Here is a 52918-nt window from a genome sequence, read left to right as displayed (position 1 = left end):
CGGGCAATGCGCTCGTTGTCCCACCTGAAGCCGGCCAGCTTTGCATACCCAAAAGCCGTTTCCAGTGGCAGGAGGTGACGGCCCTTGGCGCTGCTGATGACGCGGGCGGTACGGTCGGCGTCGTTGCCGACGAATGCCATCACGTCTATCCAGACGACCCCATCGTCATCCTGAAGCGGCGCGCCTGCGGCAATCGCTCTACCAATCTGTATGTGACGGCGGTGCCCTTCAACGATCCAGACGCCGCCTTCGTTGCGCGGGCGGACTTCCAGCGGCGGAAGCGGACCGCCGGCCATGATGTGCTGAAACAGGCTTTCGTCGTCGGCCTCGGCCTTTTCACGCTCTTCGCCTTCCAGCAGTGCAATAGGGGTCCGCAGGTTAAAGCCAGGTTCGACATACAGGTCTTCGTAGCGGACTTGCATTGCGTGGGCGCGCTTGATTTCTTTGTTGAGAATCTTTTGCCTAAAAGAGACAGGCGCGGTGGATTGATCGGACATGGAAAATCCTCAATGGGATACGATTTACAAACGGACTACCAAAGGGGCGGGGTGATGGATAAGGAATTCGATTACCAGGGGCACCGCGTTTACGTGCGCGTCCGCGAGGTGTCGGGCGAGATGCCTGGATTCACCACCGGCCTGTGGCGGGCAAACGTGACCGTGCAGCCACAGGACGCCGACTACGAGCAGGTTGTGTCCGGGATAGCTTTTCCTGACCCCAACTCAGCCACTGCGGACGGAGAGGCGAGGGGAAGGGCCTTTGTTGATGCTCTGACTGCAAACAAAGCCGACAAGCGGTGATCAAACTCGCTTTTCACCACCCAGCGCGTTGACCAGTTCGGCCATCATCTTGGCCAGTTCACCCGTCATCAACATCATGTCGGAAGCGAACTTCTCGTCGTCGTTTGGGGCGAGGCCTTCGTTGCCTTCCTTGATCACGTCCAATGGTGATACGCGCTTGATATCGAGGCCTTCGGTCAGGACAAACGAAATCCGGTCGGCCCAAGTCAAGGCGAGGCGGGTGCATTGTTTGCCAGACTGGATGTGCCGGCGCGCGTCTTCTGCGTCGATGGAGTGCTTCACGTAGCGGACTGCTGCGCCGCTTTCGCCCGATGACCGGAGTTCGGTATCCTGGTCGATGCTGAAGTTGTTGGGCGCTTCATCTTCGGCTAGCCAGCCGGTCATGGCCGCCGCCGGGGACTGTGCGACGTACAGGTTTTCCAGCGGGAACGGATCGATGCATTTAGCGAGGATTCCGATTACCTCGTCGGCCCTGGCGGAGGCGGCTGCGTCAATTACAAGCCAATGATTCAGCGGGTCGATCCACACGCGGGTATCGCGATAGATGCTGAACGCGCGGGGCAGAAGCTCGTCGGTGACACGCTCCCGTATTTCCTTCATCTGCTTGCGGCCCGGCTTATAGCCTTGCTGCTCTTCGATTTCCTGGGCGCGCGCCTTGGCGACCTGGTTCACGACGGTGCCCGGCAGCAGCTTTTTTTCGGCACGCAGGCTAAGCAGGATCTGGCCGTTCACGACGTGGGCCAAGCCGCCATTCTCACGAGGCGGGACCCATCCGATGGACTGCATTTCCAAGTTGTTGCCGGGCTGGAATGCTTGGCGCGCGAGAGCGGCTTCCAGGTCATCGCCGAACAATGTCCAGGCGGCCGAGAGGCGGTAAATCTTGAGATTTCTGAACCACATGAGGAACTCCGTTTAAATGGGTTTCTGCGCGCTTCGGGGCTTCCTGCGAGCGCGGGGTTTCACTTGCCTGACCTCGGAGGCAGGAATGCGACGGCGGGGTAGCGGAATCGGCGGCCACCAGCCTGCGCGGTCCCGCACGATGAATTCAATGCCGTTCATATCGCGAAGCTCAGCAACCAACTGAGTACTTGACGGCCAAAAAGGAAGAACGCCGCGAAGGCTATGCCTGCGGACCACGCCCACACGCGAGGGATATTGGCGTCCTTGCTCCAGTTGCCTTTGCCGGCGTGGTCACGGGGGGCGATGAGGTCTGCGGCTTTGCGGGCCACCTGGGCAATGGACGGCAGAATGCGGCGGCGCGCAGCCGGCGCGGATGCAGTGATTGCGTTCATGTTGCTTTCCAAGGATCGGCCGCGACATAGCGGCGGTTGAGGTATTCGCAGGCGGGGACCAGGGCCACCGCCGCCAAGGCGAACAGGGCCAGGCCCCACCAGATGGCGGGGATGGTTGAAGGCATGGGGATGTGCGCGAACGCGCGGTGGTGGGCTTAGGAGAGCGGGCCGGTTAAGGCGAGCGATGGTATCGAGCGAAAGTCACTTTCGGAGCCGGTGACGTTGCGGCGCTGGCCCGCTCTCCAAAGCCCCCGGGCGGACCGGGGGAAGGGTTTGCCTTAGCTGGGTAGTATCGGCAGGGTTGCGCAACCCGCCAGGCAGGCGCAAACGCAGACGTAGAACACGGTTCGCAGAACGACCCGTAGAATGGTTTTCAGTGGCATGGTTGACCTACTTTGATTGCCCCGAGGGCGACAAAGTAGATAGCGGAACGACTTTAAACCGCTGGTAGGGTCATTCGTTTGGGCTGCTATTTGTTGATGCTGCTGCCGAAGTTGAATGCGTCGATGAGTTCTTCGATGAAACGGATGATCATGGCGACCATGGTGAAAGCTCCGGGGTGGGGGTAGGGTTGCTGAGGGATCGGGCAGCGCCTGCCGATGCCCCGCGCGCGGGGCATCGGGAGATACCGGGATGAATTGCGTGGCCACATCGCTCTAACTAGAATCCGACCACTTGGAGGAAAGAGTGATGAGCAAAAAACTTACCTGGATCGGAATTGCGATTACTGCGGCGTACCTAGTCGCCGCAGCCTTGTTGGGGTGGGGCGAATGGGACAAGTTTTCGGATATGAAGCCCAATGAGGTTGGGGACTTTCTAGCCGGCGTTGTCGGGCCATTGGCTCTTCTATGGCTGATCCTTGGCTACTTTCAACAGGGAGAGGAACTCAAGCAAAGTACCGAGGCGCTGCGATTGCAGGCCGAAGAGTTGCGAAGTTCCGTTGAGCAGCAGCATGCCTTAGTTGAGGTCACCAAATTGCAGGTAAATGCTCAGATTGAAGCCTTTGAGCGTGAAAGGGAGGAACAGAGAAGAGCTCTGTCTCCCTTATTCATCTTGGCGCATGCGGGTGGCTATGGTTCTGGCGATGGGCAGCAATATAAGTTCTCGCTACGCAACCACGGCGCGACGGTCACCCAATTCACTGCATGGTTCGAGGGAAGGAAAAATACTCCTCCTCAGCTGTCGAAAGATGTGCTCCCCCATCAGGGGGAGCTCACTTTTTCTTTCGCGGATAAACGTGAAGACTTGACACCAATGCTTGTCCGCATGGCCTTTATGGACGGCGGCGGGCACCGGGGTGTTCGGACGTTTAGCGTGGGTTTCTCACCTTCTAAAGAACCCATGCTCAATGATGTATCGGTCACCGCGTTGCCGGACTAACACAGCAAACGAGGTGCTTAGCCGGCTTGATCGGTTTAGGTAGACACGGCACTTGGCGATGGCCGCGACCTGCATTCAGCGGCTGGATGAAGAGGCCGGGGTTATCGTCGCCACGCCCGGCTGGGCGTTACCTGGGCGCGCTGGCCCATGCACACAGGGTCCGGGGGCGCGCTTGCGCCTGGTTGTCCTGTTTCGCCCATCCTCCCTCTCGGGGGCGGGCGGCCTAAGTTGTTAAAGAGCGGTGCATGGTGTGTTTCAGCCGATGCATGCGTGCAGTATTACCGAAACGGTAATAATGGTCAAACCAAAACGGTAACTTATCCATTGCATTTGTTTACCAACTGGGTAACTTCGATAGTCGCACTTGCGCAACAGCGCCTCGCGGCCAGGTCATACGGACGAAAAAAAGCCGCCCGTAGGCGGCTGATTCAGTGGGTGAGACGCTTTACAGCAAGCGCTGATCGACCCCATTTCGTAAGTCGTATGGCGACCAGAGGATCCGGCCCACAATGCGCACATCGCGGCCGTCCTCCTTTTCCAAAGGGAAGGGCGGATAGGCGGGGTTCAGGGACTTGGCGAGCCAGGTGCCGTCACGTTCGCGAGAGATGCACTTCACGATCATCTTGCCGCCATGGTTGATGGCGTAGACCGTGCGCGGATCAATCAGTCGGACGTCTGTCACCGCCTCTTCATAAAACAGCATCGGCCCCTCATTACGAATAACCGGCTCCATGCTGTCGCCGTCCGCATACACAATCTTCATGCGCTCGATCGGAAGCTTGAACGATTCCAGGAATGATCGACGCAGAAGGATTTCGCCGATAGATGTCTCTTCGTAGTTCTCGATGCCCAGCTTCCCAGCGGCGAGCCTGACATCGAGTTCGGGCACTGAAAGGAATTCTTGGTCATTTGCTGAATAGCCGGCGCGCGGGACATGCCCGACGTTCTCGGCATGGCTGATCCGTAATGATTGGACTGCTGGCTCTGTCTGTATGGTGGTAGTCCCACCATCCCAGGGAGCCACAGGCCGGCCGGCAATGCGCATCGGAAATTCATCAGCCCCGTCGTCGGCATAGAGGCCGCCGCGCAAGACACGCGGAGCGTTGGCTTCGGGCGGCCGGGGCGGAGCCGCTACCTTAATGCCCAGATTCAACTGAGCAATCGCCAAAGCCATAGCCCCTTCGAGCGCACTCAATTGCCCTGCGGGCAAAGCCCGAACGGCAGCTTCTGCTATTGAAGGGAACGGCCAAGGGCGAGCATCGCTCGGGGCCTTTGCGTCGTCGTCGCGTGCCGGTGTGTGATCGGCGTCCATCCAATTAATCGGAAGTCCAAACGCTTCCTCCATCTTGCGTGCGGCACGGTCGCCAATGTCCTTTTTGCCGGTCGCATAGCGACTCACAAGGGAAGGCGTGGAGTACTCAAGGCGTGTGGCGGCCTCGGTCTGATTGCCGGAGCATTTTTCCTCGATGGCGCGAGCGAAGTTCGCCCGGCGGATTTCTTTGATGGACTTCATGGTGGTCATTGGACCTGGGTTTACCTTATAGGTAAATAAACCGAATGGGTAACTTCGTTTGGTTGATCTATTACCAAAAAGGTAATAGCATCCTGGCTTATGAACATCGCCAAACCCAAACCGAGCTTCAAGGCCTTCTACCTCGCCCTTTCGTCTGACGATCGGGCGAAGTTCGCGAGCCGGGCCTGCACGACCGTCGCGTACATCGAAACGCACCTCCTGTATGCCCGCAAGGTGCCTCGTAAGGGAACGATGGATGCGCTGTGGAAAGCGAGCCAGGAGTTTGGCGCGCCTTTCGATCACGGCGAGTTGCTCGGCTTTTTCTACGGTGGTCCCAAGCCCCACGAGCCTCTCGCGCCCACGTCACCCTAAGACCCTTATGGAGAGCGCCGATGGATAGCGCCAATTCGCCGGCCACGCCGGCAGACCAGCCGGCCCAGGTGCCGCAGACGTCCGACGACAAGGTCCAGATCGGCCCGCTGGATGTCTGAAGTTCGATTTCCATGCTTCACATCTTAGGGACGGTGGAGAGCCGCCGAAACCCTGATATTTCCCGATTCCAAGGTATGCCCGATGACCAGCCGCCTGAATTCCCACCACTGGCTTGATGTTCTTTACAACGATGTGCGCAATGCGCCCGGCGGCGTCAAAGACGCGGCCACCTTTTTGACTGAGCGACGGGGCAAGCGCATCCATTACGAATCGCTGCGCGCCAAGTTGAGCGGCCAAGAGGGCGAGTCGATCACGTTCGAAATGGCGGACTTGCTGACCGAATGGCTGGCGCAGAAGGCCGGGGGCGCTGAAGTAGCCCACCGCTGGGCGCAGACCTACGCGATGGTCGAGCATGGGCTCACCTGCTTGGACGTGCCGCCGCCGCCAACGGAGGGCTGGCCCGACGAATTGAAGGCTATCCACGAAAAGGTGCTGAAGGTAGGCGCCACGGTCGGAGGCTTGAATGCGTCGACCCTAGAAGCGATGGCGGACGGCCAAATCGACCCCGATGAGCGGAGCGCGCTGTACACGCTTTTCATGGACTTGGCCGTCTTGGCGTTCCGTGGCGCTCGCAATGTGTCGAGGGTGCAATGCTGACCCGTGGAACTTCTGGTGTACCCGTGCGGGCGCGTATCGCGTCCACGGAGCGTAAGGGGGCGGCGCTGTCGCGCGCGGCTGCAATGATGTGCAACGGCGCGAAGTTTCAGCGGTGGGTTGTTTCCCGCGTTGGCGCCGCCCCCGAGGGCGTTTCGGCCCAGCAACACGCAGCGCAGTTTGTCCGCGATGCATGCGGCATCACCAGTCGGGCCGAGTTGGATCACAACGCCAAGGCGGCAACGCTCTTTCATGAGGCCGTTCGCAAGCCCTTTGTGGACTGGAGCGGCATCTATGGCTGACTGCCTGCATATGTTCCGTGGCTACCGCGTGCCGCCCGAGACGGTAGAGGCCGTCAAGCAGGCCATCATCGACACCCCACGCCGCGTCGATATCAAGGCGCTACAGGAAATCGTTCAGCCCGCTCTGGTGCCGGTGGACCCGTGGCCCAGCACGTCGCGCGCTGTTGCTGCGGCCCGCGCGGTGGAGTCGTTCCTGTTCGATGCGACCCAGGCCGGCCTGGTCAAGCGCCACACAAATGGCTGGAAGTTTCCGTACTGGTGGCGGGTCAAAGCTGCATCGGGGGCGGAATGTCGTTGATGCGCCGCACCCCCCTCAAGAACAAGACGCCGATGAAGCGCAGCGCCACGCCGATGATGCGCGCTGCGCCGATTCGGACCACCCCAATGCCGCCGCCCCGTGCCGCCATCAAGGCGCGCAAGAAGCGCAAGAAGAAGCCCAAGACCGTCTACCGCAACCCCGCGCTGTTGGCGCTTGCCAAGGGCGAGGAATGCCTCACGCGGGTTCCAAGCTACTGCTGGGGCGGAACTGAAAGCACGGTATCGGCCCATTCGAATCGGACGCGAGACGGCAAGGGGAAGGGCATCAAGGCTCATGACTGGGCCATCGCGTTCGCCTGCGGCGGTTGCCACTTCTTCCTGGACCAGTCCAAGGCTCCGAGAGAAATGAAGCTGAGCTATTTCATCCCTGGATTGCGTCTTACGCGCCAGCGAATCATCGACCTGGGCAAGTGGCCCGAGGAAGCGGAGCGCGGCTTTCAAGCGCTCTATGGAGTCACCGAATGAACTACTACAGCCACAACATCGGCGACTACGCCCAGGCCACGATGCACTTGAGCCTGGTTGAAGACGCCATCTACAGCCGCCTGCTGCGTCGTTACTACGCCGAGGAACAGCCCATCAAGGACGATCTGCAACAGGTCTGCCGGTGGGTGGGGGCGCGCAGCGAGGAAGAGCGCGCGGCTGTGCCGATGATCCTGCAAGAGTTCTTCGAGCTTGTGGATGGGGCATGGCGCAATAAGCGAGCGGATAGCGAAATCGCCGCGTACCAGCAGAAGGCAAAAACCAACCGGGATAACGGGAAGGCTGGCGGAAGGCCCAAGAAGAAACCCAACGAAACCCAGTCGGTTTCTGATGGGTCGCCAGAAGAAACCCAAACGGATGCGAAAGCAAACCCAGTCGGGGGCCAGGAAGAACCCAGTCGTAACCCTAACCAAGAACCAATAACCAAGAACCAATATTCCGTTCCTGGCGGAACGGGCGGCACGCCGCCGCAGCCGCCATCAGCCGTAGAGAAGATTTTCGCCTTGGGCCTGCCCTTGCTGATCGCTGCCGGCCAGCCCGAGAAGCAAGCCCGCTCCATGCTGGGCATGTTCCGCAAGGGGCACGACGACGCCGACATCGTGCGGGCCATCCAGCAATGCGTGGATGACCAGGCCATTGAACCGGTTGCCTACCTGCAACGTGTCCTGCGATCCGGTGCGGCACGACCCAGCCGCCCGCAGAGCGCGGCCCAACGGCGGGCGTCTTGGAACGAAGAAATGGGCGCGTCGCTTTCGCAAGGCGTGCCGCAAACCGAAATCGACATGGGGATCATCGATGTCACAACTCACTAATCCGACCGCTGGCAATGGCATTGGCGATTTGGTGGTCGCTGAATTGCGCCTCATGTATGGAACGAAGTTTGCCCAGGCGTGGGAAGGGCTCACGCCGCGCGAGGTCAAGCAATCTTGGAATCAGATGCTGGCCGGCTTTACCGAAGCGGAGGCCCGAGTGGGCATCGTTGCTTGCTTGAGCCGCGACTGGCCGCCCACGCTGCCCGAGTTCATCCGCCTGTGCCGCCCCTGGATGACGCCCGAGGTTGCTTTCCATGACGCGGTGGCCGGAATGACCGCGCGCCGCCGTGGCGAAATTGGGAACTGGGCGCATCCGGCGATTTACTGGGCAGCGGTGGCCGTTGGTACGCATGATTTGCTGAACTGCGGCTATGCGGTGCTGAAGGCGCGGTGGGAGCGGGCATTTGGTGACGAGATGGCGCGCGGCCAATGGCACCCGGTCCCCACGCCTGCGCCTGCACTGCCCGCGCCGGGTGCTACCCAAGCCACGCCGGAAGAAGCGGCCAAGGCATTGAAGGCGATGGGGGCGGGCGCGATTCTGAACGAGTCGGGACGCGACCCCCGCCGAGGGGCAAAGCGCATTCTGGACGCAGTGAAGAAGGGCGGCACGCAGTACTCGCCCACGGTGATTGCCATGGCGCAGGCTGCGATGGACGCTTACCCGGACCAGGGGGCGCGAGCATGAGCGCAATGGCACGCAACAAAGGCGCGTCGTATGAGCGCAAGGTTGCCAACATGCTGACCGAGGCAACCGGCAAGGTGTGGCGGCGGCGCGTGCGCAACGCGGTTGGTGATAGCGATGTGGTGGCGGACGATCCGGCCTTCGCGCGCATCAGCATCGAATGCAAACACGCCAACACGCTTTGCCTGCCCGCATGGTGGCGCCAAGCGCAACAGCAAGCCGGCGAACAGGGCGTACCGGTGCTGATCTACAGACAAACGGGGGCGCGTGGCGAATCGGTGATGGTCGATGCCCACGACGTGAACCCGAAGATTTTTCCAGTCCGGGGGCGGCATACCGTAACCCTCGGATGGGAAGCGGCAATGCAATGGATGCGGGAAATGCTGCCCGCGAAAGTGACTTATTCCCCGGGAATTATCTGATGACCACCTTGACTCTTTCCCGCCTGGCTTCGACCCCGGTCGTAGAGGCGAAACCCAGCCGACTGTTTGCAACCCCTCATGCGGCGCTGACCTTCGCCTATAACCACACCGACCAGGTGTATGACAAGCCCATGATGGCTCGCATGGCGCAGGCACCGTCAGAGGGTAAGGGCTTGGGTGGCACTGACGGAGCAGGGCAGGCCGCCTTTGTCTTCGGGGCGCTGGATCCGCTGCCCCGTCTGTACCGCGCCATCCTGGTTGCGCGCTTTGCGCCCCGAACAGACCGCTGCAAATGCTGCCAGGGCACCGTAGATCGGCATGACTGGCTGGCGGCAGTGCGAGAGATCTCCGATGCTGCGGCGTGCGAAGCCTTGTCTGCACATCCTACGCCGCGCGTCCTGCGTGACGCCATCGTGGCCCGGTACTTCGGCAAAGAATTGAAGCTGTCAGATGCCGCCGAACGGGCTGGCGTGAGTGCGGCCACGGCGACGAACCACAATGGCAAGATCAAGCTGTGGCTCTATGGCACGCGCACCACGAAGGTGAAGGGGGGCGGACGCGACGCGGGACAGAAGGGCGTGGAAGCGTTGGCGATGGAGTACGCGGCCGATCTGTTGTCGGCGAAAGGCCTCTGCGATTGAGGGCTTGCAGGGTTGAATTTTCTCTGCTAAAGTTCGCCCTGTTTAGTCACTTTGAATAAGTGCGTTTAAAGAGCCCGCATGCTGCCGCATGCGGGCTTTTCTTATTGTCAATAGACTGTTTTGGTTTCATTCCGATATGATTCTTCAAACTTGGAGGCATCAATGTCGGCCGTATCCCATGTGGGACTTGTCAAAAATCCACTCACGATCATTGCGATGTTTGCGGTCATCGCCGAAGTCAGCGGCGCAGTCGTGTTGCCATTTCTTTCTGAGAGGGTACAAGCAACGTACGTGTGGTTTTTGATGTTGTTTCCTTTCCTCTTGGTCGTACTTTTCTTTGTCACGCTTTGGGCCAAGCGTGATGCGCTATATGGCCCCTCCGATTTCCGTGATGAGAAACACTTCATGGATGCATTGATGAGAAAAGCGACGGTTAGCGAGCTAGCAATTAAGGTTGCAACCGACACAGCAGCCGCTTTGCTCGACTCAGTTAATGGCCCGGCCGAAGGCGTTTTGCATCAACCTCAGGAAGATGGTGGCGGCAATGGATCGAATCGAACTCCTGCTGGGGGCGCGAATGAGATTCCCCCTCGGAGTGGTGAGCCTAGCGCGCCGGAGGGGGGAAAAGGCCCAACGGCCCCCGTCGATTTTGCCCAGGACGAGGCCTCGGTCTCCGATAAGCGATTTTTGGGGGTGATGAAAAGGCGCGAGTTCATGAAAAACATTGCGCTTATGGAAGCGTCGAGTCGTTTCAAACAGGTTCAATACAACATGAAGGTGGGGGATCTGGTGGTTGACGCCGTCGCCGTCTCCAAAGAATCCATTTCTCTGATTGAAACTCACTATGTCGGTTCCGCTGGATTAGTTCGTTCAGCTCTAGCAGACCTGACATCGGTGTTGAGAGCGGCGAAAGAATTTCTAGAATCTTCGGATACCAACGCGCCACTGAGGGTGCTGTTCGTGGTTTATTCGGAGCACGCGGAAATTCTCGAAAATGTCGCGGGCGAATTGCGTCGACGCGTCGCCATGCACAAGTTCTCTGCATTTGAAATCGAGATTAAGACCACGCCGATTAACAAACTTGCCTTGGCGACTTTGAGTTAGAAAGGATTTCGCCTGGTAGCACAGGGTCCCCGGACTTCCTCAGACATTACGCGAAAAAGCCCCGATACGGATTCTCCGGTCGGGGCTTTTGCATGGCATCTATAGAAGACGGCGACAACGAGAGAATCGCGAGTTCCCTCATTGACAGCTGAAACACGGAGTGACCCGTGATCGACCCAAGGCCGTCCCACCTGTACAGGCGGGGGCCAGTTTACATGGACGCTCACAAGTGGCAAAACCGATCATTCCCTGGCTGGGTGGCAAGCGCCGCCTGGCTGACAAGATTCTTCCCTTTTTCCCGAAACATTCCTGCTACGTCGAACCTTTCGCCGGGGGCGCGGCCCTGCTATTTGCGAGGCCGGAACCAGCCAAGGTAGAGGTGCTGAACGACATCAACGGCGATCTGGTGAACCTGTACCGGGTGGTGCAGCATCATCTGGAAGAGTTTGTGCGCCAGTTCAAATGGGCGCTGTCCAGCCGCCAGATGTTCGAGTGGCAGAAGGAGACCCGGCCCGAAACGCTGACCGACATTCAGCGGGCGGCACGGTTCTACTACCTCATGCAGAACTGCTTCAGCGGCAAGCTGGAGGGCATGACGTTCGGCACGGCGACGACCTCCCCGCCAGGCCTGAACCTGCTGCGCTTGGAAGAAACACTGTCAGCGGCGCATTTGCGCCTCGCGCGCATCTTCATCGAGCATTTGCCGTGGCTGGATTGCGTGAAGCGCTACGACCGGCCGCACACGCTCTTCTATATGGATCCGCCCTATTGGGCCACGGCTGGCTACGGCGTCGAGTTCGGGCTTGAGCAATATGCCGCGATGGCGGACGCCATGCGGACGATGAAAGGCCGCGCGCTGGTCAGCGTCAACGATCATCCGGAAATGCGGCAAGCGTTCGCCGGGTTTCCCATGCACGTCCTGGACATCCGGTACACGGTGGCCGGTGGCGCGGGAGTGCCCCGGCGCGAGCTACTGATCCAAAGCTGGCCAGCCCAAGATCAGGCATCGACCTGATCAAACTGAAGGCCCAGTGCGGCTGCGATGCGCTCACGTGTGGCTTTACGTGGGTGCGCGTCAGACGCTTCCATGGCTGCATAGCTGGGCTGGCGGATGCCAAGGCGGGACGCCATTTCAATCTGCGTCACGCCGAGGTATTCGCGCCAAGCGCGGATGATGCTCCAGCCATTGTCGGTCATCAACAGGATGACCTCATGCGGGACGGTCCCATCGGCGGGAATACGCACGTCAGACGGGACAGGCGCGGTTTGTGCGCGGGTCAGTTCGAGATATTCGGCGTAGGGCAGGACGACAAAGGCCGGCTTGCCGTCGGCCTCCACGATGGTGGGATGCAGGTTCATGGCTGGTTCCTTTCAGTAGGTGTTGCCGTCGCGCTTCTTCACTTCTTGAATTTCCACGATGCGGATGACGGTATCAGCATCGAACAGGACTCGGTAATTGCCAACCCGGAGACGGTAGCCGTACTGGTGCTTGGTCAGGGCCTTGACGTTCTGAGCGTTTGGCAGATCAGCCAGGGCGGTGACGGCGTGGGCAATGCGGCTGCGGTCAGAGCCGTCAACCTTTGCCAGTTGCTTTCTCGCCTTCTTGCCCCAGTTGATCTTGAACATGTTGCGCTCCGTTTGGTATGAAAAGATTATAGCGAAAGCTATATAGGAATACAAGTATTTTTATAGCTTTTCGCCCCTTCGCTATCAGGGGTCTGCACGCTGGGCATGGCGTGCGGGGTTAGGGTCATCGCCGCCGGGCGGTGTGCAGTAGATAGCACCCGGCGAGAACACGAAGGGACACAATGAAGCTCAAGACACTTAAGCCACGGCTCGCAACAGCCGGGTCCAGGCTTGCGGCCGCGCCCACGCCCAGCGCAAAGCGGATGACCGGCCGCAAGCTGCAAGATCGTCGGTTGCGCGTTTGGTCCGCTGATCCGCACTGCGCGCGTTGCGGAGCGTTGACCCTGTACCCGAACGGCTTCGAGCTTGACCACAAGGTAAGCCTATTCGATGGCGGCGATGACACCGACGCAAACACCCAGGTGCTGTGCGTGTCCCGTGACGCGCACGGACGCAAGGTCGGATGCCACGACGCCAAGACACGGCAGGACATGGGATACAGGGGCCGCCCGTAATGGCACAGCACACAGTCTCGGTCTCGGTTCGCGTTGCGTGGTGGGTGCGTTGGTATCTGTCCGGCGTGGCGTTCGCCGCGTTGATCAGCGGGGCAACCCCCGACGCGATCAAGGTGAGCCGATGGATCAGGCGCGGCCTATCCGTCTGCGTCACCAGAAGGCCGTAGCGCGTTGCATGGTCATGGTGATGGTGCGCGCCCAGCCGCTCCGGCGTCGCGTCCTGGTGGCCCTGTACGCGGGCGGCAGGGGCTACGGCAGAGGGGGGGCGGGGTGAAAGTCTGGCGGGTTGCCGGACTGGAAACCACCTGTTCCCTCACGCACAGAAAATTTCCCCATTTCAGAAAATTGTTAACCCACTTTTGTTAACCAAAACCTATGGCATTAACCGACAAAAAGCGCCGCTTCGTCGACGCGCTGCTGTCGGGTCTATCCGGTGCGAAAGCCGCTATCCACGCGGGTTACAGCGAAAACGGGGCGGCCCAAGCAGCCGCTCGATTGATGCGTGACAAGCATGTGCTGGCAGCTTTGGGACGAACCGTCGAGGTTAACAAAAGAGTTAACAAAAAAGCGGTTAACAAAAAGCCGGATGCCGGGCCGCCGCCGGCCGTTACCAATGTTGAGGCAAGCGCTACCGATTCCGTCGAAAGCGTCGGCCTGAAAGCGCTGGGCCTGACCTCAGATCCGCGTGCCGTGCTGGTGGCAATCATGAATGACCTCGGCGAAGAACCAAAGCTGCGGATGGAGGCTGCGAAGGCTCTGATGCCATTCACGCACGGAAAGATCGCTGAGCAGGGCAAGAAGGGCGCCAAACAGGAGGCAGCGACCAAGGCGGCGGGCGGTCGGTTTGCGCCACCGCCGCCGCCCACGCATCTGCGCGTTGTCGGGAAAGGCTAGGTCATGACCTGGACAACCGCGTGCCCGGATTGGGCGGAACGCCTGCGCACGCGCAAGTCGATCATTCCGCCGCCCATCTACCCCGACCAGGCCGAATATGCGCTGGGCATCTTCAAGCAACTCAAGGTCGTTGACTTGGCCCAAGTCTATGACGAGGCCATCGGGACGTACCGACACCAGACCTTCGGGGAATGCTCCGAAGAATGGGTTTTTGACTTTGTGCGAGCGATCTTCGGCGGATATGACGTCGAAACCGGAAAGCAACGCATCCGGGAATATGGACTGCTGATCAGCAAGAAGAACACGAAATCGACTATTGCCGCCGGCATCATGCTGACGGCGGTAATCATCTGCTGGCGTCAGGAAGAGGAACATTTGATTCTGGCCCCAACCAAGGAAGTCGCTGACAACAGCTTCAAGCCGGCGGCCGCAATGGTTCGGGCGGATGACGAACTGTCGGACATGTTTCACGTTCAGGACCACATCCGCACCATCACCCATCGGACAACGCGCAATAGCCTTAAGGTGGTAGCTGCTGACACCGATACGGTGTCGGGCAAGAAGTCCGGCCGCATCCTGGTGGACGAATTGTGGCTGTTCGGCAAGCGCGCTAACGCTGTTGCGATGTTCCTGGAGGCGCTTGGCGGCCAAATATCGCGGGATGAAGGCTGGGTGATCTACCTGACCACTCAAAGCGATGACCCTCCCGCAGGCGTTTTTAAAGAGAAGCTGGCGTACTGGCGCAATGTCCGTGATGGAAAAGTGGTCGATCCGAAGACATTGGGGATTCTGTACGAGTTCCCCGACGAAATGCTGGAGGCTAAGGCCTACCTTGACCCGGCCAATTTCTACTTCACGAATCCCAACATCGGCCGCTCTGTCAGCGCTGAGTGGCTGGAGGATCAGCTCAAGCTGCTGCGCGCCAGGACGGACGGCGCATTCCAGCAGTTCCTGGCAAAGCACCTCAACGTCGAAATCGGCCTGAATCTGCGGTCTGACCGTTGGGCGGGGGCGGACCACTGGCAGGCACAGGCCGACAAGGGGCTGCGCCTGCTGGAAGACTTCATGCGCCGCGTGGAGGTAGTCACCGGCGGCATTGACGGCGGCGGATTGGATGACTTGCTGGGGCTTGGCCTGATTGGCAGAGAGACAGAGACGGGCCGATGGTTGCACTGGGGACGGGCCTGGGCGCATCCATCTGTGCTGGAGCGTCGCAAAGAAATCGCCCCGCGTCTCCGTGATTTCGAGCAGGACAACGACCTGGTCATCGTCAACAAAATTGGCGAAGACGTTGCCGAACTGGCCCGAATCATCAGGCGCGTTTATGACGCTGGCCTATTTCCTGAAAAGGAAGGCGTGGGTGCCGATCCGAGCGGGATCACATTTGCGGAAGCGTTCGCTGAAGCCGAGATTCCCGAAGATTTGCTTGTGGGTGTATCGCAGGGCTGGCGCATGGGCGGCACGATCAAGACCGTCGAGCGAAAGCTCGCCGAGGGCACATTTCTCCATGGTGGTCGCGCCATGATGGCCTGGAGCGTCAGCAACGCGCGAATCGAACAACGTGCTAACTCGATCCTGATCACCAAGCAGGCAAGCGGAACCGCAAAGATTGATCCGCTTATGGCGCTTCTGGATGCTAGTCATCTGATGGCCTTGAACCCAGAGGCAAGCGGCAGATCGGTTTACGAAACACGCGGTATTCGATTTATCTAAGGACACCCATGGGACTTTTTGACAGATTCCGGCGCGCAATGGCGCCGGAGGCCGAGTCGCGCCAGGAGGTTTCTGCGCAGGCGGCAGCCAAGAGCTTCCAGGGGCTGGATGACCCCGCCCTTTTGGAGTACATGCGGTCGGGCGATTACGGCAAGCGTCTGGAGACGCTGCGCAACATGGCGGCGCTGCGCTGTGTGTCGCTGTTGGCGACGTCCATCGGGATGCTGCCGCTCAATCTATTGCACAACGACGCAACCAAGGCACCGGCTAAAGAACACCCAGCCTATCGCTTGCTCAAGCTGAAGCCCAACAGCTGGCAGACGCCGTTTGAGTGGAAAAGCATGATGCAGCTTCATGTGCTGGAGCAGGGCAATGCCTACTCCCGCGTGATCTGGTCGGCTGGGCGGCCTATCGCGCTCATACCTCTTGAACTGGGCACGGTAGAAGCAAAGTTGGGCGCCGGCTGGCAGATGGAGTACAGGTACACCAGGCCGGATGGTGTGACGTTGAACCTCGGGCAGAAAGAGGTTTTCCATCTTCGCGATATGTCGATCGATGGCGTGACGGGCTTGGCGCGAATGCGACTTGCGCGCGAGGCGATCGCTCTCGCCAGGGATGCGGAACGAGCTGCCGGCCGAGTGTTCCGTACCGGCAACCTGGCCGGCGGTGCGGTGGAGGTGCCAAAGGCGCTCTCCGACACTGCATACGGTCGAATGCGGGTGTCGCTGGATACCGACTATGCCGGCGCCGACAACGCGCAACGGTGGATGTTGCTGGAAGAGGGGGCGAAGGCCAACAAGTTCTCGGCCACGGCCGCCGAGGCGCAACACATCGAAAACCGAAACGCGCAGATTGAAGAGGTGGCGCGAGCTTTTGGCGTTCCCCGGCCGCTGTTGATGATGGATGACACCAGCTGGGGGTCGGGCATCGAGCAACTGGGCATCTTCTTTGTGCAGTACGCCCTTCAGTTCTGGTTTACCGCCTGGGAACAGGCTTCTATGCGCGTGCTTCTGGACGAGCGAGAGCTAGATGAACTTGTCGCGAAATACAACGAGCGCGCGCTCATGCGTGGGACGCTTAAGGATCAAGCTGACTTCTTCGCGAAGGGGCTTGGGGCCGGAGGCCACTCCCCATGGACGACTCAAAACGAAGTCCGCGAAAACATGGATATGCCGCGCTCGGACGATCCGAATGCGGACAAACTGCGCAACCCTATGACGCAGAAAGGAAATAAAGATGAGCCTCCTGAAATTGCCTGAAATCCAGGCTGATTCCCGTCTGGGGTGCGCTGACTTTGATTTGCGGCCGGATGCGCTTGAGCGTTGGTCGCCCCAAGTCCGCGCGGCATCGGCCGACGAAGATTCGACGATCTCGATCTATGACGCCATCGGCGAGGCCTGGGACGGCTCTGGCGTAACCGTCAAACGCATCCAGGGCGCATTGCGTTCCATTGGCGCGCGGGATGTGACGGTGAACATCAACTCACCCGGCGGTAATTTCTTCGAGGGTGTGGCGATCTACAACGCCCTGCGCGAACACAAGGGCAAGGTGACCATCAAGGTGCTTGGCCTTGCGGCGTCTGCGGCGTCCGTGATCGCGATGGCAGGAGACGAGATTCAGATGGGTCACGGCTCTTTCATCATGATCCACAACGCCTGGGCCGTGGCAATTGGCAACCGTCACGACTTGGCCGAAGCGGCGACGAAGCTTGCTCCATTTGATGAGGCGATGGCGCAGGTCTACGCCGCCAGAACCGGCCTTGCCGTCAAGGTGGCCTCGGACATGATGGACAAGGAAACCTGGATCGGCGCGCAGCAAGCTCTGGATGACGGCTTCGCCACGACGCTGCTTGATGCGGGCGAGACCACGGAAGCTCCGCATTCGAGTTCCGAGCGGCGCGCCATGGCAATGATAGAGGCGTCCATGGCGAAGGCTGGCTATAGCCGTTCCACCAGGCGCGACGCCTTCAAGGCACTTTTCACCGGTAAGCCGGGCGCTACCGACCACGCCAAGCCGAGCGCTGGCAGCGACATTGCAGCACTGCTGCAAACCACTCTTTCAACCCTGCGAGGTTAAACATGCAAGTGAAATCGAATTCCCGCGTACCGCGCGGGTTGGTAGCCGTGCGCGCCGATGCTGGCGCGTCCGGCGACATCAAGGCACTGGTCGAACAGTTGAACAAGGCTTTCGCCGACTTCAAGGACGAGCACAGCAAGCAACTGGACGAAGTCAAGAAGGGCCAGCACGAAGCGCTCCAGGCGCTGAAGGTCGAGAAGATCAACGCCGATATTTCCCGCCTGCAAAGCGCTGTTGATGAGGCAAACATCAAGATCGCTTCGGCGCAAATGGGCACCGGCCAGGGGCATTTGCTCCGCGATGGCGAATACAGCGAAGCGTTCGCGGCACACTTCAAAAAGGGCGACGTCCAAGCCGCTCTGAATAAGGGCGCCGACGACCAGGGCGGTTACCTCGCTCCGGTCGAATGGGACCGCACCATCACGGATCGCCTCGTGCTGGTTTCTCCGATGCGTCAACTGGCTCACGTACAGCCGGTGTCTGGCTCCGGCCATACCAAGCTGTTCAATATGGGTGGCACGGCCTCCGGCTGGGTCGGTGAAACGGCGGCACGGCCCCAAACGGGCACTGGCACCTTCGCGTCGCTGGGCTTTGGCTGGGGCGAAATCTATGCGAACCCGGCTGCGACACAGCAGATCCTGGACGATTCTGCAATCAACCTTGAAAGCTGGTTGGCAGGCGAGGTCGAAACCGAATTCGCCAAGCAGGAAGGTTTGGCGTTCGTGTCGGGCGACGGTGCCAACAAGCCCTTCGGCATCCTGACCTATGTCACTGGCGGGGCGAACGCTGCGAAGCATCCGTTCGGTGCCATCAAGGCCGTTAACAGCGGGGCGGCCGCGACTATCACCTCGGATGGCCTCATCGACCTCATATACGATCTGCCGTCGGCATTCACCGGCAACGCGCGCTTCAGCATGAACCGCAAGACGCAGGGCGTCATCCGCAAGCTGAAGGACGGCCAAGGCAACTATCTGTGGCAGCCGTCTTACGTGGCCGGCCAGCCCGCCACCGTCGGCGGCTTTCCCGCCACCGAAACCCCCGACATGCCTGACGTCGCGGCCAACGCCATTGCGGTGCTTTTCGGCGACTTCAAGCGCACTTACACGGTCTATGACCGCGTTGGCGTGCGGGTGCTGCGTGACCCTTACACGGCCAAACCCTATGTGCTCTTTTACACGACCAAGCGCGTGGGCGGCGGCGTCCACAACCCGGAACCGATGCGCGCTTTGAAGATCGCCGCCGAGTAACGCGAACGGGGGGGCTTCGGCCCCCAAAACATAGAGGCGAGTATGAAACTGATCAAAGCCATTCGCGGGGTCAAGGCCGGCGAAATCTATCCGTCCGAATTTGGCGTCGGCGACGAATGCCCGGAGGAACTCCTGGCGGCGGCTCGTGAGCTGGGGGCGTTGGAGGAAGACTCCACCGACGACAACGAAAAGCTGGATCTCTTCGCAAAGCTGGAAGCGGAGGGGATCAAGCACGACAAGCGCTGGGGCTTGGAAAAGCTGCGCGCGGCCCTGGCCGAAGGCAAGAAGGACTGACTATGCCGCTATTGACGCCCGATGAGTGCATAGTCCAATGCAACGCTGATCCGGCGGACGCCCCGTTGCTCGAAAAGCTGCTTGCTGCTGCGGAAAGTGCCGTCGCAGGGCATCTGAATCGAGCCTTCTTCGCAACTGCGGCCGAGCTAATGGCGGCGCAGGATGCGTTGCCGGATGCGGCGGGCGAGGCGCAGGATGCCTATGACGCCGCCATGTCGGCAGCGGGGGCGCTCAGCAACGCAGCAGCGCGCAAGATGGCCGTCGATTTGGCAGAGCAACGGTTGAAAGAAGCCAAGATCGGCTTTCAGCGCGTTCTGTTCGGCATGGTCGTCACGCCGCGCATCGAGGCGGCGGTACGTCTGACGCTGGGGAACCTGTACGCGAACCGTGAAGAAGTGGTCGTCGGTGCAAGTGCGACCAGGCTACCGCAGGGTATCCCGGAGATGCTGCGCGCTGATCGCCGGGAAATGATGCCATGAGGGCCGGCACCTTACGCACCTGGATTCGGATCGAACAGCGCGAGGACAGAGCTGACGAAGTCGGCCAGCCCAATGGTGCCTGGGTTGAGGTGGCGACCGTCCGATCAGATCCGCGCGGCCAGACAGGCATGGGCGCGATCACTCGCAACCAGGACAACGTGGGTGCCTCAATCGATGCCTACAGCTTCCGTATCCGCTTTCGCCGGGGCATTGACCAGGGAATGCGCGTCGTTGAGCTTTTCGATGGGGAGCCAGTAGGGGCGCCGTTCGATATCAAAAACGTTCGTATGGACTATTCCGGCCGTCAGTGGACCGACTTGGTATGCGAGCAAGGGGGCAGCGATGGCTAGCGGCATTCAGGCGAAGTTCGATTCCACCGGCTGGACGGCGGGCCTGGACCGTCTATTGGGGCCGGCACGGGTCAGCCTGGCGCGTTCTATGGCTGTTGCTGGGGGCGAGGTGCTGCGCGATGAGGCCAAGACGCGGGTCAACACCCATAACGGGGTTCTTGGGAACGCGATCTACCTTGCGTTCCGTGATGCGCACTCTAGCGACAAGGAGGTCAAGTACGCCGTCACTTGGAACAAGAGCAAGGCGCCCCACGGGCATCTGGTGGAGTTTGGGCACTGGCAAATCTACGCGGTGATCCGCAAGCCGGATGGAAGCTATGTCACGGACAAGCGCCGCAAGCTGGCGACTCCGAAATGGGTGCCCGCTTATCCGTTCCTGCGGCCGGCATACGAGGCGGCCTCGGCACGGGCGCGTGCGGCAATGATCCAGCGGGGGCGCGAGCGGCTACCGCAATTGCTGGCGGGTCAGGGGGGCAGCGATGAGCCTTGAAGCGAAGTTGAAAGCGCTCCTGCGGCCTCTGGTGGCCGGACGCACTTACCCCGACGTTACGCCGGACAAGCCCGTGTTTCCGTTGATCGTCTACCAAGGCGCTGGCGGAAAAGAACAGTGGTACGTCGAGGGCAAACGGCGCGAGAAGCGGCACCAGCGTGTGCAGTTCTACGTCTGGTCCGCAACCCGCGCCGAGGCGAGCGCCATTGCCGACCAAATCGGCACTTTGCTTTGCGAGAGTGACTTTCCAGCCGTGGAGCCCTACGGCGCACCGGTCAGCCTCTACGAAGAGGCGATCAAGAAGTACGGCACACGCCAAGACTTCGGTATCTGGTTCCTTCCCTCCTGATTCTGACCCTCCACATTCGACCCGGCCCCGCGCCGGGTTTTTTCATTTGAGGAACGAAAATGTCTTCCATCTTCATCAACGGTTCGCAATTCCGTGTTTCCAAGTCCATGGCGCAGGCCGTGGCGATTACCGCAATTGCGAACAGCGTGGACCCGTTGGCGTCCACGGCCACCCCCCCGAGTAATGGCGATGTTCTGTTGATTGACTCGGGCTGGGCCGCGCTCACCGAATCCGTCTACCGCGCTATTGACGCCACCGCCGATGGCTTCAAGCTGGAAGGCGCCGATACCACGGAACTCCGGCTGCATCCCGCCGGGCAGGGCGCTGGCTCTTACCGTGAAGTGACGGACTGGTTCAGCCTGGATCAGATCACCGACGTGCAAATCACGGGCGGTGAGCAGCAGTACCACCAATACCAATACGTGGAGGATCCGAGCGCAAAGCAACGGCAAAAGCCGACTGTCAAAAGCCCCACCGTCCTCACGTACACGCTGGACTATGACCGTAGCAAGGCGTGGTATGCAGCGCTCACTGCGGCCGACCGCCTGCGCAGCCCCGTTGTTCTGGAAACGAAATATCCGGACGGGAGCGTCACCTACTACTACGGCTACCCGTCGTTCAACAAGAACCCGACCGGCGGCCAGAACGTGAACCTGCAAAACGGTTTCACGTTGTCGCTGATCGCCGATCCGGTCAACTACGAGGGCGCGTAATGGCATTCATCATCAAAGCAAATCCGACGATTGACGCCACCGTAACTATCGTCGGTCAAGGGCGTAAACAAAAGCTATCCCTCACCTTTCGCCACAAGACCGGCGACGAGTACGACGCCCTTATGGAGCGTCTGAAAAATGGCGAGATTTCGACTGCTGAATTGTTGGTCGAATTGATCGAGAAATGGGACGCCGACATGCCGCTGGAGGATGCGTCCATCAACGTGTTGCGCCAGCATCAGCCCGGCGCCGACCTCGCGATCATGCAGGCCTACAACGAAGCGTTGAAGGTTGAGCGCGAAAAAAACTGAAGTCGGCGGTGGCGGCCTTCTATTGGGAGCCGCCATCCGCCGATGCCCTGGCATTGGCCGGCATTAGGTCACGGCCTGCGTTGTTTCGGCGGCCCACGGTTGAGCTTTGGCCTGAGCACGCTGATGCCTTCAGTGTCTTCATCCGAAATTGCACGCAGTGGCGCATGGGGACCGGCGGGCCTATTGGTCTGGATTACGTGGCTGTCCATGCCGATCTCGCGTTGTATGGGATCGAGCCAGCGATGCGTCCGGCGGTTTTGGACGTCTTGCGGCAAATCGAACGCGCGGCGCTGGAACTTCTTCATAAGAGCTAAAAATGGCACAGGAAAGCATCGGGACCGCGCGGTTAGACATCGTTGTCGACACCACGCAGTTCGATACCGCCATTGCTGCGGCGAAACGCGGAACCAGTGGGATGTCGCAGGCCGCTCAGTCGGACTACGCCAAGCTGACCGCTGCGGAGAAGCGGCGGGTTGACGCCCTGGTCAATCAGGCGAACACCATTGAGTACACCCGCAAGCAGCAGATCCTGTACAACGCGGCCTTACGCGGTGTTCCAACTTCTATTCTGGATGAGCTGAAGACGAAGCTGACCGCTACGGGAACAGCGGCCGCTGTCGCCGGCAAGCAGCTGAACCAGTACGGGATAAGCGCTGCACAGCAGGCCGCAGCCATGCGCGGTGTTCCTGCCCAGATGACCGACATCATCGTTTCCCTTCAGGGCGGGCAACAACCGCTGACGGTCCTGTTGCAGCAGGGCGGCCAACTGAAGGATATGTTTGGTGGCATTGTGCCGGCCGCAAGAGCGCTGGGCGGCGCACTGATGGGCCTTGTGAATCCGTATACGTTGACTGCCGCTGCCATTGCGGCGGTGGCGGTTGCATGGGTCAAAGGCTCCGCCGAGGGTCAGAACTTCCGCGAGGCGTTGATTCTCAGCGGTAACGCCGCTGGTGTGACGGCTGATAGCTTGATCGGCTTGGCACACGGCCTGGGGTCTATTACCGGAAGCCATGCGCGCGCCGTTCAGGCGCTCAATGCCGTGGCGGCGTCCGGGAAACTCTCTGGAAGCGCCTTGCGGGACGTGGCGCTTATCGCTGCGGAATGGCAGAGGGCAACCGGGACCGAAATCGATAAGACCGTGGAAGCCTTTTCGAAGGTTGGGAAAGACCCAGTCGCGGCCGTCGTTGAGCTAAACGAGCGGTACGGGATATTGACCGGCGCAATCTATGCACAGGTCCAGGCTTTGGTGGAACAGGGTCGGGCACAAGAGGCCGTAGAGCTGGTTGCTCGTCAGGCCGCATCCGAGCTTACTGGCCGAACAGCGGCCCAGAAGGCAAACTTGGGGACGCTTGAGACAGCGTGGAACAAGCTGGGCGCGGCCGCCGGCTGGGCGTGGGACAAGATGCTGGATATCGGGCGTGAAAGCTCGGTTGACGACAAGATCAGGTCAGCGGAACGCGATGTCCGACAGCGAGCGGAGAACATTCGACTTGCCGCCGAGGGTGGCGCATCCATCAGCGAAAAGGAGCGTTCTGGGCTAAAGGCGGCGCAGGGCTTGGTTGACACGCTGAAGGCGCAGAAGAAGGAGGCAGAGGACGCCACCAGGGCGCAGGCCGAACAGCTGCGTATCAATCGCGATGCCATCCTTGCGCGCGAGCAGATCACCAAGCTGATTGAAGATGGCGCTTCCAAGGCTGAGAAGCGCGTGAAGGCGCTGCGGGAACTGGATGACCGCATCGCGAAGGCACAGAAGGACGGTACTGCGCTCGCCGCATCCGACATCAAGGCGGCGCGAGCGGCCATCGAACGGCAGTACGAAGACAAGAGCGCCACCAAGCCCCTCACGGACGACAGCGCTACTCGCCTTCTGGCCGAGTATGCGCAGGCCGAAGCCGCCTTACGCGGGCAACTGATCACGCAGGAAAAGCTGGGAGTCTGGGAAAAGCGCCGCCTGGAGTTCGAACAGCAAATCTCGGACCTCAAGACCAAGAAGTCCCTTACGGCAGACCAGAAGAGCCTGCTTGCTCAAGAAAGTCAGTTGCGCGTGGCGTTGGAAAAGAACGTCGCGGCCGAAAAGTCTGTGCGCCTCGCGCAAGAGGCGGCGCGCGTGGAGGTCATGCGCGCCAGTCTGAGTTCGTCCCGTGAGGTCGAACAGCGCCAGTACGACGACCAGTTGGCCGGCATGGGAATGGGCGACCGTGCGCAGGAAGAATTGCGCGCCCGCCAATCCATCGTGCGGGACTACCAGCGGCAGCTGGACCAAGCCACCCGCGATAACACGTTGGGCAAGACGTCGGACGATACGTACAGGGCCGAAACGGCTTTGCTTAGCGAGCATCTACGCCAGCGGATGGAGATGCAGCAAGCGTACTTCGACAACGTGCGCAAGGCGCAAGGGGACTGGAAGAGCGGCGCCACGTCGGCGCTGGACAACTATCTGGACTCTGCCGCGAACGTGGCCGATCAGACCAAGGGCATGTTCTCCAACGCCTTCCAGGGCATGGAGGATGCAATTGTCCGGTTCGCCACCACGGGGAAGCTGTCGTTCAAAGACTTTGCGACTTCCGTACTTTCGGACCTGGCGCGCATTGCGGCCCGGCAGGCGATTGTTGGCATGGTTGGCAGCATCGTAGGTGCTGTGGCTGGCGCGGCCACGAGTGGCATTTCGGCGGGCGCCGGCTACCAGGGCATGGGCGGAGCCGCGACAGGCAGTGTTGAGGGTATGAGCGGGTCATGGGGCGCTATTGCCGGGGCACGCGCCTCTGGCGGTCCGACGGAGGCCAACTCGCTCTATCGGGTCAACGAGCTTGGGCCTGAACTTTATTCGGAAGACGGTCAAACGTACCTAATGAGTGGGGCCAATGGTGGCTATGTCACACCCCTCAAAAGCAGCGTGCCAGGTGCTGGGGCCGGCGCAGGGGCAACGCCGTCAATTTCGATTCAGGTCAACGTCAAAAGCGACGGAGGCGAAGAGCGGAAGGGCGCAGGCGAAAGCGAGATGGGTGACCGGTTGGCCGATGGGATCGTCGCACTTGTTCGTAGCGAAATTAGCCGGTCGTACAAGCCTGGGGGCGTCGCCTGGAACGCACGCAATGGGAGGGCCTAATGGCTGAGAGATTTACATGGAGGTCCACTGGTCAGCCTGTGGGCGCGACTACCTTCCGCCGCCTGACTGCGCAGTTCGGCGACGGCTATCGGCAAGTGGCAGGCGACGGGATCAACAACAAGGTGCAGTCGTGGCCGTTGACCTTCGCGGGGAGCAAAGCGGAGATGCAAGCGGTGCTGGCTTTCTTGGATAGGCACGCCGGCATTGCTTCGTTCCTTTGGACGCCGCCTATGGGCACCGAAGGCTATTACGAGGCTCCGACATACAACCTCAATCCAGTTGGCGGAGACACTTACACCGTGTCCGCCACTTTTCAGCAAGTCTTCAAGCCGTAAACGAAATGCAGACACTTGATACCATCAAACTCGGGCAGACCCCCAATGACGGGACCGGTGACGAACACCGGACTGCGTTCCAGAAGGTCAATTCCAATTTCAGCAAGGTCGTGGAGGGCATTGATGAGATCGGCGACGCCGCCCAGGCCGCAATCCAACTGGCATCAGAGGCAATTCCTGCGGTTGAAAAGGGCAATGCCGGCGGTGTTGCTCCCCTGGACGATGCCGGAAAAGTCCCGGCTGAACACCTTCCAGAACAGGAAGAGTTCATCCCCATGGCCCAGAAGGGTGCTCCGGAAGGCGTGGCAACTCTGGGCGTGGATGGCAAGGTAACTCCAGGGCAATTGCCTAACGCTGTGGATGCGATCCCGCTGGCGCAGAAGGGGCAGCCGGGCGGCGTTGCAACGCTGGACACGGAAGGCTTGGTTCCCGAAGACCAATTGCCTGACCTTTACTTTGTACCCCAGGCGGAGAAAGGGGAGCCTGGGGGCGTGGCGACACTGGACGTAGATGGCCTGGTTCCTGAAAATCAGTTGCCTCCCATTCCCAGCGGGCCGGCCGTTGGCACGCCGAATTGGTGGCCATTGCGGACGTCCATTCCAGCCGGGCAACTTCCGCTGGATGGCCAAGAGGTAAACCGGGCGACATACCCCGACCTTACCGCAATGGTGTTAGCCGGCACGTTGCCCGTAGTTGCTGAGGCAACGTGGCAAAGCGACCCCACGCAACGCGGCATGTACACGCTGGGCGACGGGTCTACCACCATCCGCGTGCCGGATATGAACGGCAAGTCGGCGGGGTCGTTGGGCGCGGTTTTCCGACGTGGGGACGGGGGGCTGTCAGCGGGCACGAACGGCCTGATTCAGCGGGACGCCTTGCAGAATATGACCGGCACGGTTGGAGTGTTCTGGCGAGCTATTGTGGGCACGGCCAACGGCGTATTTACGTCCCCGCAAAACGGCACCTCCGGCGTGTCGGGAGGGACCGGCGGGGATAACGCCTACGTTACGTTTGATGCCTCACGAATGGCGCGCACGGCGACAGAAACCCGCCCCATGAACGTTACCGGTGTTTGGACGGTGCATGCGTTCGGGGCCGTTGTGAACCCCGGCAGTGTGGACGCCGCGCAACTGGCTAGCGATTTGGCGGCTTTGGATGCCGAGTTTCAGACGCTGGTCGGCCAAATTGAATTCACCATCATCTACCCAAATGGCGGGAGCGAAGCGTCGCCTGCGAACATCGCGATCAACTCGCAGTATGTTCTTACAAACCCGTTCCCCGGCTATCACGTTATTTTAGAGCCGGAAGTGTTGTACGAAGGAAATTGGGGAAACCCAGGATGGTGGAGCGGTGATGCAAACATGGCGGGCATACGCACCACCATGCGCAACAACTCCATCATCCTTTCAACCGCAAAGAATGCGCTTGGAATCGGCTACCCGCTGGGCGGCGGGGCGTTCACTTATACCGGCTCCACTGGGATAGGGGTAGCTGGGTTGCCCGCCCGGATCAAAGTTTGGAAAGTTAAAGGGGCAGTAGCATGAACGTATACGCACATCCCGGTGAAAGCCTGCAACAAATCGGGGGTGACTGCCCACCTAGCTGGGTAGTCATGCTTAGCCAACGTCCCGCCGGTAATTTCGTTGCGCGGGAAGACGGCCAATGGGTTGCCGCGCCTACCCCTATCCCGCAAATAGTGAGCCGCTTCCAAGGCCGTGAGGCCATGTGGCAAACCCCGCACGGCCAAGCGACGCTGTTCGAAGCGGCCGAGGCGATCATCAACCACCAGGACACGCCGGCCATGTACCGCCGCGCATGGGCCGACTTGCAAGAGTTCCGGCGTGATAGCGAAATGCTGGGCGCCATCGCGGCATTACTCGGCCTGACCAGCGCCAACTTGGACGAGCTTTTCATCTTGGCAGCCAGCATCAAGGCATAAAGGGGCTGGGATGAGAATCTACGCGGATGTGCAGAAGCTTGAGGTCGGCGCACTCATTGACTTGTATGAGCTGGACGCCTCGGGTATCGGTGGAACACTACAACGCTTTCACGGCTACACGCAGATTGGGCCGATCTGGTGGCAGGGCAATCAGTATGACCCCTGGGCAATTAAGGGTGAAGGGTTTGAGCAGGTCGGGGAAGGGCAGCAGCCCACGCCAACCCTGTCGATTGGAAACATTGGGCAGGATGCTGATGGCAAGCCCATCGCGGGGGTGATTTCGGCTCTGTGTATCGCCCTGGATGACTTGGTGGGTGCGCGCGTCGTCGTACGCCGCACACTGGGCAAGTATTTGGACGCGCGCAATTTCGAGGCCGGTAACCCGATGGCATCGCCAGACGAAGAGTTTCCCCCGGAAATTTGGATCGTCCAACAAAAGACGGGCGAGGTTGATGAGGTGGTTGAGTTCGAACTTTCCAGTGCACTGGACTTCAACGGCCAGATGCTGCCTGCCCGGCAGATCATTGCGGGCGTGTGCGGTTGGCTGACCAAGGGCGGCTATCGCGGGCCGTACTGCGGTTACACCGGGTCGCGGATGTTCGACGTGAATGGAAGCCCGGTTTCTGATCCGGTATTGGATCGATGCTCGGGCCTGCTTTCCGACTGCAAGAAGCGGTTCGGTGAATACGAAGTGATCAACTTCGGCGGATTCCCGTCTGCGGACCGCCTCAGGGGATAAACATGCGCAAGAAAACTATGGCCGCCATCCGGGCACACGCGATGGCGGAGTACCCGCGCGAGTGCTGCGGCCTAGTGGTGATGGGGAACCGTCGCGAAACCTACCGGCCGTGCCGCAATCTCGCGGAGGGAACGGACCATTTCATCCTTGACCCGGAAGACTACGCGGCGGCGGAAGAGATAGGCCGCATTACCGCCGTCGTGCATTCACACCCGGACATGCCCGCGACGCCGAGCGAAGCGGACCGCGTGGCGTGTGAGGGATCTGGGCTCCCCTGGTTCATCGTCGCTGCGGCTAAGGATGATGCCGGCCATGTCGTGGCCGGGGAACTTTTCGGGCTTGCGCCGGAGGGATATCAAGCGCCGCTGCTTGGCCGCCCGTTCGCACACGGCATTCTGGACTGCTACAGCTTGGTGCGCGATTGGTACGCCCGCGAGCGGGGGATAGCACTGCCGGACTTTCATCGCGAGGACGGCTGGTGGGAGCCGGGAAAGGAAGGCGATCTGTACATGGATCACTATGCCGAGGCGGGGTTTCGACCGTTGGCAGGGGGCGAGCGGATCACTCCGGGCGACGTGGTACTGATGCAGATCCGATCTGACCGGGCGAACCATGCGGGGATATTTATCGGCGCCGAATCGCTGGCCGAGGCGCCCGACCTGTTCCCGGTGCCCGATGCAATGCTGCAACACCTGTACGGGCGAGATTCGGAACGGGTCGTGTACGGGGGTTACTGGCGCGAGGCGACGCGCCTTGTTCTGCGATATGAGGGGGCCTCGTGAACGAAAGGCTTCGAGAGGTTCGCCTTTACGGGCGCTTGGGGGCGAAATTCGGACGCATACATATGTTGGCAGTCGGCAGTGCAGCGGAGGCCATACGGGCGCTCTGCGTGTTGTTGCCAGGCTTTGAGCGGGCACTCGCGGATAGCGACGCCCATGGCGTGCGGTACGCCTGCTTCTTGGGAATGCGCAACATCGGTGAAGACGATATGCGGCATCCGGTCGGTCGCGAAAGCATTCGCATTGCGCCGATCTTGGCAGGAGCAAAGCGAGCAGGGCTATTCCAGACGATTCTTGGCGCCGCAATTCTGGTGGTGTCTGCGCTCACCTATAACGCTTATGGAGCCACAGCCGGCTGGGCAATGATGACTGGCATGGGCGTATCGATGGCTCTAGGGGGTGTTACTCAGTTGCTTTCTCCACAACAGCGAGGCTTGAGCGCCCAGGACAGTCCGGAGAACGGAGCTTCATATCAATTCAATGGCGCAGTCAATACCAGTGCGCAGGGCAATCCGGTTCCGGTGTTGTACGGCCGCATGATCGTTGGATCCGCCGTTATATCGGCGGGGATATTTTCTGAGGACCAGGTATGACGTGGCAACACTATCGAGCCAATGGGGCGCCTTCGGGCGCCCTTGTCGCTTCTGGAGCGCATCGCAGCAAGGCAATGCCAATCGTCGGTTTCGGCGGCGGTAAATCCGGTGGGGGTGGGCGTAGCCCGAAAGAATCCCCGGATAGCCTCCATAGCACCGCCTACGCTCGAATCATTGACCTGATTTCGGAAGGTGAGGTGTACGGTCCAACGCATGGTTTGAGCGGTGCTTTACGTGACGTGTATCTAGACGGGACGCCCGTTGCGAACGGCGATGGCACGTTGAACTTCCAAAACGTTGCGATTGATTTTCGGACGGGCGCACAGACGCAAGACCCGTTGCCGGGTTTCCCAGCATCCGAAACGACGACCGGCGCTAATGTGGAACTGACGGTGACCACCCCGTGGGTGCGGACCTTCACGGACACCCAACTGTCCGCAGTCCGTGTGACGCTCGCGGTAAATGGGCTTTCGCAAGCGAACACTAGCAACGGTGACATCTCCGGCTACCGGGTGGATTATCGAATCGAGGTCAGTACCGATGGCGGTGCGTACCAGGTGGCGTTGGTTAGCGCCTTTGACGGCAAGACCACGCAGCGTTACGCGCGCTCTCATCGTATCGACCTTCCCCGTGCTCGTTCCGGGTGGTCGGTCAGGGTCGTGCGCCTGACTGCGAATGCGTCGAGCAGCACGATCGTTGATCGTACGTTTGTCGATGCCTTTACGGAGGTGATCGACGCAAAGCTGCGATATCCAATGTCGGCGGTTGTGGGCATAAAGATAGACGCCTCGCAGTTTCAGAACATTCCCACGCGCTCTTACGATTGGAAGGGCCGAATCATCGACGTGCCGTCGAACTATGACGCTGAAAGCCGCACCTATACCGGCACCTGGGACGGTACGTTTAAGCTGTCCTGGACGGACAACCCTGCCTGGATTTTTTTTGATCTGGTTAGTAATGACCGTTATGGTTTGGGCGAGCGCATTCCGGCGGGCTGGCTGGATAAGTGGGGGCTGTACCAAATCGGTCGGTATTGCGATGAGCTGGTGCCGGACGGATTTGGCGGCCTGGAGCCGCGGTTCACTTGCAATGTGTTTTTGCAGACAGCGGCCGATGCGTACCGAGTCTTGCAGGACTTGGCATCTGTATTTCGTGGCATGGCGTACTGGGCGAATTCTTCGATATTCGCCGTTGCCGACATGCCCGGCGATCCCGTTTACACCTTCACGTCTGCAAACGTCATTGACGGGCGCTTCAATTATGTCGGATCGCCGCTGAACACCCGCTACACCGTGGCGCTGGTGTCGTGGAATGACTTGTCCGACATGGGCCGCCAGAAGGTCGAATATGTGGAGGACCGTCAAGCGCTGGCGAGATATGGTCTCAAGCAGGTCGAGGTCAGTGCGTTCGGTTGCACGTCACGGGGCCAAGCGAATCGGGTAGGAAAGTGGCTTTTGCTGACTTCGAGGATGGAAACGCGATCCGTGTCGTTCGTGGTGGGCCTGGACGCTTGCCGAGTCCGACCGGGTAGCATCATCCGAGTGGCCGACCAACATTTGGCAGGGCGGCGAATCGGGGGGCGGATTCGTGAAGCTACATCGACAGTCATCACGGTGGACGCGGAGTTGGGTGTGCGGCCCGGCGACCGCTTGACGGTGAACCTGCCCAGTGGTGTTTCGGAAACGCGGATCATCAGTACGGCGGTTGGGCAAGGCTTGACGGCCGATATGACGATCTTCACCGTGGACTCGACCGAATTGACTGCGGACATGGTCGGCCTGCCGGGCTCGGTCTTGATTCTGACTGTGACCGCGCCATATTCGGAGGTGCCGGAAGCCGAATGTGTATGGACTTTGGAATCCGAAACGCTCTCGGCGCAGCGCTTTCGCGTCCACAGTGTGAAGCGAAAGGATGGCTTGATTGCTGAAATCTCGGCCGTCCAGCACGAGCCTGGGAAGTTCGGAAACGTGGATTTCGGCACGCGCCTTGATCCGCCTCCGATCACCGTGATTCCGCCTGGCGTTCAGCCACCGCCTTCGGACGTGACGATCACGTCCTATTCTGTGATCGACCAGGGATACGCTAGCCACACGGCGGTCTTTTCGTGGAAGGCTGCGGCCAACGCCGTTGCCTACGAGGTGCAGTGGCGCCGGGACAATTCGGACTGGGTGAATCTGCCCCGCACGGGATCAATGAGCATCGAGGTACCCAACATCTTCGCCGGGGGCTTCATGTGCCGCGTGCGGGCGCTGAACGCGCTGAACATCCCATCCATCTGGGCTTCGTCGGTGCTGACGCAACTGGACGGCATCATTGGGCCGCCTCCGGTTGTCACAAGCCTGACCGCGACTGGGCTGCTGTTCAGCATTCAGCTGGATTGGGGGCTGCCCACGGGGCCGTCGATCATCGATTACACGGAGTTGTTCTACGGGGAGACGCCCAACCTGGAGAACGCCATTCCCTTGGGGAACTTCGCCTTTCCGCAGAACACCCACACGCTGTTCGGCCTGCGCGCTGGCAAGGAGCTTTGGTTCTGGGCTCGGCTCGTGGACAAGAACGGCGTGAAGGGCGACTTCTACCCGGCGGGCATGGGCGTTCGGGGGATGGCGAGCGACGACGCCGGGCCTATTCTGGATCAGATCGGCGGCAAGATCGAGGAAAGCATGCTGGGCCAGGATTTGATCGAAAAGATCGATTCCGGGGGCGGTGCTGCGACTGAGATTAAGCAGGTGCAGGACGGTTTGAACGCGATGGTCAGCATCAAGGCCGGCGTCACAGTCAACGGTCAGTACTACGGCGCCGGCATGGGTGTGGGGGTGGAAAACACGCCTGAAGGTATGCAGACGCAGGTGCTGTTCTTGGCCGACCGCTTTGCCTTCGTCAACCTAATCAATGGCATTGTTTCCACGCCATTCGCCATCGAGAACGGGCAGACATTCATTCGATCCGCGTTCATCCAGGATGGCACCATCACGAATGCCAAAATCGGCGAGTACATCCAGTCAAACAACTATGTGCCGGGGGTCTCTGGATGGCGCATCGACAAAGCCGGGAACGTGATGGAAATCAACTCGCCGCTGCCGGGCGGTGGGCGCATGAGGATTACCTCACAACAAGTGGTTGTCTACGATAGCAACAACATCGACCGAGTGACGCTCGGCTATATCCCCTAGGAGGCCCGAATGGCGTTCGGCTTAATGATCAAAGACGCCTCGGGCGGCTTGCAGGTGCAGTACTCCTCCACGCTACCGCGCATCCTCGGGGAGTTCTCCACGGGCACGTCGGACGGCTCGATAACCGATCCCCAACTCGCTGGGGGCGCGCCTTTCTTCTTTCCCATTGGTGGCGAGTCGGCGGCGGGCTACATGAATATGCCGGAGGTCACAGCCTCCGGAACTGTCATTTCATGGCGATTCCTGGCCGTAAATTATCGGGTTTCCGTTCGAATTGGCTATGGGAGGATTGGCTGATGGCCGACTACGGACTGCGTGTCAGAAACGGCAACCTGATCACGCAGGTTGATAGCACGTATCGGAACCTCGCGTTTTGGACAAAAGGCACGCTCGTGGCGAACCAATCCACCGGCTTTGGTTCCTGGCGCTCAGGAACTGTGACTGTTCCATATACCTCGGCCTCGGCGTTTGCTTGGCGCGCCGATTTCCCTTCTTTCCTAATGGGAGCGACGTTCACAGCAACAACGATGACCGTCACATTTTTGTCCTACATCGTGGGCGGTTCGCAGGCGGTCATCAATTGGTATGTGTTCGCGCCTCCTGGTGTTACGGGATTCCCGGCTGGGCAGGCTTATGGCCTTCGCGTAAAGAACTCGGCCGGCGTGACAACGTTCGACTCGCGAAATCAGTACATGCGGTACTTGGCAGCCCTGAACGGGACGCGCGCCAACTTGCCAGCAACGCAAGACAACTCACCGCCGCAGTTTCTTACTTATGCAATGCCAGCGGGAAGTGTGCCGGCGGTGCTGCAAGGGAACCTCTGCTCGTATACGCAGGAGGTTCCGGTGGGCGTGGGGCCGAATCCCGGCTACATGTTTTTCTGGATTGCCTGCTGCGTGCGTCAGCAAGGCGCAACGCTAGGTATTGCGAACGCGCCGCGCGTGGCGGGACCATACAACGATCCGATCAATGCCCCTCTTATCGATCGACCGTTATGGAACTACACCGTCATTGACGTAAGTGGACTTTAATGCCGGCCTCCTAGCGGTGGCCGTATCCTTATGAGTAGCCCGCCGTCAGCGGGCTTTTTTTCGTCCAAACGGGAGGCAATCATGCGCACCGTCTACAGGAGCAGTGCAACTATGGAACCAGGTACTACGGGGCTGGGAGGCCTCGCGGCCTTGAAAGTCGCAATGGCGTATGGCGTGCCGGCGGCGCTGGCGGCCATGCTTGGGCTGCTAATCATGCCGCCACGATCCGTGCGCGAGTTCACTATCCGCACGATTTCGACGGTTTCTTGCTCGTTCATGTTTGGGCCGGCGCTTGCCGCAGGCGTTATCGCCTGGAAGCCGGGGCTGATGGACGCCATGATCTGGCTATCGCAACACGGGGCCGGCAGCGACGACGCGCTGCTGGCGAAGTTCTACGTGTTGGGGCCGAGCATGCTGCTGGCTGGGCTCCCTGCATGGTGGGTGTTGGGGGCGTACATGCGATGGATGGCAAGCATGCGCCAGAAGGGGCTGCTTGAGTGGGTGGCCGAGGTCCGCGCGAAGATCTTTGGCGTGAGGCCTGGCGGGGAGGGGTGATTGTGGATCTGAAGACCGTTATCGATACCGCGATCGCGCCTGCGCTCGGGCTGCTGCCGGCAAACCGTGACACCCGCGAAGCGCGCGTGATGCTTCTTGCCATTGGTTTGCAGGAAAGTCGCTTTCTGCATCGCCGGCAGATCAAAGGGCCGGCCGTGGGCTTCTGGCAATTTGAACGCGCGGGCGGCGTGCGCGGCGTGTTGTCGCACCCGTCGAGCTGGGCGGATGCCCGCTCAGTCTGCGCCGTTCGGGATGTCGAGCCGACAGCGACGGACGTGTACAACTCGCTACCGCATGACGATATCTTGGCCGCAGTTTTTGCGCGCCTGCTGTTGTGGACGGACCCCCAGCGTCTGCCTTCGCTTGGCGACGCGAACGGAGCATGGGCACTTTATCTGCGGACGTGGCGGCCGGGGAAACCGCACCCTGAGACTTGGCCGGCGCTGTATGCGCAAGCGCTCGCCGCAGTAGGGGGCAGCAATGTCGGCATGGGTTGAGCGGCTTAAAGGCGTCCTGCTGTTGATCGGCCTTGCGGCGGTCACTTTGGTGAGCGTGTTCTATCGGGGGCGCGCTACGGGGCGGCAGGCGGAGCGCCAAGAAAGATCCGACCAAATCAACGAACAGGGGGCCAAGGCCCGGCAGGAGGTGCGTGATGTGCAGCGGGAAACGGCTGGTATGGATGATGACGCTATTGCTGATGAGCTTAAGCGTGACTGGGTGCGTGGCACCGGCAGCGGTCGGCGTTGAGTTCTGCGACCACGCGCGGCCGGTCTATTTCGATTCGGGCGAGCAGGTGGATGCAACGCCGGCCCCTGTTCGTCGACAGATTCGGGATATCAACCGGATTTGGCAAACTCAATGCGACCGCTAGCGCGGGGCCATACCCTTTCGCAGCTTATCGGGCGTTTCCATTAAGTCCTGTACGTCCTGGTCGCGCTCAATGACACACGGCTCAGCGCGCAGCGCTTCCATGAACTCGTCGTAAAGGTCGCCCGTGATGCCGGCCGGGCGTTTGAAGTCGTCCGAAAGCTGGTAGGCGCGCAGCAGGCTCGCACGTAGGCGCTTGACCTCCCATAGCAGGGCGATCACATCGCTGTTCCATGGTTGGCGTTCGCGGATGGCGCGCAGGTCGTTGTGGGAGAGGGGCGGTTTGAACGGCATGGCGGAAAACACTGGTTGAATATCCAGTATATTCCAGCGATGTCACGGTCACTTCATCGGCGTGGCGACGAGCTTGTCGGAGGGGAAGGGGGCCAGGAAGTCCCGGGCCGCCTCGGCCGGCGCGGTCAGCCAGTCGCCGTAGGCGCCTTCCGGCAGGATGACGACCATGCGCTTTTCCTTGCCCGCCTGGTGATAGTCGCGGAATAGCGGATCCTCGTCCGCGTTGATGGTCAGCATGGTGTAGCTCTCTTGCCACTGGCCGGCAGCATCGCGCCACCGGTCCCAAAGGCCCGCGATGCCGAGTGGCGCGCCGTCAGCCCGTGTGAACCGGGTGGGCACTGCCGACCCGGAACGCCAGTCGGGTTCGAAGATGGCATCCGCCGGGATGATGCAGTGCTGCGCCCGGCGCCAAGCGTTGCCGAAGGTGAACGATTTGGGTGCTGTCTCGCTGCGGGCATTGAAGGTGGACAGCTTGCCGGCCTTGTCCAGGCCGTCGGCTTTTGTCATGGCGCTGATGAGGCCCCAGCGGCCGGCGACAACTTCCCTCTCCGGTACGGCGTCGTCGCCCACATCATGCTCCACGGGCCGGCGCACGAATACACCCTGATACCTAGGCCACATGTCGTACTTGCCGATGGCGGCCGGCTTCTGGCGCACGCCGAACTTCTTGAGCAGTAACTCGGCGTCTTTCAGGGTCTGGTAGTGGCTGCACATGGAACCACTCGGACAGGGCAACACATCGACATAAAAAAAGCCGCCCGTTAGGGCGGCTCCGAATCAGAGTGCTCAAGCGGTAGCAGGCGTGCTGCCCACATCGTACGGAAGTATTACTCCATCCCGGAGGCCTTTGGGAGCCGCGAGGACGAGTCTCAACAATTTCTTGGAACGTGACACGCATGCGACTGCCCAGATAACTGGAACAATGTAAATCCACCAGCCAGCCGCGTCGATTGCAGCGGCTTTAATTGAAAGGCGAGTCATGCGTTTGCGAAGGTCGACAACTTCTTTGATCTTGCAGCTATCGAGAGAATTTAGCTTGCCTTGGACCTGCTTCTTTATCTCTGGGTGTGAGTCGAATGCTCTGCGCGCAGCGATAAGATTGAAGATCGTAATGCGCCACATATCCGAAATCAGGAAATTGACAGAGTCTTGCAGACTATGAAACACGGGGTCGGACAGCTCCTTGCCGTGCTGCATCTTTAGTTGTCGCAGTTCATCTCTCAAAGCGAACGCCTCATAACGCAGGTGGCTACGTAATGAAGGGACAATGGCTGATTGAAGTACATAGTGGTACACAGCCAAAACCATCATCGCAATTACAACGTATTCCATTTAAACCTCACTTGATCGCACGTGCTGGCCCAGGCGGGACTGCTGCGCGGCAGTTTTCGCGTCTGCTACCCTTTGCATTTCCTGAGCGTTGATGCGCCTGAGGAATCGTGCGTTGACCCCCCAAGCTAAAGCTGTGATCAAAAAGAGTGCCCATCCAAGATAGCTTCCAGATGCCAACCCGTCCATGATCCGAAAGACGAAGTTCGAAAGTTGGTCCGGCGGAAGTCGAACTACAATCACAAAAAGGACTAAGAACGCGCACATCAATAGGAGTTGGCCTCTGGCCATTGCGGCCACCAGGACGTCCCTCATTGCATGGAAAAAGCCTACTTTGACAACTGGCTTTGAATTTCCACTTTGCTTGCCGGCCATATCGTATTCCGCTCCATTCTTTTTGTTGTGACACCCTGAAACAGTCGGTTCGAATCATAACCTGCTTACATTGCGTAATGATTGAATTTCTCTATTGCTCGAGCAGGGCGAACTAACAACGTAAGAGTGAGCGTTGGTATTTTTTGTTGGTTTGGTCTGTAAGTTGTTGTTTTATATGGTATTGTTACTCCCTTACAAGGCGTAGGTCACAGGTTCGACCCCTGTAGCACCCACCAAAAGCAACATTCGCATTTTTGCCGATTCTTCCAGCGAAACCCGCACACTTCATTGTGGCGGGTTTTTTGCTTTGGGCGTCGCGCCGGCTTCCCCCGCATTCCTTGCGTTTGCGCAAGCATCCTTGTACACGTTTTGAGCTTTCTGGTTTGACCCGGTAGGGCAGTGTTACGCTATTCCAGACGAAATAGAACGTGCGAATCATTCGCATTTAAGATATTATGATCGGCTTGTACCGGCTGGCTGATGCCGCTTTTTTTTGGGCGGCGTCTTCGTCTGGCTGGCCGGATAAGTCAATGCACTCTGGCTGATTCATGCCTAGTTTTCAACGCGGTTCGAATTCTTCTTCGCCGTCTTCATTTGGTATACGCGCTGGCGCCGGGCTGGCGGTTGTCGCACTTCATGCGGCTGTGATCGGAGCCATTTTCATGGCGCCTACGAATCGTCCTGAGCTCGAGGAACCCGAGGCTGTCATGGTCAGCCTGGTGGATGCGCCCATCCCGCAGGTGGCCAAGGCGGAACCCACGCCCGAACCGCCGGAGCCCGTGGTCGAACCTCCGCCCGAGCCGCAGCCCGAAATTGAACCGGAACCCGAGCCCGAGCCGGAACCCGAACTGAAGCCCGAGCCGGAACCCGAACCCGAGCCGGTGGTTGAAAAGCCGCCGGAGCCGGCGCCCAAGCCGAAACCAAAACCCAAGCCGAAGCCCAAGCCCAAGCCGATTCCCAAGCAGGAAGTCAAACCCGAGCCCAAGCCGGAGACGCCGCCGCCGCAGGCCAAGCCCACCGGCGCGGTTGATGGCGCGCAGGCCACGCAAAGCCCGCAGCAGGGGCCGCCGCCCGATCAGCCCGTGCTGGTGTCGAGCATCGAATTCCAGGGCGCGCGTCCCATGCCTACCTACCCGATGGCTTCGCGCCGCATGCGGGAAGAAGGGCGGGTGCTGGTGCTGGTGGAGATCAACACGCAGGGCCTGGTGGACCGCGCAACGATCGACACGTCCTCGGGTTTCTCGAGGCTGGATGAATCCGCGCTGACCGCTGCCCGCAAGGCCAGGTTCAAGCCCTATACCCGTAACGGCGTGGCCTATCCCGCCAAAGCCAAAATTCCGTTCGATTTCGTAATGAGGAACTGAGATGTCCAACGCACTGCATGGCGCCACCCTGGTGGCGCAGGCGACGACCAGCCCGGCTGCACCCGCTGCCGCCGCCGCTGCGCCCGCAGCCCAACAAGCCGCCACGGCCGGCGCCGGCGTCGTTCAGCAATCGGCTGACGCGCTGCAGAACGCCGCCGCCGCGCTGCCGTCGCTGCCCACCCCCGCGCCGTTGCCGGTCGCGCCGCCCGACATGGGCTTCTTGCACTTCGTCGCGCAGAGCGATTTCGTGGGCAAGAGCCTGTTCGTCATCCTGATCCTGATGTCGCTGGTGACCTGGTACCTGATCCTGGTAAAGGCCGCCAGCAACGTCAGCATGCGCAAGCGTTCGGCGGACTTCCTGAACAAATTCTGGAACGCCAGCTCGCTGGAGCAGGTCGAGCACGAAATCAGCACGCACGGCGCGCGCGACCCGTTCTCGCACCTGGCCAGCCACGCCATGCACGCCCAGGCGCACCACAATAAGTTCGGCGCGACCAAGCTGGAAGAATCCGGCAGCAATTCCGATTTCGTCACGCGCACCATGCGCAAGGTGATCGACGAAGAAACCGCCAAGCTGGAAAACGGCCTGACGGTGCTGGCCTCGGTGGGCTCCACCGCGCCGTTCGTCGGCCTGTTCGGCACGGTGTGGGGCGTGTATCACGCCCTGGTGGGTATCGGCCTGTCCGACGGCGTGACCATCAACCGCATCGCCGGCCCCGTGGGCGAAGCCTTGATCATGACGGGCCTGGGCCTGGCCGTGGCCATTCCCGCGGTGCTGGCGTACAACACCTTCGTGCGCAACAACCGCGTGTACCTGTCGCGCCTGGACGCCTTTGCCCATGATCTGTTTGCGTTCCTGACCACCGGCCAGCAAGTGGCGCTGTCCGACGGCAAGGTGCGCGCCCTGCGTCGCCAGAACGGTAACGGCGCCGCGGTTCAACGCGGGAGCGAATAATGGCCTTTGGCAGCTTCGAGGGAAAAGGGTCCGGAAGCCATACGGTTTCCGAGATCAACATGGTGCCCCTGATCGACGTCATGCTGGTGCTGTTGGTGATCTTCATCATCACGGCCCCGCTGCTGGCGCATTCGATCAAGATCAACATGCCCCAGGTGGCCGCCGAGCAGATCGAAGAAGAACCCAAGACGGTCGACCTGGCCATTGATGCCAGCGGCGCGCTGTTCTGGGACGAAAAGCCGGTCAATATTGATGACCTGCCCAACCGCTTCAAGTCGATCGCCGGCACCAAGCCGCAACCTGAAATCCGCATTCGCGCCGATCAGAACACGCGCTACGAAACGCTGGCCAAGGTCATGGCCGCGGCGCGCCGTTCGGGCATGTCGCGCATCGGGTTCATCACGACGCCGCCATCCAGCGGCGCCGCGGCAGGCGAAACGCCCGCTGCTGGCGCAAGCCCGGGCAGCGCCACCCCGGCCCCGGCCGGGGCGCCGTCCGGCGGGTGAACGAATCCAGGGAAGGGGCGCATTTCGCGCCCCTTTTTTTTCGGATCGCGCTAGAATCGCGGCATGCGAGTTCTGGTAATCGAAGACGACACCACCCTGGGCCATGCGCTCCAGGAATTCCTGGCCGACCAGGGTTATGCGGTCGACTGGCTGACCGAAGGCGACCGAGTGCTGGGCGCCTTGGCTGGCCAGCCTTACGACCTCATGCTGCTCGACCTAAATTTGCCCGGCATGAGCGGGCTTGATGTGTTGCGGCAGTTGCGCCAAGACGGCAATCAAGTCCCCGTACTGATCCTCACCGCGCGCGACGGCATTGAAGACCGCGTTGCGGGCCTGGATGCCGGCGCCGACGATTACGTCACCAAGCCCTTTGAACTGCCCGAGCTGGCGGCGCGCGTGCGTGCCTTCGGCCGACGCCGGGCAGGCCAGGCGCAGCCCCTGATCGAAGTCGGTCCGCTGGTGTTCGATACGGTCGGCCGCGAAGTGCGCGCCAATGGCCAACGCCTGTCGCTGTCGGTGCGCGAGCTTTCCGTACTGGAAATGCTGATGGCCCGCGTGGGCCGCGTCGTCACCAAGCGTCAGATCGTGAACTCCTTGTCCGCCTGGGACGCCGATTTCAGCGAAAACGCGGTCGAAGTCTACGTGTACCGCTTGCGTAAGCGCCTGGAAGGCACGGGCGCCAGCATTCAGACGGTGCGCGGCTTCGGCTACATGCTGGATGTGGAAACGGCCTGACGGGCCGGGCGCCGCCGGTAGGTTCCGGCAGCGCGCTTCCATCCGCCCAAGCGAGGGTATCGCGTCATGACGCACGAACGCATTCCTTCCGCTCCCACGCCCACACGCCCCTTGCTCCCTTCCCGCTCGCTTGCCCGGCATCTGGTCATTCGGTTGATGCCGCCGATTCTGCTGCTTGTCCTGCTGGACCTGGCGGCAACCTGGGTGATCACGCACAAGATCGACATGTCGCTCTGGATGCTGGAAGATTTCTTCTGGTTGATGGTGGTGGGACAGATTGCGCTGATTGCGCTGTTCACCTGGGTGGTGGTGCAGGGCGTGCGATCCGGGCTGCGTTCGGTGAACCATTTGTCCGAGGAAATCCGGCAGCGCTCCATCGACGACATGCAGCCGCTGGAAGTGGCGGGCGTGCCGGTCGAGATCGAACCGCTGGTCACGCACACCAACGACATGTTGCTGCGCCTGGATGCGTCGCTGGCGGCGCAGCGGCGCTTCATCGGTCATGCCGCACACCAGCTGCGCACGCCGTTATCCGGCCTGCGGCTGGAATCCGAACTGATGCTGGCCCGCCCGTTGCCTGATGACGTGCGGGCGCGTGCCGAACGCATCAAGGCAGTCAGCGACCGCATGATTCGCCTGGGGCAGCAGTTGCTGGTGCTGGCGCGCGCCGACCCTAACGCGCGGCCGCAAGACAGCTTTGTACGCATCGACCTGTGCGAATGGGTGCGAGTGCATGGCGCCGAGTGGTTTCCACGCGTGCGTGAGGCGCGCTACGAACTGGACCTGGTGGCGCCGGACGCGCCGATCTGGATCGATGCCGACCCCTTGCTGCTGGCCGAACTGCTCAGCAACCTGATCGACAACGCCTTGCGCTACGGCAACGAAACCGGGCGTATTACGTTGATCGTGGGCGCCAACCCGCCGTCGCTGACGGTCGAAGACAACGGCCCCGGGATTCCACCCGAAGAACGCGACCGCGTGTTCGAAGCCTTTTACCGTTCGCCCACCGCCACGGCTGGCGGCTCGGGCCTGGGGCTGGCCATCGTGCGCGAGATCGCGCATGCCCATGGCGCCTGGTGGAAGCTGACCAGCCGCCCCGACTTCTCCGGAACACGCCTGTCCGTGGTGTTCCCCGGCCCCCGCAAAGGGGCGCAACTGACTCGTCAAGAACCCATATCATGAGCCAAGCCACGGCTGGTGCCTCTTCTCCGACCGGTGCCCATGCGGGCGGCGTCCATGCGCCGTCGTCGCGCGCGGCGCTTATCTTGGGGGCCTTGGGCGTGGTGTATGGCGACATCGGCACCAGCCCGCTGTATACGCTGCGTGCCTGCCTGACCGGCCTGAGCGTGCACACCGACCTGGAACCCGCGCATTTGCTGGGCGTGCTGTCCATCCTGTTCTGGATGCTGATGCTGGTGGTGTCCCTGAAGTACGTCACGCTGGTGCTGCGCGCCGACAACCGAGGCGAAGGCGGCACGTTGGCGTTGCTGGAACTGGCGGTGCGGGCGCGCGAAGGCAAACTGCGCTGGGTGCTGATCGTGCTGGGAATTTTCGGCGCGGCGCTGTTCTACGGCGACAGCATGATCACGCCCGCCATTTCGGTGCTGTCCGCGCTGGAGGGCATCGGCATCGTGTCGCACACGCTGGACCATTGGGTGGTGCCGATTGCGCTGGTGGTGCTGGTGGTGCTGTTCGCCATCCAGTCGCATGGCACGGGCCTGATGGGCAAGCTGTTCGGTCCGGTGATGCTGCTGTGGTTCGGCACGCTGGCCGCCTTGGGCGGTTGGCAAATCTGGCAGACCCCGGAAGTGCTGGCGGCCCTGAACCCCATGTGGGGCCTGCGCTTCGTCATCGAATTTCCGCTGATCAGCTTTGTGCTGCTGGGCGCGGTCGTGCTGGCCTTGACCGGCGCCGAGGCGTTGTACGCCGACATGGGCCACTTCGGTCGCCCCGCCATTCGCGGTGCCTGGTTCAGCATGGTGCTGCCGGCCTTGACGCTGTGTTATTTCGGCCAGGGCGCGCTGTTGCTGCGCAACCCCGAGGCCATCCGCAACCCCTTCTTTCTGATGGCGCCCGATTGGGGCCTGGTGCCCTTGGTGGCGCTGGCCACCATCGCCACCATCGTGGCCTCGCAAGCCGTGATTTCGGGCGCTTACTCCGTGACGCGCCAAGCGGTGCAACTGGGCTTTTGGCCGCGCATGCAGATCCTGCATACGTCCGCCGTGGAAAAGGGTCAGATCTACCTGCCGCAGGTCAACGCGCTGCTGCTGTGCGCCGTGCTGGTCCTGGTGCTGCTGTTCCGCAATTCCGACAACCTGGCGGCGGCCTATGGGTTCGCCGTAACGGGCACGATGCTGACGACGTCGGTGCTGGCCTTTGCCGTGCTGCCGCGCGGTACGACGGGCATCAAGCGCATGGCGTGGTTTGGGGTGCTGGGCTTCTTGCTGCTGTTCGACGTGCTGCTGTTTTCGGCCAACGTGTTCAAGATCCATGAAGGCGGCTGGCTGCCGCTGCTGGTGGCCATTGTGGTGTTCACGCTGATGATGACGTGGCGCCGTGGGCGCCGCCTGTTGTCGGACATGCAGCAACGCGATCGGCAGCCGTTGAAGGAATTCATGGAGCAGCTGGAGCAGTACCCGCCATCGCGGGTGCCGGGCACCGCGATCTTCATGACGATGAATTCAGGCAACGTGCCGCCGGCGCTGCTGCATAACCTGAAGCACAACAAGGTGCTGCATGACCATGTGCTGTTCCTGACGATTCTGGTGGCCGACGTGCCGTATATTTCGCCCGAAGAGCGTTTCGTGGTGAATAAGCTGTCGGCCTCAAGCTGGACGGCAACGGTGAACTACGGTTTCAAGGAAGACCCGGACGTGCCCGAGGCGCTGCGCCTGGTCGCGGAAGCGTATCCAGAGCTGGATCTGGAGCCGATGCGCACGTCTTATTTTCTGTCGCGCCAAACGGTGGTGGCGGCGCGCAAGCCCGCGCTCTGGCGGTGGCGGCGTGCCGTGTTCTCCTTCATGGCCCGCAACTCCACGCGCAGCACGAAGTTCTTCAAGATTCCCGCCAATCGCGTGGTGGAAATGGGCATGCAGGTAGAGCTGTAGCGGGCCCATCAGGTTCAGGCCCGCTGGCTTTCGTGGTGATAGCGGCGCAATAAAAAACCCCTCGATGACTGTCATCGAGGGGTTTTTCGTTGGCGTTGAAGAATTACTTCTTCTTGGCCGCGTCTTTCAACTGCGGCAGCGACGTGCCGCTGGACGCCAGCAAACCGGTCTTCACGTAAGTAAAGAGCTTTTCGCGGGTGTCGACGATATCCAGGTTGCGCATGGTCAGCTGGCCGATACGGTCGGCCGGCGTGAACGGGGCGTTTTCAACCTTTTCCATCGACAGGCGTTCCGGTGCGTACGTCAGGTTGGCCGATTCGGTGTTCAGCAGCGAATAGTCATTGCCGCGACGCAGTTCGATGGTGACTTCGCCAGTGATGGCGCGGGCCACCCAGCGCTGGGCGGTTTCGCGCAGCATGATGGCTTGCGGATCGAACCAGCGGCCCTGGTACAGCAGGCGGCCCAGCTTGCGGCCGTTTTCGCGGTACTGCTCGATGGTGTCTTCGTTGTGGATGCCGGTGACCAGGCGTTCGTAGGCGATGAACAGCAGCGCCAGGCCCGGGGCTTCGTAGATGCCGCGGCTCTTGGCTTCGATGATGCGGTTTTCGATCTGGTCGCTCATGCCCAGGCCGTGGCGGCCGCCGATGCGGTTGGCTTCCAGCAGCAGTTCAACCGGGTCGCTGTATTCCACGCCGTTCAGGGCGACCGGCTGGCCTTCCTCGAAGCGCACCGTGACTTCTTCGGCCTTCACGGCCACGTCATCGCGCCAGAACGCCACGCCCATGATGGGCTTGACGATGCGGATGCCGGAATTCAGTTGTTCCAGGTCCTTGGCTTCGTGGGTGGCGCCCAGCAGGTTGGAGTCGGTCGAGTAGGCTTTTTCGGCCGACATCTTGTAGTCGAAGCCGGCTTGGCGCATGTATTCGGACATTTCCGAGCGGCCGCCCAGTTCGTCGATGAAGCGCTGGTCGAGCCAGGGCTTGTAGATCTTCAGGTCCGGGTTGGTCAACAGGCCGTAGCGGTAGAAGCGCTCAATGTCGTTGCCCTTGAACGTGCTGCCGTCGCCCCAGATGTTGACGTCGTCTTCCTTCATGGCGGCCACCAGCATCGTGCCGGTGACGGCGCGGCCGATGGGCGTCGTGTTGAAGTAGGTGATGCCGGCGGTCGAGATATGGAACGCGCCCGATTGCAGGGCGGCAATGCCTTCCGCCACCAACTGCGCGCGGCAGTCGATCAGGCGGGCATTTTCAGCGCCGTAGGCCATGGCCTTGCGGGGGATTTCGTCGTAGTCGGACTCGTCGGGCTGACCCAGGTTGGCCGTGTAGGCGTAGGGAATGGCGCCGTTGTTGCGCATCCACAGCAGGGCTGCGCTGGTGTCGAGACCGCCGGAAAAGGCGATGCCGACCTTCTGGCCGGTAGGAAGGTTCGGGAGGATAGTGGTCATTGTTTGAGGTGAGACGCCAACAGGACTTTGACAAAAGGCTTTGACAGCAGCAAGCCGCCAAACAAGAAAGAGTGCGGGCATTTTAACTCTTTTGCCTGGGGCGGCCAGATCCGTGTCGGTATTCCCCATTCCGCGGCGCCCCACGCGAGCGCTCAGGCCCCCGGCGCGAACAGCTTGGATAAATCCAGTTGCCGAATCAGTTGCCCGGTGGCCGTCGCCAGGCGGGTGGCGGGCCGGTGACGGGCGCTGGCCAGCACAAGATTATTGGTGATGGTGGGCGAGCCAATGTCGCAGAGCGACAAGGCATGCTCGGCGGCCGGGCCCCGCGCCGCCGAGCGCGGCAGAATGGCATAGGCGTCGCCTTGCGCGGCCAGTTCCACGATGGTCTGCACGGCGTCCACTTCGGCGGCCACCTTCAGGCGCACGCCTTGTGCGCGGCACACGCTTTCGACCAGGGTGCGGATGGCGTTGGGCAGGCTGGGCAGCACCAGCGGATAGTCGCCCAACCGCGCCACGGTAACGCGCTCAGGCAGCGGCGGCTGGTGGCCGGCAGCAGCCGCCAGCACCAGGTCTTCGCGGAACAGCGATTCGTAGGCAAGCTGGGGCGAGGGCGCCGGGTCATACAGCAGCGCCAGATCGACCCGACCGGCCAGCAGCCATTCGCGCACCTGGGCGCTAAGGCCTTCAGCGACCGCGATAGAGGCTTCGGGGAAGCCGTGGCGAAACGCCTGCACGAGCGGCGGCGTCAGCACGCGGGCGATACGCGGAGGCAAGCCCACCACCACTTTGCCCGTGGGCGTGGCGCGCAACGTCTGCAGGTCTTCCTTGGCGCGTTCGGCCAGGGTCAGCAGCGCGCGAGCATGTTCCAGGAAGCGCAAGCCGGCTTCAGTGGGTTCGGCGCCCCGGCCGTTGCGGTAAAGCAGGTGCTGGCCAAGCTCCAGTTCCAGCAGGCGCACCTGACGGCTCAAGGTGGGCTGGGCCACGTCCAGCATTTCAGCGGCGCGCGAGAAGCTGCGCCGTTCCGCCACCCTGACGAAGTATTCGATCTGCTTGAGATCCATGGGGTATTTGATTTTTCTATATCTGAAATCAAAGATATAGCATTGTTTAGCGCGCGGCAATCCGCGACGATGGCGCTTTCCCAGTCGTTTTTCCAGCAGGAACCCACAGTGCCCGATTGCCGTCCTCCGCTTGCCTCGCCGTCCCGTCCTCGCCACACCCTGCCGCCGGGCGCATGCGACACGCACTGCCATGTGTTCGGGCCGGGCGACGTGTTCCCGTATGCCGAGGGCCGTTCGTACACGCCGCCCGATGCGCCGTACTCGGCCATGGCCGCGCTGCATGCGCATCTGGGCATTGAGCGCGCGGTGGTGGTGCAAGCCAACTGCCACGGCTCGGACCACAGCGCCTTGCTGGACGCGCTGGCCCAAAGCGGCGGGCGCTATCGCGGCGTGGCCTTGCTGGGGGCGGACACCACGGCGGCAACCGTCAAGCAATTGCATGAGGGCGGCGTGCGCGCCGCGCGCTTCAACTTCGTGCCGCACCTGGGCGGCGCGCCGGACCCGGCCGTGTTCGATCATGTGGTGGGCCTGATCGCGCCGCTGGGCTGGCATCTGTGCCTGCACGTGGACGGGGCGATGTTGCCCGAACTGTTGCCGCGCCTGCTGGCGTTGCCCCTGCCTTTTGTCGTGGATCACATGGGGCGCCTGAAGGCGGTCGACGGGCTGGAATCCCCTGCCATGCGGGCCTTGCTGAGCCTGGCCGATGTGCCCCAGGCGTGGGTCAAGGTGTCGGGCATTGACCGTATCGCGTCGGGCAAGCGCCCCTTCGCCGAGGGCATCCCTTTCGTGCGCGCCCTGATCCAGGCCATGCCGGACCGCAGCCTGTGGGGCACGGACTGGCCGCATCCCAACGTGGCGGGCGACATGCCGGATGACGGCGAACTGGTGGACACGTTCTTTGAGGCGTGCCCGGATCCCGGCCTGCGCCAGCGGGTGCTGGTGGACAACCCCGCAAGACTGTACGGATTCATGTAGACGGCTGCGCGGCAGCGCGATGGTTTGGCGAGCAACAAAAATTTCGAGCCATAAAAATTCGATTCAACCAGGAGACATCATGTTCAAGAAAGTGCTTTCAGCCACTGTGCTGAGTTTCGCTGCCTTCGGTGCGGCGCATGCCGACGGCCCCGTCCGTCTGATCGTCGCGTTCCCGCCCGGCGGGCCGGTGGATCTGGTGGGGCGCGTGCTGGCCGAGCAGTTGGGCAAGGAGCTCAAGCAGCAGGTCATCGTGGAAAACAAGGCGGGCGCCAATGGCAACATTGCCGCGGCCTATGTGGCCAAGGCGCCGGGTGATGGCTCGGTGCTGTTCCTGACCAGCGTGGGCGCGGTGGCGATCAGCCCGGCGCTGTACAAAGACATGCCCTACGATCCGGCGCGCGATTTCGCCCCGGTCTCGCGGGTGGTGAACAACGCCACCGTGTTTGTGGTAAACCCTTCCAACCCGGCAACGGACGCGGCGGACTTCGTCAAGCGTTCGCAGGCGGCGTCGCAATCGGTGGCGATCGGCTCGTCGGGCATCGGCAGCATTCCGCACCTGACCTTGGAAATGTTCGAAGACGCCAGCAAGGCCAACGTGCTGCACGTGCCGTACAAGGGCGCGGCGCCCGTCATCAACGACGTGATGGGTAACCAGGTGGCCGGCTTCTTCGGCGACGTGCCGGGCCTGATCGGCCACATCCAAGGCGGCAAGCTGAAGCCGCTGGGCATCGCGGCGCCGACCCGCCATCCGCTGCTGCCCGACGTTAAGACACTGGCCGAGCAAGGCATTGCCGGCGTGGAATCCAACAACTGGTATGGCATCGTGGCACCCGCGTCCACGCCGGCCGCCACCGTCGACAAGCTGAATCAGGCCGTGCGCGCGGCGCTGGGCAATGAAGCGGTGCGCAGCAAGCTGGAGAAATTCGGTGCGCAAGCTGCGCCGAGCTCGCCCCAGGAACTGGCCGACCTGATCGCGTCCGACCGCGCCAAGTGGACCGCGCTGATCCAGCGCAAGAACATCCGTCCGGAGTAAGCATGAGCGCCAGCCGAGTTGCGCCCGTAGAGCCGGGCACCCGCCCGGAACTGGCCACGCTGGAGGCGCGCATCAGCGCCGCGCGTGGTCGCATATCGCCGCTGTACCAGGTGCTGCTGAACAGTCCCGCCGTGGTGGAAGGCTGGGAAGCGATGCTGACCGCGATCCGCCAGAAGACGTCGTTGTCGCCGCGCTTGCGCGAACTGATCATCTTGCGCGTGGCCACCCTGAACAATGCGCCCTACGAGTTCGACGCGCATGTGCCGCATGCCTTGGCGGGCGGCATGCCGCAGGACGTGATCGACGCCTTGCGCGCCAACCCGGCGCCGGGCGACGTGCAAGGGCTGGCGCCCGGCGAGGCCGACGTGCTGGCGCTGACCGACGCCATGACGCGTGACATCGAGGTGCCCGATGCGGTGTTCGCGCCCGTGCGCGCCCGCTACGATGACGCGCAATTGGTCGAGCTGGCGGCCACGGTGGGCGCGTACAACATGGTGTCGCGCTTTCTGGTGGCGTTGCGCGTCGGGCATTGAAAGGAGAAGACTGTGCAGGAAATACAGGAAGCGGTATTACTGGTGTCACTGGGCGAACGCTTTGACAACGCGCGCGCGGCCGACATGGGCGAGCGTCTGACTACGGGGCTGGCCGGTGTGCGCGTCAATGCGTTCGCCGCGCTTGAGGAAGAAGACACTTATGTGTACCTGCGTGGCGCGGCGGGCTCGTTGCCGGAAATCCAGGCGCGCCTGGCCGAACACTTTCCAGGCGCCCGGGCGCGTGTGTTGCATCAGACCCTGGACCTGCCCGGCGCCTCCGCCGGTCAGGACGCGCCGTGGCACTACATCGTTGAAACCGATGTGCTGCCTGAGGCCGAAGCGGACCTGAACGCCTGGTACGACCAGGAACATTTGCCCGGCCTGGCGTCGGTGCTGGGCACGGTACGCGCGATGCGCTACGAATGCCGTGATGAGTCGCCGCGTTACCTGGCCTGCTACGACTTGCACACCCGCGAAACCTTCGGCAGCCCGCCATGGCTGGCCGTGCGCGCCACGGACTGGAGCAGCCGCGTGCGGCCATCGTTTCGCAATACACGCCGCACGATGTTCAAGAAAGTTCTGTGAATGGCTAGCCGTTAGGTACCGGCAAGGGGACATGATGATGAAGCAATTGCTGACCGGCCTGACGATAACGTGCGCATTCGCCGCGACGTCGCCGGCATTGGCCGATGTGCCCAAGCGTGTCAACGTGCTGGTGGGCAACGGCGCCAGCATTGAAGTGCTGGACCAAGGGCAGGGGCCCGCGCTGGTGTTGTTGCCGTCGCGCGGGCGCGGCGCGCAGGATTTCGACGAACTGGCCCAACGCTTTGTCCAGGCCGGCTATCGCGTGCTGCGTCCGCAGCCGCGCGGCATTGGCGGCAGTACGGGGCCGATGTCGGGCATCACGCTGCATGACCTAGCCGATGACCAGGCCGCGGTGATCCGCAACGTGGCGCGCCAGCCTGTGGTGATGGTGGGCCACGCTTTTGGTAATTGGGTGGCGCGTGCGACCGGGGTGGATCACCCTGAATTGGTGCGGGGCGTGGTGATCGTGGCGGCGGCGGCCAAGCAGTATCCCAAGGGCCTGAGCGAACACGTGGATCGCAGTGCGGATTTGTCGCTGCCTGATGCCGAGCGCTTGAAATCCATCCAGCATGTGTTTTTTGCGCCGGGTAATGATGCGCGTGTCTGGCTGAATGGCTGGTACCCGCAGGTCAGTGAGAGTCAGCGCATGGCGGGCAAGGCGACGCGGCAATCTGATTGGTGGTCGGGCGGGGACAAGCCCTTGCTGGATTTGCAGGCTGAACTTGATTTGTTCAAGCCGCCTGCGACCCGCGATGAGATTCGCGATGAGTTTGGTGGTCGCGTGTCGGTCGTGGTGATCGGGGGGGCTGGGCACGCGCTGGTGCCGGAGAAGCCGCAAGAGGTGGTGGAGGCTATTGCGGGGTGGGAGCGTGGGTTGCGGTGAGGGGGCGGTTATTTGCGCGGGGTGATGGGTTGCGCGCGATCGGGGGTGGCTCTGTGGCCGGTACCGGTGCGCGCTTCACCCATCCTACGGGTTGCCGGTGCGTGGTGCACCCATCCAACGGGTTGTGCCGGTGCGCGGTTCACCCGTCCAAGGTGTGAACCGCCGCGTGGGTCACACTTGGCCGAGTAGCAGGAATTCCATCAGCGCCTTTTGTACGTGCAGACGGTTTTCGGCTTCGTCCCAGACCACGCTTTGCGGGCCGTCGATGACTTCACCGGTGACTTCTTCGCCACGGTGGGCCGGCAGGCAGTGCATGAAGACGGCTTGGGGGTCGGCGGCGGCCATCATTTCGGCATCCACGCACCAGTCGGCAAAGGCGGCGCGGCGCTCTTCGTTTTCGGCTTCGTAACCCATGCTGGTCCAGACGTCGGTCGTGACCAGATGCGCGCCCTGGCAGGCCTCCATGGGGTCCTTGAACTGGCGCAGCACCTTGTCCGAAGGCGTGCCGATGCGCGAGGCTTCGAGCTCGTAGCCGGCGGGCGTGGACACATGCAGCGTAAAGCCCAGCATTTCGGCCGCGTGCAGCCAGGTGTAGGCCATGTTGTTGGCGTCGCCCACCCAGGCCACCGTCTTGCCCGCGATGGGGCCGCGATGTTCGATGTAGGTGAAGATGTCGGCCAGGATCTGGCAGGGGTGGAATTCGTTGGTCAGGCCGTTGATGACGGGCACGCGCGAGTGCGATGCGAAGCGCTCAATGCGGGTCTGCTCGAACGTGCGGATCATGACGATGTCGACCATGCGCGAGATGACGCGCGCCGTGTCTTCGATGGGTTCAGAGCGGCCCAGTTGCGAGTCATTCGAGGTCAGGTTGATGACCGATCCGCCCATTTGGTACATGCCGGCTTCGAACGAGACGCGGGTGCGGGTGCTGGCTTTTTCGAACACCATCGCCAGCGTGCGGTCGTGCAGCGGCATGTGGGGTTCGTAGCGCTTGAACTTTTCCTTGATGATGCGAGCGCGGTCCAGCACGTAGGCGATTTCCGCGGACGAAAAGTCCTTGAACTGAAGAAAATGCCGCAACGGGCCGTTTTGAGTCGTGGGAGGAGTCATGGTGTTGTCGCAGGTCATTGAGCCCGGCCGGGCGCAACGCCGGGTCGGGACAGGGATGATGAATGTTCGGCCAGAAAATCTTGGATGAGCGGGACCAGGATGGCGACGATCTGGTCCGCCTCTTGCTTGTTCAGGATCAACGGCGGCAGCAGGCGCACGACACGGTCGCGGGTGACGTTGATGAGCAGGCCCGCTTCCATCGCGCGTAGCGCCAGCACGCCGCAGGGGCGCGCCAGTTCAATGCCCAGCATCAGGCCACGGCCACGCACCTGGGTCACGCCGACAGTGCCTGTCAGGGCGCTGGCCAGCGCGTCTTGCAGGTAAGCCCCCACCGTGTGGGCGTTGTCCAGCAGCTTGTCGGTTTCCAGCGTGTCCAGCACGGCCAGGCCGGCCGCGCAGACCAGCGGCCCGCCGCCGAACGTGGTGCCATGGCTGCCCGGCGTGAAGACACCCGCCGCGGGGCCGGCCGCCAGCATCGCGCCGATGGGCACGCCGCCCGCCAGACCCTTGGCCAGCGTCATGACGTCGGGTTTGATATCGGCCCATTGGTGCGCGAACCATTTGCCGGTGCGCCCGATGCCGGATTGCACTTCGTCGATCATCAGCAGCCAGCCGCGTTCGGTGCAAAGTTGGCGCAAGGCTTGCAGATAAGTCATGTCGGACGGGCGGATGCCGCCTTCGCCTTGCAGCACTTCAAGCAGCACCGCGGTGGTGCGCGGTTCGGCGTCGCCGGCCGCGCGCACGGCGGCCAGGTCGTTGTAGGGCACCTGGATGAAGCCGGTGGGCAGTGGCTCGAAGCCCTTGCGCGCTTTCTCGCTGCCCGTGGCCGCCAGCGTGGCCAGCGTGCGGCCATGCCAGGACGAGTCCATGGTGATGATGTGGGCGTGCTGGTTGCCGCGCTGGTAGGCGTAATAGCGCGCCAGCTTGATGGCGGCTTCGTTCGCTTCCGATCCGCTATTGCAGAACGCCACTTCCTGCATGCCGGACAAGGCCGTCAAGCGGGCGGCCAGCGCCTCTTGCTGTGGAATTTCGTAGATGTTGGACGTGTGGATGACGCGCGCGGCCTGCTCGCTGATCGCGGCCACCAGTTTCGGATGTGCGTGGCCCAGGCAGGAAACGCCAATGCCGGCCAGCGCGTCCAGGTATTTGCGCCCGTTTGCATCCCACAGCCATACGCCCTGGCCGTGCGAAAACGCAACCGGCAGGCGAGCGTAGATATTGGCCAGAGGCGAGGTCATTGCGGATCCTCCTGGGGGATGACCAAAAAACCGGTCCTGAATTCGTTGAATCCCCAGGCGAAAGCGGGGCGGAATCGGCTTTTGGAAGAGAGCAAAGGATCAATCATATACAATTCGCGGCGCAGGGCGCATGTTTGATCACGCCGAAGATCCGGCTTTCGTGAAAGGCGCGCTGTAGTGAAGAACTCATGGCAACTCGCGTCAGACAATTCGTAATTCATGGCGTTACCGAAAGCGGTAGCCGATTCCGCCCCAGCGATTGGGCGGAGCGGCTCGCTGGCGTAATGGCTCAGTTCCGGCCCGCCGGCTGTGCCGGTAACCACCTCACTTATTCGCCTTATGTGCTGCCCGTCGTTATCGACGGCGTGCGCGGAATCGTGGT

General features: G+C 61.4%; 67 protein-coding genes (2 of these 67 only partly in view). 52 read left to right on the top strand and 15 right to left on the bottom strand.

Annotation, left to right across the window (positions count from 1 at the left end):
- Positions 1-497 carry the beginning of a ParB/RepB/Spo0J family partition protein gene (locus WBR68_RS03680; protein WP_230693567.1) on the bottom strand. It extends 505 nt beyond the left edge of the window, so the window shows 497 of its 1002 coding nt (coding positions 1-497); it begins with the start codon at positions 495-497; its stop codon lies off the left edge, out of view.
- 54 nt (positions 498-551) lie between these two features.
- Here WBR68_RS03680 and WBR68_RS03675 point away from each other — a divergent pair, with 54 nt between their 5' ends.
- Entirely contained in the window at positions 552-800 is a 249-nt protein-coding gene (locus tag WBR68_RS03675) for a hypothetical protein (RefSeq protein WP_230693566.1), read from the top strand.
- On the opposite strand, the gene WBR68_RS03670 is transcribed toward WBR68_RS03675, so the two are convergent.
- The 3 genes from WBR68_RS03670 to WBR68_RS03660 form a co-directional block, all read right to left on the bottom strand.
- Positions 801-1700, bottom strand: a complete 900-nt coding sequence (locus tag WBR68_RS03670) for a recombination-associated protein RdgC (protein ID WP_230693565.1) — start codon at positions 1698-1700, stop codon at positions 801-803.
- Positions 1701-1855: 155 nt separating this feature from the next.
- Positions 1856-2092: a hypothetical protein gene (locus tag WBR68_RS03665; protein WP_230693564.1), complete on the bottom strand. Its 237-nt coding sequence runs from the start codon at positions 2090-2092 to the stop codon at positions 1856-1858.
- A complete protein-coding gene (locus WBR68_RS03660; protein ID WP_255695865.1) occupies positions 2089-2217 on the bottom strand; it encodes a hypothetical protein in 129 nt (42 codons plus the stop codon). Before WBR68_RS03660 ends, WBR68_RS03665 begins: the two co-directional genes overlap by 4 nt.
- 565 nt (positions 2218-2782) lie before the next feature.
- Here WBR68_RS03660 and WBR68_RS03655 point away from each other — a divergent pair.
- On the top strand, positions 2783-3472 hold the full coding sequence (locus WBR68_RS03655) for a hypothetical protein (protein ID WP_127183887.1): 690 nt from the start codon (positions 2783-2785) through the stop codon (positions 3470-3472).
- A gap of 445 nt (positions 3473-3917) precedes the next feature.
- On the opposite strand, the gene WBR68_RS03650 is transcribed toward WBR68_RS03655, so the two are convergent.
- A complete protein-coding gene (locus WBR68_RS03650) occupies positions 3918-4994 on the bottom strand; it encodes a LexA family transcriptional regulator (RefSeq protein WP_230693563.1) in 1077 nt (358 codons plus the stop codon).
- Positions 4995-5084: 90 nt separating this feature from the next.
- On the opposite strand from WBR68_RS03650, the gene WBR68_RS03645 reads away from it, so the two are divergent.
- The 11 genes from WBR68_RS03645 (at position 5085) to WBR68_RS03595 (ending at position 11850) form a co-directional block, all read left to right on the top strand.
- Entirely contained in the window at positions 5085-5357 is a 273-nt protein-coding gene (locus tag WBR68_RS03645) for a hypothetical protein (protein ID WP_230693562.1), read from the top strand.
- A gap of 201 nt (positions 5358-5558) precedes the next feature.
- The gene (locus WBR68_RS03640) at positions 5559-6074 is read left to right on the top strand and encodes a hypothetical protein (RefSeq protein WP_230693561.1); all 516 of its coding nucleotides are present in this window, start codon (positions 5559-5561) and stop codon (positions 6072-6074) included.
- Positions 6068-6373, top strand: a complete 306-nt coding sequence (locus WBR68_RS03635; RefSeq protein ID WP_230693560.1) for a hypothetical protein — start codon at positions 6068-6070, stop codon at positions 6371-6373. Before WBR68_RS03640 ends, WBR68_RS03635 begins: the two co-directional genes overlap by 7 nt.
- Positions 6366-6671, top strand: a complete 306-nt coding sequence (locus tag WBR68_RS03630; RefSeq protein WP_230693559.1) for a hypothetical protein — start codon at positions 6366-6368, stop codon at positions 6669-6671. The genes WBR68_RS03635 and WBR68_RS03630 overlap by 8 nt, the downstream gene beginning before the upstream one ends.
- On the top strand, positions 6671-7156 hold the full coding sequence (locus WBR68_RS03625; RefSeq protein ID WP_230693558.1) for a nuclease domain-containing protein: 486 nt from the start codon (positions 6671-6673) through the stop codon (positions 7154-7156). The genes WBR68_RS03630 and WBR68_RS03625 overlap by 1 nt, the downstream gene beginning before the upstream one ends.
- A complete protein-coding gene (locus WBR68_RS03620; RefSeq protein WP_230693557.1) occupies positions 7153-7986 on the top strand; it encodes a YdaU family protein in 834 nt (277 codons plus the stop codon). The genes WBR68_RS03625 and WBR68_RS03620 overlap by 4 nt, the downstream gene beginning before the upstream one ends.
- Positions 7970-8671 (top strand): hypothetical protein, encoded by a 702-nt coding sequence (locus WBR68_RS03615; protein WP_230693556.1) that lies wholly within the window; start codon positions 7970-7972, stop codon positions 8669-8671. The genes WBR68_RS03620 and WBR68_RS03615 overlap by 17 nt, the downstream gene beginning before the upstream one ends.
- Positions 8668-9090, top strand: coding sequence for a putative PDDEXK endonuclease (locus WBR68_RS03610; protein WP_446697883.1), 423 nt, complete (start codon positions 8668-8670; stop codon positions 9088-9090). The genes WBR68_RS03615 and WBR68_RS03610 overlap by 4 nt, the downstream gene beginning before the upstream one ends.
- Entirely contained in the window at positions 9090-9731 is a 642-nt protein-coding gene (locus tag WBR68_RS03605) for a hypothetical protein (RefSeq protein WP_230693554.1), read from the top strand. Before WBR68_RS03610 ends, WBR68_RS03605 begins: the two co-directional genes overlap by 1 nt.
- A gap of 162 nt (positions 9732-9893) precedes the next feature.
- Positions 9894-10835 (top strand): hypothetical protein, encoded by a 942-nt coding sequence (locus tag WBR68_RS03600; RefSeq protein WP_230693553.1) that lies wholly within the window; start codon positions 9894-9896, stop codon positions 10833-10835.
- Positions 10836-11064: 229 nt separating this feature from the next.
- Positions 11065-11850: a DNA adenine methylase gene (locus WBR68_RS03595; protein ID WP_230693552.1), complete on the top strand. Its 786-nt coding sequence runs from the start codon at positions 11065-11067 to the stop codon at positions 11848-11850.
- Here WBR68_RS03595 and WBR68_RS03590 read toward each other — a convergent pair.
- The gene (locus tag WBR68_RS03590; RefSeq protein WP_230693551.1) at positions 11835-12194 is read right to left on the bottom strand and encodes a helix-turn-helix domain-containing protein; all 360 of its coding nucleotides are present in this window, start codon (positions 12192-12194) and stop codon (positions 11835-11837) included. The two genes, WBR68_RS03595 and WBR68_RS03590, sit on opposite strands and share 16 nt — an antisense overlap.
- Before the next feature lie 12 nt (positions 12195-12206).
- On the bottom strand, positions 12207-12461 hold the full coding sequence (locus tag WBR68_RS03585; RefSeq protein ID WP_230693550.1) for a type II toxin-antitoxin system RelE family toxin: 255 nt from the start codon (positions 12459-12461) through the stop codon (positions 12207-12209).
- Positions 12462-12643: 182 nt separating this feature from the next.
- Between WBR68_RS03585 and WBR68_RS03580 the strand changes: the two genes are divergently transcribed.
- The 27 genes from WBR68_RS03580 (at position 12644) to WBR68_RS03450 (ending at position 34889) form a co-directional block, all read left to right on the top strand.
- Positions 12644-12976 (top strand): HNH endonuclease signature motif containing protein, encoded by a 333-nt coding sequence (locus WBR68_RS03580; protein WP_230693549.1) that lies wholly within the window; start codon positions 12644-12646, stop codon positions 12974-12976.
- A 375-nt stretch (positions 12977-13351) separates the two neighbouring features.
- Entirely contained in the window at positions 13352-13870 is a 519-nt protein-coding gene (locus WBR68_RS03575; protein WP_230693548.1) for a terminase small subunit, read from the top strand.
- A 3-nt stretch (positions 13871-13873) separates the two neighbouring features.
- Entirely contained in the window at positions 13874-15583 is a 1710-nt protein-coding gene (locus tag WBR68_RS03570) for a terminase large subunit (protein ID WP_230693547.1), read from the top strand.
- 8 nt (positions 15584-15591) lie between these two features.
- On the top strand, positions 15592-16842 hold the full coding sequence (locus WBR68_RS03565) for a phage portal protein (RefSeq protein ID WP_230693546.1): 1251 nt from the start codon (positions 15592-15594) through the stop codon (positions 16840-16842).
- On the top strand, positions 16820-17659 hold the full coding sequence (locus WBR68_RS03560; protein ID WP_230693545.1) for a head maturation protease, ClpP-related: 840 nt from the start codon (positions 16820-16822) through the stop codon (positions 17657-17659). The genes WBR68_RS03565 and WBR68_RS03560 overlap by 23 nt, the downstream gene beginning before the upstream one ends.
- 2 nt (positions 17660-17661) lie before the next feature.
- Positions 17662-18906: a phage major capsid protein gene (locus tag WBR68_RS03555; protein ID WP_230693544.1), complete on the top strand. Its 1245-nt coding sequence runs from the start codon at positions 17662-17664 to the stop codon at positions 18904-18906.
- Between the two features lie 42 nt (positions 18907-18948).
- Entirely contained in the window at positions 18949-19200 is a 252-nt protein-coding gene (locus WBR68_RS03550) for a hypothetical protein (RefSeq protein ID WP_230693543.1), read from the top strand.
- Between the two features lie 2 nt (positions 19201-19202).
- Positions 19203-19679, top strand: coding sequence for a hypothetical protein (locus tag WBR68_RS03545; RefSeq protein ID WP_230693542.1), 477 nt, complete (start codon positions 19203-19205; stop codon positions 19677-19679).
- A complete protein-coding gene (locus tag WBR68_RS03540; protein WP_230693541.1) occupies positions 19676-20029 on the top strand; it encodes a head-tail adaptor protein in 354 nt (117 codons plus the stop codon). The genes WBR68_RS03545 and WBR68_RS03540 overlap by 4 nt, the downstream gene beginning before the upstream one ends.
- On the top strand, positions 20022-20519 hold the full coding sequence (locus tag WBR68_RS03535; RefSeq protein WP_230693540.1) for an HK97 gp10 family phage protein: 498 nt from the start codon (positions 20022-20024) through the stop codon (positions 20517-20519). Before WBR68_RS03540 ends, WBR68_RS03535 begins: the two co-directional genes overlap by 8 nt.
- Entirely contained in the window at positions 20509-20868 is a 360-nt protein-coding gene (locus WBR68_RS03530) for a DUF3168 domain-containing protein (RefSeq protein ID WP_230693539.1), read from the top strand. The genes WBR68_RS03535 and WBR68_RS03530 overlap by 11 nt, the downstream gene beginning before the upstream one ends.
- Positions 20869-20927: 59 nt before the next feature.
- Positions 20928-21581 (top strand): phage tail protein, encoded by a 654-nt coding sequence (locus tag WBR68_RS03525; protein ID WP_230693538.1) that lies wholly within the window; start codon positions 20928-20930, stop codon positions 21579-21581.
- Positions 21581-21892, top strand: coding sequence for a phage tail assembly chaperone (locus WBR68_RS03520; protein WP_230693537.1), 312 nt, complete (start codon positions 21581-21583; stop codon positions 21890-21892). Before WBR68_RS03525 ends, WBR68_RS03520 begins: the two co-directional genes overlap by 1 nt.
- Before the next feature lie 8 nt (positions 21893-21900).
- The gene (locus WBR68_RS03515; protein WP_230693536.1) at positions 21901-22206 is read left to right on the top strand and encodes a DUF1799 domain-containing protein; all 306 of its coding nucleotides are present in this window, start codon (positions 21901-21903) and stop codon (positions 22204-22206) included.
- A 2-nt stretch (positions 22207-22208) separates the two neighbouring features.
- On the top strand, positions 22209-24998 hold the full coding sequence (locus tag WBR68_RS03510) for a phage tail tape measure protein (RefSeq protein ID WP_230693535.1): 2790 nt from the start codon (positions 22209-22211) through the stop codon (positions 24996-24998).
- On the top strand, positions 24998-25333 hold the full coding sequence (locus WBR68_RS03505) for a phage tail protein (RefSeq protein WP_230693534.1): 336 nt from the start codon (positions 24998-25000) through the stop codon (positions 25331-25333). The genes WBR68_RS03510 and WBR68_RS03505 overlap by 1 nt, the downstream gene beginning before the upstream one ends.
- A 5-nt stretch (positions 25334-25338) precedes the next feature.
- Entirely contained in the window at positions 25339-26877 is a 1539-nt protein-coding gene (locus WBR68_RS03500) for a phage tail protein (RefSeq protein ID WP_230693533.1), read from the top strand.
- Complete coding sequence (locus WBR68_RS03495) at positions 26874-27272, top strand: hypothetical protein (protein WP_230693532.1); 399 nt, start codon at positions 26874-26876, stop codon at positions 27270-27272. The genes WBR68_RS03500 and WBR68_RS03495 overlap by 4 nt, the downstream gene beginning before the upstream one ends.
- Positions 27273-27282: 10 nt before the next feature.
- The gene (locus tag WBR68_RS03490; protein ID WP_230693531.1) at positions 27283-28011 is read left to right on the top strand and encodes a phage minor tail protein L; all 729 of its coding nucleotides are present in this window, start codon (positions 27283-27285) and stop codon (positions 28009-28011) included.
- 2 nt (positions 28012-28013) lie between these two features.
- Positions 28014-28793: a C40 family peptidase gene (locus WBR68_RS03485; RefSeq protein WP_230693530.1), complete on the top strand. Its 780-nt coding sequence runs from the start codon at positions 28014-28016 to the stop codon at positions 28791-28793.
- Between the two features lie 62 nt (positions 28794-28855).
- Positions 28856-29383 carry a tail assembly protein gene (locus WBR68_RS03480; protein WP_370641181.1) on the top strand — a complete coding sequence of 176 codons (528 nt, stop codon included), beginning with the start codon at positions 28856-28858 and terminating at the stop codon, positions 29381-29383.
- Positions 29380-32556 (top strand): phage tail protein, encoded by a 3177-nt coding sequence (locus WBR68_RS03475; protein ID WP_370641180.1) that lies wholly within the window; start codon positions 29380-29382, stop codon positions 32554-32556. Before WBR68_RS03480 ends, WBR68_RS03475 begins: the two co-directional genes overlap by 4 nt.
- A gap of 9 nt (positions 32557-32565) precedes the next feature.
- On the top strand, positions 32566-32853 hold the full coding sequence (locus WBR68_RS03470) for a hypothetical protein (RefSeq protein WP_230693528.1): 288 nt from the start codon (positions 32566-32568) through the stop codon (positions 32851-32853).
- The gene (locus WBR68_RS03465) at positions 32853-33587 is read left to right on the top strand and encodes a hypothetical protein (protein WP_230693527.1); all 735 of its coding nucleotides are present in this window, start codon (positions 32853-32855) and stop codon (positions 33585-33587) included. Before WBR68_RS03470 ends, WBR68_RS03465 begins: the two co-directional genes overlap by 1 nt.
- A 111-nt stretch (positions 33588-33698) precedes the next feature.
- Positions 33699-34142: a hypothetical protein gene (locus tag WBR68_RS03460; RefSeq protein WP_230693526.1), complete on the top strand. Its 444-nt coding sequence runs from the start codon at positions 33699-33701 to the stop codon at positions 34140-34142.
- A gap of 2 nt (positions 34143-34144) precedes the next feature.
- A complete protein-coding gene (locus tag WBR68_RS03455; RefSeq protein WP_230693525.1) occupies positions 34145-34639 on the top strand; it encodes a hypothetical protein in 495 nt (164 codons plus the stop codon).
- A complete protein-coding gene (locus tag WBR68_RS03450; protein ID WP_230693524.1) occupies positions 34623-34889 on the top strand; it encodes a hypothetical protein in 267 nt (88 codons plus the stop codon). Before WBR68_RS03455 ends, WBR68_RS03450 begins: the two co-directional genes overlap by 17 nt.
- A 120-nt stretch (positions 34890-35009) precedes the next feature.
- Here the strand turns inward: WBR68_RS03450 and WBR68_RS03445 are convergent, their stop codons facing one another.
- From WBR68_RS03445 to WBR68_RS03435, 3 genes are all read right to left on the bottom strand, one after another.
- A complete protein-coding gene (locus tag WBR68_RS03445) occupies positions 35010-35303 on the bottom strand; it encodes a hypothetical protein (protein WP_230693678.1) in 294 nt (97 codons plus the stop codon).
- Between the two features lie 48 nt (positions 35304-35351).
- A complete protein-coding gene (locus WBR68_RS03440) occupies positions 35352-36017 on the bottom strand; it encodes an SOS response-associated peptidase (protein ID WP_230693523.1) in 666 nt (221 codons plus the stop codon).
- A gap of 72 nt (positions 36018-36089) precedes the next feature.
- Positions 36090-36635, bottom strand: a complete 546-nt coding sequence (locus WBR68_RS03435; RefSeq protein WP_230693522.1) for a hypothetical protein — start codon at positions 36633-36635, stop codon at positions 36090-36092.
- Between the two features lie 920 nt (positions 36636-37555).
- On the opposite strand from WBR68_RS03435, the gene WBR68_RS03430 reads away from it, so the two are divergent.
- From WBR68_RS03430 to WBR68_RS03405, 6 genes are all read left to right on the top strand, one after another.
- Positions 37556-38371, top strand: a complete 816-nt coding sequence (locus tag WBR68_RS03430) for an energy transducer TonB (protein WP_050445931.1) — start codon at positions 37556-37558, stop codon at positions 38369-38371.
- Position 38372: 1 nt separating this feature from the next.
- Complete coding sequence (locus WBR68_RS03425) at positions 38373-39326, top strand: MotA/TolQ/ExbB proton channel family protein (protein ID WP_127183921.1); 954 nt, start codon at positions 38373-38375, stop codon at positions 39324-39326.
- Positions 39326-39832, top strand: a complete 507-nt coding sequence (locus WBR68_RS03420; RefSeq protein ID WP_127183922.1) for an ExbD/TolR family protein — start codon at positions 39326-39328, stop codon at positions 39830-39832. Before WBR68_RS03425 ends, WBR68_RS03420 begins: the two co-directional genes overlap by 1 nt.
- Positions 39833-39895: 63 nt before the next feature.
- Complete coding sequence (locus tag WBR68_RS03415; protein ID WP_006218435.1) at positions 39896-40567, top strand: response regulator transcription factor; 672 nt, start codon at positions 39896-39898, stop codon at positions 40565-40567.
- Positions 40568-40633: 66 nt separating this feature from the next.
- Positions 40634-41749 (top strand): sensor histidine kinase, encoded by a 1116-nt coding sequence (locus WBR68_RS03410; protein WP_230693521.1) that lies wholly within the window; start codon positions 40634-40636, stop codon positions 41747-41749.
- Positions 41746-43674, top strand: coding sequence for a potassium transporter Kup (locus WBR68_RS03405; RefSeq protein ID WP_050445927.1), 1929 nt, complete (start codon positions 41746-41748; stop codon positions 43672-43674). The genes WBR68_RS03410 and WBR68_RS03405 overlap by 4 nt, the downstream gene beginning before the upstream one ends.
- A gap of 103 nt (positions 43675-43777) precedes the next feature.
- On the opposite strand, the gene argG is transcribed toward WBR68_RS03405, so the two are convergent.
- Together argG and WBR68_RS03395 are read right to left on the bottom strand one after the other, a co-directional pair.
- Positions 43778-45118, bottom strand: a complete 1341-nt coding sequence (gene argG, locus WBR68_RS03400; protein ID WP_230693520.1) for an argininosuccinate synthase — start codon at positions 45116-45118, stop codon at positions 43778-43780.
- A 152-nt stretch (positions 45119-45270) separates the two neighbouring features.
- Positions 45271-46179 carry a LysR family transcriptional regulator gene (locus WBR68_RS03395; protein ID WP_230693519.1) on the bottom strand — a complete coding sequence of 303 codons (909 nt, stop codon included), beginning with the start codon at positions 46177-46179 and terminating at the stop codon, positions 45271-45273.
- 108 nt (positions 46180-46287) lie between these two features.
- Between WBR68_RS03395 and WBR68_RS03390 the strand changes: the two genes are divergently transcribed.
- The 5 genes from WBR68_RS03390 (at position 46288) to WBR68_RS03370 (ending at position 50188) form a co-directional block, all read left to right on the top strand.
- Positions 46288-47154, top strand: a complete 867-nt coding sequence (locus WBR68_RS03390; protein WP_198158142.1) for an amidohydrolase family protein — start codon at positions 46288-46290, stop codon at positions 47152-47154.
- A gap of 79 nt (positions 47155-47233) precedes the next feature.
- Positions 47234-48187 carry a Bug family tripartite tricarboxylate transporter substrate binding protein gene (locus WBR68_RS03385; protein WP_050445925.1) on the top strand — a complete coding sequence of 318 codons (954 nt, stop codon included), beginning with the start codon at positions 47234-47236 and terminating at the stop codon, positions 48185-48187.
- Between the two features lie 2 nt (positions 48188-48189).
- A complete protein-coding gene (locus WBR68_RS03380; RefSeq protein ID WP_230693518.1) occupies positions 48190-48720 on the top strand; it encodes a carboxymuconolactone decarboxylase family protein in 531 nt (176 codons plus the stop codon).
- Between the two features lie 21 nt (positions 48721-48741).
- Positions 48742-49305, top strand: coding sequence for a DUF4286 family protein (locus tag WBR68_RS03375; RefSeq protein ID WP_127186285.1), 564 nt, complete (start codon positions 48742-48744; stop codon positions 49303-49305).
- 31 nt (positions 49306-49336) lie between these two features.
- Entirely contained in the window at positions 49337-50188 is an 852-nt protein-coding gene (locus tag WBR68_RS03370; RefSeq protein WP_127183925.1) for an alpha/beta fold hydrolase, read from the top strand.
- A gap of 171 nt (positions 50189-50359) precedes the next feature.
- Here WBR68_RS03370 and argF read toward each other — a convergent pair whose 3' ends face one another.
- From argF to WBR68_RS03355, 3 genes are read right to left on the bottom strand one after another with little or no spacing between them, the layout of a single operon-like run.
- A complete protein-coding gene (argF, locus tag WBR68_RS03365) occupies positions 50360-51298 on the bottom strand; it encodes an ornithine carbamoyltransferase (RefSeq protein WP_050446077.1) in 939 nt (312 codons plus the stop codon).
- A 14-nt stretch (positions 51299-51312) separates the two neighbouring features.
- Positions 51313-52536: an aspartate aminotransferase family protein gene (locus WBR68_RS03360; protein WP_230693517.1), complete on the bottom strand. Its 1224-nt coding sequence runs from the start codon at positions 52534-52536 to the stop codon at positions 51313-51315.
- On the bottom strand, positions 52533-52757 hold the full coding sequence (locus tag WBR68_RS03355; protein WP_164741190.1) for a hypothetical protein: 225 nt from the start codon (positions 52755-52757) through the stop codon (positions 52533-52535). Before WBR68_RS03355 ends, WBR68_RS03360 begins: the two co-directional genes overlap by 4 nt.
- Here WBR68_RS03355 and WBR68_RS03350 point away from each other — a divergent pair.
- Positions 52725-52918, top strand: the 5' portion of a protein-coding gene (locus WBR68_RS03350; RefSeq protein ID WP_013392635.1) for a DUF3579 domain-containing protein. 97 nt of this gene lie beyond the right edge of the window; only the first 194 of its 291 coding nucleotides appear in the window; the start codon lies at positions 52725-52727; the stop codon falls past the right edge of the window. The genes WBR68_RS03355 and WBR68_RS03350 overlap by 33 nt on opposite strands.

The organism is Achromobacter sp. JD-1 (assembly GCF_038594925.1).
GTDB lineage: Bacteria > Pseudomonadota > Gammaproteobacteria > Burkholderiales > Burkholderiaceae_B > Achromobacter > Achromobacter spanius_C.
Note: the sequence above shows the minus strand (reverse complement) of the source record. Positions and strands in the feature narration are given on the sequence as shown.

Bases quoted from the DNA above. Each gene is read 5' to 3' on its own strand.
- WBR68_RS03545 (WP_230693542.1), top strand. From the start codon at position 19,203: ATGCCGCTATTGACGCCCGATGAGTGCATAGTCCAATGCAACGCTGAT.
- WBR68_RS03550 (WP_230693543.1), top strand. From the start codon at position 18,949: ATGAAACTGATCAAAGCCATTCGCGGGGTCAAGGCCGGCGAAATCTAT.
- WBR68_RS03490 (WP_230693531.1), top strand. From the start codon at position 27,283: ATGAGAATCTACGCGGATGTGCAGAAGCTTGAGGTCGGCGCACTCATT.
- argG (WP_230693520.1), bottom strand. From the start codon at position 45,118: ATGACCACTATCCTCCCGAACCTTCCTACCGGCCAGAAGGTCGGCATC.
- WBR68_RS03540 (WP_230693541.1), top strand. From the start codon at position 19,676: ATGAGGGCCGGCACCTTACGCACCTGGATTCGGATCGAACAGCGCGAG.
- WBR68_RS03465 (WP_230693527.1), top strand. From the start codon at position 32,853: ATGGCCGACTACGGACTGCGTGTCAGAAACGGCAACCTGATCACGCAG.
- WBR68_RS03410 (WP_230693521.1), top strand. From the start codon at position 40,634: ATGACGCACGAACGCATTCCTTCCGCTCCCACGCCCACACGCCCCTTG.
- WBR68_RS03610 (WP_446697883.1), top strand. From the start codon at position 8,668: ATGAGCGCAATGGCACGCAACAAAGGCGCGTCGTATGAGCGCAAGGTT.
- WBR68_RS03570 (WP_230693547.1), top strand. From the start codon at position 13,874: ATGACCTGGACAACCGCGTGCCCGGATTGGGCGGAACGCCTGCGCACG.
- WBR68_RS03500 (WP_230693533.1), top strand. From the start codon at position 25,339: ATGCAGACACTTGATACCATCAAACTCGGGCAGACCCCCAATGACGGG.
- WBR68_RS03580 (WP_230693549.1), top strand. From the start codon at position 12,644: ATGAAGCTCAAGACACTTAAGCCACGGCTCGCAACAGCCGGGTCCAGG.
- WBR68_RS03460 (WP_230693526.1), top strand. From the start codon at position 33,699: ATGGAACCAGGTACTACGGGGCTGGGAGGCCTCGCGGCCTTGAAAGTC.
- WBR68_RS03535 (WP_230693540.1), top strand. From the start codon at position 20,022: ATGGCTAGCGGCATTCAGGCGAAGTTCGATTCCACCGGCTGGACGGCG.
- WBR68_RS03630 (WP_230693559.1), top strand. From the start codon at position 6,366: ATGGCTGACTGCCTGCATATGTTCCGTGGCTACCGCGTGCCGCCCGAG.
- WBR68_RS03485 (WP_230693530.1), top strand. From the start codon at position 28,014: ATGCGCAAGAAAACTATGGCCGCCATCCGGGCACACGCGATGGCGGAG.
- WBR68_RS03605 (WP_230693554.1), top strand. From the start codon at position 9,090: ATGACCACCTTGACTCTTTCCCGCCTGGCTTCGACCCCGGTCGTAGAG.
- WBR68_RS03640 (WP_230693561.1), top strand. From the start codon at position 5,559: ATGACCAGCCGCCTGAATTCCCACCACTGGCTTGATGTTCTTTACAAC.
- WBR68_RS03425 (WP_127183921.1), top strand. From the start codon at position 38,373: ATGTCCAACGCACTGCATGGCGCCACCCTGGTGGCGCAGGCGACGACC.
- WBR68_RS03575 (WP_230693548.1), top strand. From the start codon at position 13,352: ATGGCATTAACCGACAAAAAGCGCCGCTTCGTCGACGCGCTGCTGTCG.
- argF (WP_050446077.1), bottom strand. From the start codon at position 51,298: ATGACTCCTCCCACGACTCAAAACGGCCCGTTGCGGCATTTTCTTCAG.
- WBR68_RS03615 (WP_230693556.1), top strand. From the start codon at position 7,970: ATGTCACAACTCACTAATCCGACCGCTGGCAATGGCATTGGCGATTTG.
- WBR68_RS03405 (WP_050445927.1), top strand. From the start codon at position 41,746: ATGAGCCAAGCCACGGCTGGTGCCTCTTCTCCGACCGGTGCCCATGCG.
- WBR68_RS03670 (WP_230693565.1), bottom strand. From the start codon at position 1,700: ATGTGGTTCAGAAATCTCAAGATTTACCGCCTCTCGGCCGCCTGGACA.
- WBR68_RS03470 (WP_230693528.1), top strand. From the start codon at position 32,566: ATGGCGTTCGGCTTAATGATCAAAGACGCCTCGGGCGGCTTGCAGGTG.
- WBR68_RS03560 (WP_230693545.1), top strand. From the start codon at position 16,820: ATGAGCCTCCTGAAATTGCCTGAAATCCAGGCTGATTCCCGTCTGGGG.
- WBR68_RS03380 (WP_230693518.1), top strand. From the start codon at position 48,190: ATGAGCGCCAGCCGAGTTGCGCCCGTAGAGCCGGGCACCCGCCCGGAA.
- WBR68_RS03360 (WP_230693517.1), bottom strand. From the start codon at position 52,536: ATGACCTCGCCTCTGGCCAATATCTACGCTCGCCTGCCGGTTGCGTTT.
- WBR68_RS03495 (WP_230693532.1), top strand. From the start codon at position 26,874: ATGAACGTATACGCACATCCCGGTGAAAGCCTGCAACAAATCGGGGGT.
- WBR68_RS03370 (WP_127183925.1), top strand. From the start codon at position 49,337: ATGATGATGAAGCAATTGCTGACCGGCCTGACGATAACGTGCGCATTC.
- WBR68_RS03445 (WP_230693678.1), bottom strand. From the start codon at position 35,303: ATGCCGTTCAAACCGCCCCTCTCCCACAACGACCTGCGCGCCATCCGC.
- WBR68_RS03505 (WP_230693534.1), top strand. From the start codon at position 24,998: ATGGCTGAGAGATTTACATGGAGGTCCACTGGTCAGCCTGTGGGCGCG.
- WBR68_RS03430 (WP_050445931.1), top strand. From the start codon at position 37,556: ATGCCTAGTTTTCAACGCGGTTCGAATTCTTCTTCGCCGTCTTCATTT.
- WBR68_RS03530 (WP_230693539.1), top strand. From the start codon at position 20,509: ATGAGCCTTGAAGCGAAGTTGAAAGCGCTCCTGCGGCCTCTGGTGGCC.
- WBR68_RS03665 (WP_230693564.1), bottom strand. From the start codon at position 2,092: ATGAACGCAATCACTGCATCCGCGCCGGCTGCGCGCCGCCGCATTCTG.
- WBR68_RS03480 (WP_370641181.1), top strand. From the start codon at position 28,856: ATGTTGGCAGTCGGCAGTGCAGCGGAGGCCATACGGGCGCTCTGCGTG.
- WBR68_RS03620 (WP_230693557.1), top strand. From the start codon at position 7,153: ATGAACTACTACAGCCACAACATCGGCGACTACGCCCAGGCCACGATG.
- WBR68_RS03660 (WP_255695865.1), bottom strand. From the start codon at position 2,217: ATGCCTTCAACCATCCCCGCCATCTGGTGGGGCCTGGCCCTGTTCGCC.
- WBR68_RS03635 (WP_230693560.1), top strand. From the start codon at position 6,068: ATGCTGACCCGTGGAACTTCTGGTGTACCCGTGCGGGCGCGTATCGCG.
- WBR68_RS03395 (WP_230693519.1), bottom strand. From the start codon at position 46,179: ATGGATCTCAAGCAGATCGAATACTTCGTCAGGGTGGCGGAACGGCGC.
- WBR68_RS03420 (WP_127183922.1), top strand. From the start codon at position 39,326: ATGGCCTTTGGCAGCTTCGAGGGAAAAGGGTCCGGAAGCCATACGGTT.
- WBR68_RS03520 (WP_230693537.1), top strand. From the start codon at position 21,581: ATGGCATTCATCATCAAAGCAAATCCGACGATTGACGCCACCGTAACT.
- WBR68_RS03510 (WP_230693535.1), top strand. From the start codon at position 22,209: ATGGCACAGGAAAGCATCGGGACCGCGCGGTTAGACATCGTTGTCGAC.
- WBR68_RS03585 (WP_230693550.1), bottom strand. From the start codon at position 12,461: ATGTTCAAGATCAACTGGGGCAAGAAGGCGAGAAAGCAACTGGCAAAG.
- WBR68_RS03450 (WP_230693524.1), top strand. From the start codon at position 34,623: ATGTCGGCATGGGTTGAGCGGCTTAAAGGCGTCCTGCTGTTGATCGGC.
- WBR68_RS03590 (WP_230693551.1), bottom strand. From the start codon at position 12,194: ATGAACCTGCATCCCACCATCGTGGAGGCCGACGGCAAGCCGGCCTTT.
- WBR68_RS03355 (WP_164741190.1), bottom strand. From the start codon at position 52,757: ATGAATTACGAATTGTCTGACGCGAGTTGCCATGAGTTCTTCACTACA.
- WBR68_RS03650 (WP_230693563.1), bottom strand. From the start codon at position 4,994: ATGACCACCATGAAGTCCATCAAAGAAATCCGCCGGGCGAACTTCGCT.
- WBR68_RS03555 (WP_230693544.1), top strand. From the start codon at position 17,662: ATGCAAGTGAAATCGAATTCCCGCGTACCGCGCGGGTTGGTAGCCGTG.
- WBR68_RS03415 (WP_006218435.1), top strand. From the start codon at position 39,896: ATGCGAGTTCTGGTAATCGAAGACGACACCACCCTGGGCCATGCGCTC.
- WBR68_RS03475 (WP_370641180.1), top strand. From the start codon at position 29,380: ATGACGTGGCAACACTATCGAGCCAATGGGGCGCCTTCGGGCGCCCTT.
- WBR68_RS03565 (WP_230693546.1), top strand. From the start codon at position 15,592: ATGGGACTTTTTGACAGATTCCGGCGCGCAATGGCGCCGGAGGCCGAG.
- WBR68_RS03655 (WP_127183887.1), top strand. From the start codon at position 2,783: ATGAGCAAAAAACTTACCTGGATCGGAATTGCGATTACTGCGGCGTAC.
- WBR68_RS03625 (WP_230693558.1), top strand. From the start codon at position 6,671: ATGCGCCGCACCCCCCTCAAGAACAAGACGCCGATGAAGCGCAGCGCC.
- WBR68_RS03435 (WP_230693522.1), bottom strand. From the start codon at position 36,635: ATGGAATACGTTGTAATTGCGATGATGGTTTTGGCTGTGTACCACTAT.
- WBR68_RS03385 (WP_050445925.1), top strand. From the start codon at position 47,234: ATGTTCAAGAAAGTGCTTTCAGCCACTGTGCTGAGTTTCGCTGCCTTC.
- WBR68_RS03440 (WP_230693523.1), bottom strand. From the start codon at position 36,017: ATGTGCAGCCACTACCAGACCCTGAAAGACGCCGAGTTACTGCTCAAG.
- WBR68_RS03525 (WP_230693538.1), top strand. From the start codon at position 20,928: ATGTCTTCCATCTTCATCAACGGTTCGCAATTCCGTGTTTCCAAGTCC.
- WBR68_RS03675 (WP_230693566.1), top strand. From the start codon at position 552: ATGGATAAGGAATTCGATTACCAGGGGCACCGCGTTTACGTGCGCGTC.
- WBR68_RS03645 (WP_230693562.1), top strand. From the start codon at position 5,085: ATGAACATCGCCAAACCCAAACCGAGCTTCAAGGCCTTCTACCTCGCC.
- WBR68_RS03600 (WP_230693553.1), top strand. From the start codon at position 9,894: ATGTCGGCCGTATCCCATGTGGGACTTGTCAAAAATCCACTCACGATC.